The organism is Rhizobium sp. LARHSG275, assembly GCF_052871115.1.
Genome location: NZ_JBIXJN010000035.1, coordinates 1 through 45,201, shown reverse-complemented (window position 1 = coordinate 45,201; position 45,201 = coordinate 1). Strand labels below are relative to the sequence as shown.

Genomic DNA, 45,201 nt, shown 5'->3' with positions numbered 1-45,201 from the left:
TCAGAAGCGAACCATCGATGACACCTGGCGCCACATCGGACACCTCGTCACAACCATCGAGCCCAGCGAATGCAGCAACTACTTCGACAATGCCGGATACGCTTCCGTCAAAACCTGAAACGCTCTAACCTACCAGGGTCGAGCCACTCGTCTCGACCCGTCCTTCGGACCCCTGTAAAAACGGGGAGAGGGGACGTGCCCTGCGAGAGGCTGGCGGGGAACCGAGAGGCCGCGGCATATCCCCTTCGCCCCGCGAGCGGGGAGAAGGTGGCGGCAGCCGGATGAGGGGCTTTCCTAGCGCCCGGCGGTGAGATCGTTGGCCGATCGTAGCACTGTACCGATGAGAATGTCATTGACCGAAATCGCCTTTGCCGTCTTCACCGTAAACACATGGCTCTCTTCCGGCAGCAGCGTCACCAGCATCGTGTCGACGACCGCATTCGGATCCAGTCGGTCGGCCATCAGGCAAAGATCCTTGAGGAAGTTTTGCGCCGTCACTTTGACCTCATAGCCGCCCTCGATCCCGATGACATCGACCGCAAGCCGTGGTGCTAGCAAGGCAAGCTCGATATCCTCGACGAAATAGTGGAAGGCCCGCCTGTCGAGCATCTCAACGACGATGACCTCGTTCTTCGGTAAGCCAGGAGTGACGATATCCTCGGGCAGCGGAAATTCCTTTGCCTCGAAGCGGTCGCAGAGCAGGCGCCAGAATTCGAATTCGGCAAGCACGGTGCCATCGAGCGTCAAGCGTTTGCCGCTGATCTTCGCCCGCCAGAACAGTGTTCGTTCATTGACGGCCACCGCCGCAAGTCCGCCGGCGCGCGGCTGGATCGTCAGCAGGCGCGGATCATAGGCTGCCTTCAGCGCATACCAGAGCGGCTTGCGGCGTCCGGCCGAATCGAGGGCGGCCCATGAGGTCACCGGCCAGCAATCGTTGAACTGCCAGACGACGGCGCCCTTGCAGATATTCCGATGCGAGCGCATGTGCTCGACGCCGAAGCGGATGGCGCGTGCCTGGTTGAGCTGGGTGGCGAAGTGCCAGTCGTCCATCGTCTTCGGCTCCGGCAGATGGCCGGACAGGCCGCGGATCAGCTTGTCATTGCCTTGGGTTGCCTTCTGATGGTGGAAGACGCCGTTCGATTGCGGCGTCAACGGCGCGTCGTGCACGCTTTCTTCGATCGTCGCCCAGGCGGCCGGCGCCTGCCAGCCGAATTCGGAGCAGAAGCGCGGGATATAATTGCGGTAGACCTCATAGCCGACATCGTTCCACACGTCCCAGATATGTTTGCAGCCATGTGCGTCGGCATTAGGTTCGATCTCCATCGAGCCGGAATAGGGACTGCCGGGATAATAGGGCCGGTCCGGGTCGAGTTCGGCTGAGAGTTTTGGCAGCAGGTCGAGATAATAGCCGAGCCCCCAGCTTTCACCGGGCTTGATGATCGGCCGCCAGCCCCATTCGTCGAAGCCCCAGATGTTCTCGTTATTGCCGTTCCAGAGGACGAGCGAAGTATGCGGCATCAGCCGCACGACATTGTTGCGCACCTCCGCCTCGACCTCGCTCCAGAGCGGCTCTTCCTCCGGATAGGCGGCGCAGGCAAAGAGGAAATCCTGCCAGACCAGCATGCCGGCGCGGTCGCAGGCCTCATAGAATTCGTCGGTCTCGAAGATGCCGCCGCCCCAGACGCGCAGCATGTGGATATTGGCTCTCTTTGCCTCCTCGATCCGCGCGGCATAGCGCTCGGCCGTCAGCCGCGGGGGAAAACAATCGTCCGGTATCCAGTTTGCCCCGCAGATGAAGAGCGGCACGTCATTGATGACGAAGGTAAAGGCCGAGCCATGTTTGTCGGCTGCGGTATCGAGCTGCAGCGAGCGGAAACCCAGCTCCCTTTCAAAGCCATCGAGCACATCGTCGCTCGCCTCGTCGATCAGCCTGAGCGCCATCGGATAGAGCGGCTGGGCACCGAGATGGTGCGGCCACCAAAGCTGCGGCGAGGGCAGAACAAGCTCGAACGCGACCTCGTCTTCGCCAAGCCCGATCGCCACTGTTGTCGTCACGCCGCCGATTGCGGCGACGAGTCTCAACGCCGTCTTGTCGCCATACCGCGCCAGCCGGGCATGCACCTTGACCAGTCCGTCACCGCCGGCAAGCGTTGCCGACACCCTGGTTTCGGCAAGCCGTGCCCGGTCCCAGCTTTCCAGCCGGACCGGCTTCCAGAGGCCCGCCGTCACCAGCGTCGGCCCCCAGTCCCAGCCGAAATTGCAGGCCATCTTGCGCATCAGATTGCCCGGTCCCGGATAATTGTTGGGACGGTAGCCATAATGTTTTTCCATCTCCGCGCATAGGCGTAGGCGGAGCGGAAGATGACCGTGAGTTCGTTGGTGCCGGATTTCAGCAATCCCGAAACATCGAAACGATAGGTGCGGTGCATGTTGAAGGTACGGCCGATCTCTTCGCCGTTGAACGATATCACCGCAACCGTATCGAGCCCCTCGAAGACGAGTTCCTGCACCCTGGCATCGTCAGGCATCGCCTCGAAGCTGCAGCGATAGGTCCAGTCGGTCTTGCCGATCCAGTCATTGGTGATCTCGTTGACGTCGATATAGGGATCGGGGATCAGCCGATTGGCGAGAAGGTCGAGATGCACGCAGCCCGGCACCGCCGCGGGGATTGCAGCCGGCAGCCCGGGCCTTGCTGTATCGTTACAGGAGAGCGTCCAGCCGGAATTGAGCGCAGTCTTTTCGATCATGGCGGGCTCCTGAATGATGCCGCTTGAAGCTATGGGATTATCTAGGATTGGAACGTATCGGGCGTTCGGCGTCAGATGCCTCAGAGAAACCGGCCGTGGCGCTGCATCACCTCGATCTTGTAGCCATCGGGATCGCTGATGAAAAAGAACAGGCCGAAGAGCTTGCCGTCGCGGTTGAGCTCCACCAGTTCACCGGGCTTCAGCCCGAGCTTCGACAGCCGCTCGCGCTCGACCGCCACCTCTTCGACGGAGACGGCGAGATGGCCATAGGCATTGCCGGGATCGTATGGCGCGGTCCGGCCCTTGTTGACGGTCAGTTCCAACTCGAAGCCGGTCTCGGCATTGCTCATATAGATCAGCGTGAAGGTTTCGAAATCGACGCGGTCGGCGACCGAAAGACCGAATGCCCTCTCGTAGAATTCGACGGAGCGCGCCTCATCGAGAACGCGGATCATGGAGTGGATCATTTTCGCCAAGTCTGCCTCCCATTCCACCACAGCGCCGCGCGTCTTTTTAGACGCGCAAAGGACGCTGTAGCACTTTGAATTGCTGCGGCAGTCTTGGTACCCGTCCTTTTACGCCGCGCGCAAGCCGATTCTTCGGGTAATCGCCGCTTCAACGAGACCCATGGCGTCATACATCAGCACCGCCATCAGGCCGACGATCAGGCCGCCCTGTAGGATGAAGGCGGTATTGTCGGAGATCAGCCCGGCGATGATGACCTCGCCGAGGCCCTTTGCCGCAACCGTCGAGCCGATCGTCGCCGTGCCGATATTGATGACGGTGGCGACCTTCAGCCCCTCGAGGATCAGCGGCAGGGCCAGCGGCAGCTCGACGCGAAACAGTCGCTGTGTGCCGTTCATGCCCATGCCGTCGGCAGCATCGAGAACCTGCGGCGAAACCTGCTTCAGCCCGGCGACGGTGTTTTCGAAGATCGGCAGCAGGCCGTAGAGAAAGAGCGCAATCAGCGTCGGCATGGCGCCGAAGCCGGTCGCGGGAACGGCGAGCGCCAGCACCGCGACCGGCGGAAAAGTCTGCCCGGCATTGGCGATGGCGCGCGACAGCGGTAGGAAGTCAGCCCCGCTTTCCCGCGTCACGAAGATGCCGCCGATAACGGCAAGCACGGCGCTGCCGACGATCGAGCCGATTACCAGCTGCAGATGGCCGGCGGCCAGCGAGGCAAGGCTGTTCTGCGTATAGACGGCGGGCGCATTGTTGCTGGTCAGCGGCGTGAGCACGAAGGAAAGCCACTCCGTCCTGAACAGCAGGATCAAGAGCAGGGCCAGCGCCGCCAGGCGGAAGAGATTGGCGACAACGAGTTTCATGCCTTGCGGCCCAGTTCGAGAAGCCGCGTCATTGAGATCGATCCCACAGGCGCCTTTTGCGCATCCTGCACCGCCGCCTCGTCGACCCCCTGCCAGATCATCTCAGCCAAAGCGTCGCGGAGACTGAGCGACTGCGGTAGGGCATAGGCGAGACCGTTCTTGGCCGGCTCCATGCTTTCCTTCAGCGGCAGCAGCGACATCAGCTTCAGCGCCCGGTCGGAAGTGCCGGTCAATTGCTGCACGAAGGGATCGGCGGGTTCGGTGAGGATCTTTTCCGGCGTCGAGCATTGCAGCAACCTGCCCTCGCTCATCACTGCGATCTGGTTGCCGAGATGAAAGGCCTCGTCCATGTCGTGGGTGACGAGAATGACCGTGGTGCCGAACTGCTTCTGGATCGCCAAAAGGTCGTCCTGCGCCTTGCCGCGGATGACCGGATCGAGCGCGCCGAAGGGCTCGTCCATCAACAGCAATTCCGGTTCGGCCGCCAGCGCCCGGGCGACGCCGACGCGCTGCTGCTGGCCGCCGGAGAGCTGGTGCGGATATTTGTCGGCAAATGTTGCCGGATCGAGGTTGAAGAGCCCGAGCAGTTCCTCGACCCGTTTGGCGATACGCGTCGAATCCCAATCGAGAAGCTGCGGCACCGTGGCGATATTCTGCGCCACGGTGCGGTGCGGAAAAAGGCCGTGCCCCTGGATCGCATAGCCGATCTTGCGGCGAAGCTCGGTCACCTCAACATCCATCACGTTCTGCCCGCCGACGAAGATTTCACCCTCGGTGATCGGCACCAGCCGGTTGATCATCCGCATCAGCGTCGATTTGCCGGAGCCCGACGTGCCGACGATGACGGTGATCTCACCCTTCTCGACGCTCATCGAAACGTTGTCGACGACAGTGGCCACGCCATAGCGCTTGGTGACGTTCCTGATCTCGATCATGGTCATGCGGCAGATCCCCGGATGCTTTCGATGACCGCATCGAGGATGACGGCCGATGAGAAGGCGAAGAAGACGGTCGGCACGGCGCCGAGCAGGACGAGGTCCATGGCCGTCTGGCCGAGCCCTTGGAAGATGAAGATGCCGAAGCCGCCGCCGCCGATCAGCGCGGCGATCGTCACCATGCCGATCGCCTGCACCAGCACGATGCGGATGCCGGTGAGGATGACGGGAAAGGCAAGCGGCATGTCGATGCCGGTCAGGATCTGCAAGCGCGTCAGCCCCATGCCGGCCGCAGCGTCCCGCACCGATGGATCGACGCCCTGAAGGCCGACGACGGTGTTGGCGACGATCGGCAGCAGCGAATAGAGCACGAGCGCGATCAAGGCAGGCGCCGTGCCGATGCCGCGAATGCCGATCGCGGCGGCGAGCGGCACATGGGTGGCGAGATAGCCGAGCGGCAGCATCAACAGGCCGAAGAGCGCCAGACTTGGGATCGTCTGGATGAGGCTGAGGCCCTGCAGCACGATGGCGCGCAGCTTCGGCACCCAGAAGCAGAGGATGCCGAGCGGCAGGCCGAGAACAATGGCGATGGCAAGTGAGCCGAACGCCAAGAGCAGATGCGAGATCGCCTCCGTCTCGAACTGCGGAGCCCGCGTCGAGAATTCCTTCATGATCGAAAGGCTGTCGAGCAGGCCGGAGGAGAGCAAGATCAAGAGCAGCGTCGTATAGGCGGCAAGGGCTGCGATCCGCATCCAGGGCGCCAGGCGGATCTTCACCAGCGCATCGGATATGACGAGGCCGATCACCGCAAACAGCACCCAGAAGCCGCCGCCGGGCGTCATGCGCGCCACCGTGCTGCCGGGCGGCGTTGCCGCGGTCGAGACGAGGCCGATCGCAACGATCAGCGCCGCAAGGCAGAGTGTGGCGATGATAAGCCGCGCGATCGCATGGCGTAAGAACAGCGTGGCAAAGGCGGTGAGAAGGAGAAGCACGGTCAGGACGATGACGGAAGGCTGGGGAAGAAGCTGCATCAGCAGCATCGGCTTGCCGGCGGCGATGCGGTTTGCCTTCACATAGATGAAGGGCATCAGTGCAGTCGCCGCGATGCCGCCGGCCACCAAAACCACGCCGAGCCGGTCCAGCTTGCGGACCGCTAAGGTTTCTTCCATCAAATCAACCCTGTCTGGCCAACATCAGCCCAACCTTATCAGCAAAGGAGGCTCCGCCCTTGATCGGGCGGAGCGGGCAATGGTTACTTCAGGAAACCCTTTTCCTTGAGATAGGCTTCGGCGACGGACTTTGCCGGCTCGCCATCGACCTGGATCTTGGCATTGAGCTTACGCAATTCGTCGGCGGTCAGGCTCTTGAAGATCGGCGAGAGCACTTCCTCGATCTTCGGATTGGCCTTCAACACCTCTTCGCGGATGATCGGCGTCGGCGCATAGACCTGCTGCACGTTCTTGTCGTCTTCGAGAACGGTCAGTTGGGCCGCTTCGATCGCGCCGTCGGTGCCGTAGACCATGGCGGTGTTGACGCCGTTCGTCTGGTCGGCGGCCGCCTTGATCGTTGCCGCCGTGTCGCCGCCGGAAAGAACGACCATCTGGTCGGGCTTCAGCTGGAAGCCGTAGGTCGTCTGGAAGGCGGGAAGCGCGCCGGCCGAATTGACGAATTCGGCGGAGGCGGCAAGCTTGGCGGCACCGCCGCCGGCAACCCATTTGCCGAAGTCCGTCAGGCTCTTCAGCTTGTTCGGGCCGGCGACGTCGCTGCGCACGGCGAGCGCCCAGGTGTTGTTGGCAGGCGACGGTGTCAGCCAGACGATCTTGTTGGCATCGTAATCGAGCTTCTTCGCCAGCTCATAGCCCTGGTCGATGTTCTTCCACGCCGCGTCATCGGCCTTGTTGAAGAAAAAGCCGGCATTGCCGGTATATTCGGGATAGATGTCGATTTCGCCTGATGTGATCGCCTTGCGCACCACAGGTGTCGCGCCAAGCGCGATGCGGTCCTGCGTCTTGATGCCGTTCGCTTCGAGAGCGAGCGCAATGACGTTGCCGAGCAGCGTGCCTTCCGTGTCGATCTTCGACGAGACGACGACGTCGGCGGCATGGGCCGCGCCCACCGCGAAGGCGGAGAGCGAAACGGCAAGTGCGAGTTTCTTCAGCATGGAATATCCCCTTGTTAAACACCATTGAATGAGGCCCAAGCCCTTGGCGGAGGCTTGCGCGCAGGAAAACCCGCCGGCGAGGGCGGTGAGGCCGCCATCATGCCGGAATTGCGTGCGTGATGGAAATAGCGTGCATGCCCGAAAAATCGATGCAAGGCCCCTCCAGTATTTGCGGTCACGGCATGATTATGGCGGCGAATGCACCTCCGCGCGCGGAAACGCATTCCCTTTTCCAAGGCCGGCGCGATTTGTTTTTGTCCCCTTGCGTGTTTCCACGATATTCCCGGGCTCTGTTGCGGATTCCCGCCGCCCGGATTTTTCTATGATCGAACGATAGCCCGGCTCTCCGGAGGCAGGGATATCTTTTTTCATGAACACATCATATCGTCCGGTTTTTCCAGCGCTTTCCGGAGTTGACCGTTTGCATCTTGGTGCCCTGTTCATTGCAAGCCATGTCCTGACCTCCGGTTCGGTCCGCGAGACCGCGCGGCGCTTCCAGCTGTCGCCCTCCACCGTCTCGACGGCAATCCACAATCTCGAGACCGAACTGGCCATGAAGCTGACGGAACGTGCCTCCGGCGAGCTGGCGACGCTGATTGCGAGCGGCAGGGTGCTGGAAGGCTTGGAGCCGATCATGGCTGCGATCGGTGAGCTCGGTCAATGGGCCGGTCACGACGGCGCCGGCGCCGAGATCGACGAGGCGTGGGCATCCCGCATTCCCGTCAAGATCGTCACCATGGAGCGTTTTCTGGAGGTTGCCGACCAAGGCAGCATCAACCGGGCCGCCCGCCGCCTGCGCCTCGGTCAGCCGCAGCTTTCGCTTCAGCTTGCCAATCTTGAGAAATTTATGAGCCATCGCCTGTTCGAGCGGCAGGCGCAGGGGTCGGTGCTGACGGAGGAGGGCAGGCGCGCCTACCTGATCTTCATGGCGATCAGCCAGGCGTGGAACGATCTCAAATCGTCGGCCGATGAACGTTATCGGCGTACCGCCCGGTCGCTGCGCATCGGTTCGATCATCCCGACCGGATCGGAAAGCTGGGTGGCCCGCTGCCTGGGCACGCTGGTTTCGGAATGGAATCTGCGCCGCAACAACAACGCGATTTCGCTGGTCTCGATGACCGCCGACGATCTGCGCGAGGCGCTGAAGAGCGGCCGCATCGATGTCGCTATCCTGGATTCGGTCTTCGGGCTGGAAAACTTCCGCCATCGCGAATTGCTGCAGACCGACATGGTGGTGATCGCACCGCCTGATAGCGACGAGACCAGCGTCGCTGATCTCGTCGCCGGCCACCCGATCTGCATGCCGAGCCTGCGCACCGGCCTCGGCCATGCGGCCATGGCCTTCAACTATGAGCGCGCGCCAAACCGGCGCCTGCGCGGCAGGGATATCACCGCGGCGGATTCGCTGCCTGTCATCGTCGACCTCGTCGCCAATCATGGCTACGTCTCCTTCCTCGGCCGGGTCAGCGCTATGCCGATTGCCGACAAGGTGCGCATCGTCGATCTCGACGAGCATCTGCCGATGTCCTATCACGTCGCCTTCAACCATCGCAAAGCCGCCGCCGATGCCTGCACAATGATCATCGAGGCGGCGGCGAGAATTACGTCGGAATCCGTCGTACGAACCATAAGGCCGGCGGATGCCGGAGCCAGGGAGACTGCAGCGTGACGATCTTGCTTGAGGTATGCGTGGACAGCGCCGAGGGCCTCGCCGCCGCGATCGAAGGTGGCGCCGGGCGCATCGAGCTCTGCTCGGCGCTGGAACTCGGCGGCTTGACGCCGCTGCCGAGCCTGATGCGGATCGCCGCCAGGGCCTCCATTCCGGTCTACGCGATGATCCGCCCGCACGCCGGGCCTTTCATCTTTGACAGCGCAGACGAGGAGGCGATGATGATCGATATCGAAGCCGTGCGCTCATCGGGCCTTGCCGGCGTCGTCATCGGCGCCAACCGGCCGGATGGTACGCTCGACATGCCGTTGATCCACCGTTTGAAGGCACATGCGGCCGGCCTCGGCTCGACGCTGCATCGCGCTTTCGATCTGGTGCCGGATGCCGATCAGGCGCTGGAGCAGGCGATCGAGCTCGGCTGCGAACGCATCTTGACCTCCGGCTGCGCGCTGAGGGCGGTAGACGGTCTCGACACGCTGAAGCGTATTTCGGCAAAGGCGGCCGGCCGCATCGCCATCATGCCCGGCAGCGGCATCCGCCCCGCCAATGTCGGCCAGATATTGAAGGCGACCGGCGCCCGCGAGGTCCACGGTTCCTGCAGTTCACCGGTCGAAAGCGCCGATCCACGCGCCGTCGCCTTCGGCTTCGAGGCGAAGAGCACGAACAAGACGGATGTCGCTATTGTCAGGCAGATGCGCAGAGCGATTGAGGCGGGAGTTTAGCGACCGCGGCTTGCCCCTCATCCGGCTGCCGCCACCTTCTCCCCGCTCGCGGGGCGAAGGGGATATGCCGCGACCTCTCTGTCCCCCGCCCAGCTCTCGCAGGGCACGTCCCCTCGCCCCGTTTTACGGGGAGAGGGTTAGGGTGAGGGGCAGCCGCCGGCGCGAAGCGCACGGAAATCACGTCGCGCTTTCGCTGGAAACGCCCTAACCACCAATACTGATCACCGCCTTGATCAGCCCGTCCTTCTCATGCGCCCAGCGCGCGAGATCGCGCGGGGCATCCGCAAGCGTCGTGCGGTGGGTGATGAGTTTGTCCACCGGCACCAGCCCTTTGGCGATCGAATCCGCCACATGCTCGAAATCGACGCGGATGGCGTTGCGGCTGCCGATCACCATCATCTCGCGCTTGTGGAATTCGGGATCGGAAAAGCGGATATCGTCCTTGACGACGCTGACCAGCACCAGCGCGCCGCCATGGGCGACGAAGGAGAAGGCCTTCTCCATCGAAGGTCCGTAACCCGTCGCATCGAAGACCACGTCGAAGCCGTCGCCATCGGTCTTTTCCCGGACGGTCTCCGCTGTCGCCTCGTTGGAAACGATGCCGGAGGTGAAGCCGAAGCGCTCGGATGCCATCTGCAGCCGCTCCGCGCTGGTATCGAGCAGCGTCACCTCATGGCCGGCGATGCGCGAGAAGATCGCCGCCCCAAGCCCGATCGGCCCGGCGCCGATGACGAGCGCCCGCGCCCCGGCGCCGGTCATCGAACGGCGCACCGCATGGGCGCCGATTGCCAGAAACTCGGTCGTCGCCGCCGCTTCGAGGCTTAAGCCCTTGGCGGCATAGAGGTTCTCGGCCGGAACCGAAATCTCCTCGCAGAAGGCGCCGTCGGTATGGACGCCGAGCACCTTGATGTTGGTGCAGCAATTCGGCTTGCCCTGGCGGCAGGCGATACATTGCCCGCAGGAGAGATAGGGATTGACGATAACGGGACTGCCGACTGCGATAGTGACCCCGGCGCCCGCTTCCAACACCGTTGCCGAGATCTCATGCCCCATCACCCGAGGATATTCGAGGAAGGGATGTTTGCCCTCGAAGATGTGGTAATCGGTGCCGCAAATGCCGACATGGCTGACGGCAAGCCGCACCCAGCCGGCGGCGGGAGCCGCTGGCGAAGGACGCTCGACGATATCGAGCACGCCGGGCTCCCGGCAAAGAACTGCTTTCATGACGGGTCTCGCATTCTTCGAAAGGAGGAAGCCGGTTTGTCTGGCCGGCTCGCGCCGATGTGGCGCCGTATCGAAAACATCTGCCCCTCACCCTAGCCCTCTCCCCGTAAAAACGGGGAGAGGGGACGTGCCAAACGGGATGCTGGCGAGGGACGGAGAGGTTTGCGGCATATCCCCTTCTCCCCGTCAGAACGGGAAGAAGGTGCCGGCAGGCGGATGAGGGGCAGGCGGCGCTCTCCCGGGCAGACGCCGATCTCCCGCTCGCCGCTCAATTGCTCCGGCGGCGGCGCAGCTGGTCGAAGAACACGATCACGATGATCAGCAGACCGGTGATGATGCGCTGCCAGAAGGAATTGACGTTCAGAAGGTTCGCGCCGTTGTTGATGGTGGCGAGAATGAAGGCGCCGATCAGCGGGCCATGCACCGAGCCGACCGCGCCGAACAGGCTGGTGCCGCCGATGACCGACGAGGCGATCGCCTGCAGTTCCCAGCCGTCGGCCTGCGTCGCATTGCCGATCGCGATGCGCGAGGCAAGCAGCACGCCGACGAAGGCGGCGAAGGAGGCAGACAGGATATAGGCAAGATAGATCATACCCTTGACGTTGACGCCGGAAAGGCGCGCCGCTTCGGCATTCGAGCCGACCGCAAAGAGATAGCGGCCCCAGCGGCTCAGATGCAGAAAGATGAAGGAGGGAACCGCCACCAGGATGACCATCCAGAACAGGCTGGGAATACTGAGCAGATCGGCGCGGGCGAAATTGCTGAAACCCTCATTGGTGATGCTGATCGTCGAGCCGTTGGTGATCAGCAGGCCGATGCCGCGCAGCGATGTCAGCGTTGCCAGCGTGATGATGAATGGCGGCAGGCCCATATGCACGATGCCGAAGCCATGGAAGCCGCCGATCGCCACGCCCATGAGCAGCGTCAGCACGATCGCCGCCCAGAGCGGCACGCCCGCCTGTAGCAGCCAGGCGATGATGACGGTGCAAAAACCGACGATGGCGCCGACCGAAAGGTCGATGCCGGCGGTGATGATGACGAAGGTCTGGCCAAGCGAGAGAATTGCCGTCATCGCACCCTGACGCAGCAGGTTGGAGATGTTGAGCGGCGTCCAGAAGCTGACGGTAAAGATGCCGAGCAAGACCCAGAGGAAGAGCAGCAGGCCGATCAGCGTCAGGCCGAACAGGATGTTCATTTTCCGGCGCGGCGGCGGCGCGACGATTTCGGTGGGGGTAGCAGTCATGAATTTTCTCCCTCTTATTCTTTTGGCTCAGACGCCGATCGCTTCGCTGAGCACTTCTTCATGCGTCGCCGCGTGGAAATCATGGCTGGCGACGATTTTGCCGGCGCGGAAGACGTGCAGCCGGTCGGCCAGTTCGTAGACCTCGGGTAGATAGGAGGAGATCAGGATGATGCCGGCGCCCTCCTTCAGAAGCTTGGCGAAGAGCCGGTAGATTTCCGCCTTGGTGCCGACATCGACGCCGACGGTAGGCTCGTCGAAGATGAAAAGCCTTGCGCCATGGCTCAGCCACTTGCCGATGACGATCTTCTGCTGATTGCCGCCCGACATGCTGGAGGCCGGAACGCGCCGGCTCGGCGTCTTGATGCTGAGATTGCGGATCTGCCTGTCGGCATTGGCCGATTCGCGCGTGTGATTGATCACCGGCCCGTGGCTCAGCCGCCCGAACACCGGCAGATTGATGTTGAGGCCGATCGACAGGTTGAGGCAAAGTCCCTGGTCGCGCCGGCTTTCCGGCGCCAGCGCAATGCCAAGCTCCATCGCCGTGCGTTCGTTGCGGATATCGACAGGCTTGCCCATCCATTGGACATCGCCTGATGTCGTCGGCTGGCGGCCGTAGAGCCCGAGCGCGAATTCGCTGCGCCCGGCGCCGATCAGGCCATAGAGCCCGACGATCTGTCCTGCCTTGACGCTCAGCGATACGTCTTCGAAACCCGGGCCACTCAGGCCGTTGACCTGGACGATCGTCTCGCCGATCGCAATCTCTTCCTTGTGGTAGATCTGTTCGATCGAGCGGTTGATCATCAGTGCGATCAGTTCGGCGTCGTTGGTCTCGCCGATCAGGCGCGTGCCGACATGCGTGCCGTCGCGCAGCACCGAGACACGGTCGGCAAGCTCGAACACTTCCTCCATGCGGTGGCTGATATAGACGATGGTGACGCCTTCGCCCTGCAGGCGGCGGATCAGCTTGAAAAGCTGCGCCGATTCCTGACGTGTGAGATAGGCTGTGGGTTCGTCGAAGATCAAAAACTGCGTGCCGCGCATGGCCGCGCGCGCCGTCGCCACCAGCTGCTGCTGGCCAATCGTCAGCGAACTCAACAGCGCTCCTGCCGGAAGGCCGAAGCCGAGATCGTCGAGCACGGCCTGCGCCATCTTCACCATCTGCTTCTTGCGCATCAGACCGTAGCGGTTGACCTCGTCGCCGAGGAAGAGGTTGGCGGCAACGGTCAGGTGCCGGCAGAGCACGACTTCCTGGTGAACGGCGTTGATGCCGCGCGCGATTGCCTCGTTCGGCGTTGACAGCGCTACCGGCTGGCCGCACCACAGCACCTCGCCGGCCGTGCGGGTGATGACGCCTGTCAGCAATTTGATGAGGGTGGATTTGCCGGCGCCGTTTTCCCCGACGATGGCGTGGATTTCGCCGGCGAGAAAGGTCAGCGTCGCTGGCTTCAGCGCCTGCACATGACCGTAATTCTTCTGCAAGCCCTTGAGTTCGAGGATAGGCGATCCGGCGGGAATTCGATTGGCTTCTTTCAGCGTGGCGCTGTCATCATGGCGATGACTGACCTCTTCCAGTCCGATCATGGGACCTCTCCTCCTTATGTCGCGTCTGCTCTCCATCCAGCGCAAAACATAGCACAGATGGAAAAGGCCGCGCCGGTTTTTGAATCCGGCGCGGCCTGTCTGTCTTCGTTACTTGATCTTCGGGTTCAGCAGCGCGTCGATCTTCGGATCGGCCATATTCGCCTTGGTGACGAGGTTTGCGCCGGTATCCACATTTGCCGGGACCTTCTCGCCCTTGGAGACGGCAAGAGCGGTCTTGATGCCGTCATAACCCATGCGATAGGGGTCCTGAACGACGAGACCCGCAATCGCACCATCCTTGAGGAAGCCGACCGTCTTGTCGTCGCTGTCGAAGCCGATGACCTTGATCTTGTCGCCGAGCTTGTTTTCAGCGATCGCCTGGCCGACGCCCTGTGCCATGATCAGGTTCGAGGCGAAGATACCGACGAGGTTCGGGTTTGCCGTGATCAGGTCGGTCATCATGTTGAGGCCGGTCGTTGCCTGGCCATCACCATACTTGTCGGCAATGACCTTCAGGCCCGGATGTTTGGTCTTCACCTGATCCAGGAAGCCTTCGCGGCGCTGTTCCAGCGAGCCGACGCCCGGAAGATTGGTAAGGATGACGACTTCGCCCTCTTCCTTGCCGGTCATTCCCTTGATGGCGGCAGCCAGACCATCGGCTGCGATGCGGCCGCCCTGAACGTTGTCGGTCGTCAGGAACGACTTGAACGCCTTGGAGTCGGCGCCGGAGTCGATGCCGATGATCGGAACCGACTTGGCCGCTTCATCGATCGGCTTGCCGAGCGCCTTGAATTCGGTCGGCGAAATGACGATGGCGGCCGGCTTGCCGGCAACGGCGTTCTCCAGAATGCTGATCTGGCCGTTGATGTCGGATTCGGCCTGTGCGCCGAGTTCCGGCACCTTGACGCCGAGATCCTTGCCGGCCTTGCGGGCGCCCGCCAGAACGATCTGCCAGTAGAACGACGTCGTGTCCTTGACGATGATCGGGATCGTCACTTCGGCGGCAAACGACGGTGCCGGTATCGCCGTGGCGATGACGGCGGCACCTGCAAGCGCGGTAAAGGCGCGACGAGATAGAAGGGATTTCACGATACTCATAAGGGTTCTCCTCTCAGGGTGCGTTCTCCTCCAAATAAATCGGCCGCTGAACGCAGGCGGACGATTTTTATCGATAAAAAACATTTGCCGATTGAAGCTAGCCGAGGCGCAATCAAATTGCAAGAGCGCCAAACCGGCTTTTTTTCTTTGGTAAACTCCCGCCAAGCAACTGATTTTATTTCAATACCGCGATACCCTAAAATAGGGATCAGGCTTGATCGACCTCGTGCGGATGGACGACGCCCTTTTTCAAAATCAGGTTGCCGTACAGCCGGAATTCCGTCGTCGCGACGATATAGGCGGCCTTGCGGGCCATCGCGTAGAAAGCAAAGCGTTCGACCGGCACGATGCGGAAATCGCCGGCGCGACGCGTCACGATCTCCTGGAACTCGGCGCAGACCTCGGGCATCGCATCGGGATCGCCGACCACCTCCATCCGCCACACCGCTTCCGGCACGAAAGTGTCGAGCGGCATATGGGTCAGGATGGCCTCGGCCATCGCGGTGGCGCTGACGCCGTCGGCGCGGATGACCGGCGGGCCCATCGAGCCCGAGGGAAAATTGGCGTCCGATATGACGATGTCGTCGCCATGTCCCATGGTCTTCAGCGCATGGAGCAGGTCGGGGCCAAGCAGCGGATGAATACCCTTGAGCATAATGTCTCCTCAGACTCGGACGGCTTCGGCGCCGAGCGGCGGCGCGACCAGCGTATAGGGTTCGAATTCGGCATAGATCTCGTCGGCAAGCGGCGGCTCGACGATCTCCATGTTGCGCGTCAGGCTTGACGGCTTGGCCGTGCCGATCAACACCGACGCGACGATCGCCTCGCGCAGCGGAAACTGCAGGGCGGGAGCAGCGAGCGGCACCCCGTGGCGTTTGGCGATCGCCTCCATGGCGCCGACCTTGGCAAGCACGTCGTCATCAGCCGGCATATAGTCGAAATGCGAACCTGGCACCGGGCCGGTGGCGAGAATGCCGGAGTTGAAGACGCCGCCGACGACCAGCGAGGTGCCCTTCTCTCGGCAGAGCGGCAGCAGTTCGGCGACGGCCGAGCGGTCGAGCAGCGTGTAGCGGCCGGCCATCAGGATGCAGTCGAGATCGGAATGGCGCATGACATCGAGGCAGACGGGTACTTCGTTGACGCCGAGGCCGAAGGCGGAGATCGCGCCAGACGACTTGAGTTCCTCCAGCGCCTTCACGCCGGAATCGAGAAACTGTTTCTGGTGGACCGCATTCTTCGCCGCGCCATGGGTATAGACGCCGAGATCGTGCACATAGAGAATATCGATGCGGTTGAGGCCGAGGCGCGCATAGCTGAACTCGACCGAGCGCATGATGCCGTCATAGGAATAGTCGTAATCGGCATCGAAGGAGAGAGGATTGACATAGCTGTAGTCGGGCACGGTGCCGGTCGGCACCGGCCGAAGCAGCCGGCCGACCTTGGTGGAAAGCACGTAATTGCCATCCGGCTGGTCGCGCAGGAAATCGCCGACCCGCCGCTCGGCAAGGCCGAGCCCATACCAGGGCGCCACGTCGAAATAGCGGATGCCGCTGTCCCAGGCCGCCTGCAGCGTCTCCATTGCCTGCTCGCGCGGGCAGTCGCGGTAGAGACCGCCGAGAGCGGCCGCACCGAAACTGATTTCGGTCACCTCCAGCTTGGTCTTGCCGATCCGTCTCGTCTTCATCATTCCTCCTCACGAAGAAGCTGAATTATTTGGAGCAATCCCAGGAAAAGTGTGAAGCGGTTTTCCGTCCGGGATTGCGTACTTCAAATCAATCCCAGGAAAAGTGTGAAGCGGTTTTCCCAGGGATTGCGTAAAAACAAAGATTACAGCGTCGCACCAAGATGCCACGGCACGAATTCATTGTCGCCGTAGCCGAAGATCTCGCTCTTGGTCCTCTTGCCCGAGGCGGTATCGACGATGAGATCGAAGATCTCGCGGCCCTTGCCGCTGATTGTCGCATCGCCGGTGGCGATCGTACCGCAATCGATGTCCATATCCTCTTCCATCGAGGCATAGAGCGCCGAATTGCTGGAAAGCTTCAGCGACGGCGCCGGCCGGCAACCGAAGCAACTGCCGCGGCCAGTGGTAAAGGCGATCATGTTTGCCCCGCCCGCCACCTGCCCGGTCGCCGACACCGGGTCGTAGCCTGGTGTGTCCATGAAGACGAGGCCGGGGGCCGTGACACGCTCGGCGTAACCATAGACCGCGGTCAGCGGCGAGCGCCCACCCTTGGCGACCGCGCCGAGCGACTTTTCGAGGATGGTCGTCAGCCCGCCGCGCTTGTTGCCCGGCGACGGGTTGTTGTCGAGCGAGGCGCCGTGCAGGGCGACATAGTCCTCCCACCAGGCGATTTTCTCGTCGAGCTTCTTTGCCACCTCGTCGCTGACGGCGCGGCTGCGTAGCAGATGTTCTGCACCATAGATTTCCGAAGTCTCCGACAGGATCGCCGTGCCGCCGGCTGCCGCCAGCAGATCGGCCGCGACACCCAGAGCCGGATTGGCGGTGATGCCGGAAAAGCCGTCAGAGCCGCCGCATTGCAGGCCGATGATGATCTCGCCGATCGACATCGGCACGCGTTTTTCCTTGCCGACATCGGCGGCGATTTCGCGCAGCATGCCCATGGCGCGCTCGACCGCGCGGCGCGAACCGCCGGCATCTTGGATGTTGAAATGCCGCTTCGAGGCGCCCGCCCCACTCTGACCGTAGAGCGTCAACTGGTTGACCTCGCAACCGAGGCCGATCATCAGTACGCCGCCGAAATTCACATGTCTTGTGTAGCCGGCGAGCGTCCGGTGCAGCACATTCATGCCGTCGCCGGTCGAACTCATGCCGCAGCCCTGGTCGTGCACGATCGGCACAAAACCGTCGATGCCTTCATAATGCGGCAGGATCGTCCGATTGGCCTCGTCGGCGATGGCCCGACAGACCGTGGTGGAACAGTTCACGCTGGCGATGATGCCGATATAGTTGCGTGTCGCCGCCCGTCCGTCGGCGCGACGATAGCCCATGAAGGTGCGCCCCACGTCGTCGACCGTCGCCGCTTCCGGCGCCGAATTGGCGGTCGCCGCCAGCCGGTCGTTTTCGAAATGCAGGTTGTGGCTGTGCACATGGTCGCCGGCCTTGACCTCGGCCGTGGTGCGGCCGATCGCCTGCCCGTATTTCACCACGGGTGACCCGAGCGGAATATCCGCTATCGCCACCTTATGGCCGGGGTCGATCTTCTCACGGGTCTGAATGCCGGCAACCGTCGAACCCGGCGCGATTGCCGCCGTTGCGACCGCGACATTGTCGCCAGCCGAAAGGATGATCCAAGGCAGTTTGTCCAAGTCTCTATCTCCCTAGAGCATGATGCCGAAAAGTGTCAGCGGTTTTCGGACGACTTCATGCTCTAACTCTTTAATTTAGAACAGGATTCAGATTTTCAGGCCATCCCACCTAAAATCATCCTGTTCTAGCGAAACGCTCGCTGCATCGGCGAATGCGCATTGATTTTGTTTTTTATCTACAATAAACATTTTCAAGTCAACGGGAATATTGATCCTGTGGACGAGGAGGCAATGAGCCGCAGGCGACCGGAACCAAGCTAAAGGTCGTTTGAACAAGCCCCGGTCTGTTCTGCCCTGCTTTGAAGCGGGCGACGGTCACGAGGGCGGAAAGCGGGGTCTGGTGGCAAGGCAGAATACGGTTTTCAAGGAAGCTTACAACAGGTATGCCGCAGCGCTGCGCAGGGATAGCGCGCTGCCCTCGGAGCCGGAGATCGCCGCCCAGCTCGGCGTCAGCCGCTCGACGGCTCGCGCCATCCTGACGCGGCTCAGCGAAGAAGGCATCATCCGCTGGAACAAGCGCCAGAAGATCGTGCTGCGCCAACCCACCGACCATGACCTCTTTCCCTCCGAAGAAACCGACTCCCTCCATGATATCATCGAGCGCAGCTTCATGCAGCGCATCCTTGCCGATGATGCCGCCCCCGGCATGCAGATCAACGAGCTGGAGCTTGCCCGCGAAATCGGCACCGGCACAACAAGCGTGCGCGAATTCCTGATCCGCTTCTCCCGCTTCGGCCTCATCGAGAAACGGCCGAACAGCCACTGGACGCTCAAAGGCTTCACCCGCGAATTCGCCCTCGAACTTGCCGATGTGCGCGAGATGTTCGAGCTGCATTCCGCCGCCGAATTCGGCCGGCTTCCCAGGGATAATCAGAGCTGGGCCGATCTTGCCACTATCCGCGACGAACATCACACCATGCTTGCCGACATCAACCACCGCTTCAAGGATTTTTCTGTTCTCGACGAGCGCTTCCACTTGCTGATCCACCGTGCCTCGAAGAACCGCTTCATCGCCGATTTCTACGACGCCATCGCCATCGTCTTCCACTATCACTACCAGTGGAACAAGACCGCCGCCCGCGCGCGCAACGAGCGCGCCATCCACGAACATCTGGATTATATTGCAGCGCTGGAATCCGGCGATCAGGCGGCGATCGAAACCGCCTGCCGCGCGCATCTGCACTCCGCCCGCCAGACCCTGCTGCAATCCCTGCCGCAGATCGCGACGGAGAGCGCGTGAGGGGAGCCCACCATGAAACATTTCGGTATGTAAGCCGTTATCGCTGGCATGGCCGACGCTAAACGCAATCCGACATCGGTCGACGGTACCGAATCGCACGGTGCCGATAAGGCACGCCAGGAGACGGCATCGGCTGTCGAGGTCGGGCCGCCGCCAAATGTCACTGAACCCGATCCGGAGTTGACGCCTGAGGAGGCTGAGCAGGCGCGCAAGCGGTATTTGCTCAAGCGCTTCTGGATTAGCGCGCGCCGTTACTGGGGTCGTCGCGGTGACCGGTTTGCCTGGCCGTGTTCGATCGGGCTGCTGGCGATGATCTGCATGAATGTCGGCTTCCAGTATGGGATCAATCGCTGGAACCGCGGGATATTCGACGCCATAGAGCGACATGATGCCGGCACCGTCTATTACCTCAGCGGCGTGTTCGTGCCGCTCGTGCTCGGAAGCGTCATCCTGGTCACCGCACAAGTCTATGTCCGCATGATGATACAGCGGCGCTGGCGTTCCTGGCTCGCGACCGCAGTCATCGCGCGCTGGCTTGCAAACGGCCGATATTATCAGCTGAACCTCATCGGCGGCGATCACAAGAACCCCGAGGCACGCATCTCGGAGGATCTGAGGATTGCCACCGAATCGCCCGTCGATTTCATCGCCGGTGTCATCGCGGCGTTCCTGTCGGCCTCGACCTTCATCGTGGTGCTGTGGACGATCGGCGGTGCTTTGACGCTGCCGATCGGCGGGTGGACCGTCACCATTCCCGGCTTTCTCGTCGTCACAGCGGTCCTCTACGCCGTGATCACCTCAAGCGTGATCGCGGTGATCGGCCGCCATTTCGTGCAGGTCTCCGAGGTCAAGAACCAGGTCGAGGCGGAATTTCGCTACACCTTGACGCATGTGCGGGAAAACGGCGAGAGCATCGCGCTTCTCGGCGGCGAGGAGGAGGAACGCAACGACCTCGACAAGACCTTTCGCAATGTGCTGAAGCAATGGGCGCTGCTGGCCCGCCAGCACATGCGCACGACATTTGTGTCGCACGGGTCGATGCTGATTGCGCCCGTCGTGCCGGTCCTGCTTTGCGCGCCGAAATTTCTCGAAGGCAGCATGACTCTGGGAGAGGTCATGCAGGCGGCCTCAGCCTTCGCCATCGTCCAGACCGCCTTCGGATGGCTTGTTGATAATTACCCGCGTCTTGCCGATTGGAACGCCTGCGCGCGGCGCGTCGCTTCGCTGATGATGTCGCTCGACGGGCTGGAGCGTGCCGAACAGAGCGATTCGCTCGGGCGCATCAAGCATGGTGAAACCGAAGGCGAGGCGATGCTCAGCCTCAACGATCTCTCCGTGTCGCTAGACGACGGCACCGCCGTGGTCACGGAAACCCGGGTCGAGATCGAGCCCGGCGAGCGGGTGCTCGTCGCCGGTGAATCCGGGTCGGGCAAGAGCACGCTGGTGCGGGCCATCTCAGGTCTCTGGCCGTGGGGCGGCGGCAGCGTCGATTTCCGCGCCGACAGGCGATTGTTCATGTTGCCGCAACGGCCCTATATTCCTTCCGGGACGCTTGGCCGTGCCGTCGCCTATCCAGGCGCCGCCGATAGCTGGCCGCTGGATGAGATCAAGTCGGCCCTCGACAAGGTGGGACTGGATTATCTGAAGGACAGGATCGAGGAAGAGGCGCCCTGGGACCAGACCTTGTCGGGCGGCGAAAAGCAGCGGCTCGCCTTTGCGCGTCTCCTGCTGCATCAACCCGATATTATCGTGCTGGATGAAGCAACCTCGGCACTCGATGAGAAGAGCCAGGACAAGATGATGCAGATGGTGATCGATGAATTGCCTGAGGTCACCATCATCAGCGTCGCGCATCGCGCCGAGCTGGAAGCCTTTCATAGCCGCAAGATCACGCTCGAGCGGCGCGAGGGCGGCGCAAAGCTGGTCAGCGATATCGATCTTATCAAGCGCACGAGAAAACCGAACCTGCTGTCACGCGTTCTAGAGAACCGCCGCTCCCCACCGAAAGGCAGCACGACCGCGAGCAATGCGCCGCAGCCTCAGAACGGAAAATGAAGTCGGCTTGGTCACAAAATCATCAATCGCGCAGCGGAGACTCCGCGCTTGCAATCTGATCCAGATTTTCGATCAGCCGCTTGAGCAGATCGACAAGTTGTCCCGCTTCCGCATCCGTGAAGCCGGTCAATGCCTCACGATTGCCCCGGAACAAGGCTGTGATTGCCTCAGGCATGCGTTCCTGCGCGGCTTTCGTCAGCACGATGCGGCTGCTGCGACCGTCAGCCGGGTCGGGTGTGCGCTCAATCAAGCCATCCCTCTCCATGCGTGCGAGCATCTGCGCCATCGGCGGTTGCTCGACCCTGGCAAAGCGGGCGAGGTCGCGCTGCGTGCTGGCTTTGCCATCTTGCAGCGCTACCAGGACGGGCAACTGGCCGACACCGAAGCCGAGCGGTTTAAGGCGTGACTCGCTGAGGCGGATAAACCCCCGCGCCGCAAGACTGATGAGATGCCCCGGCGTTGAAAGCACGTCTTCATTCATTTCCGTCCCCCTTGCCTGCGCTTGACCGCGAGATATATATGTACATATGTATCTTGATGTGCGGCGTGAGACAATGTCATTTCGATGCCGCCCAGCGAATAGTTCAATCTCCATTGAGGAAACGACATGTCTAAAAATGACGTCGAAATGATCAAGCGCATCTATGCCAGCTCCAATGCCAGAGAAATCGACGCTGTCCTGGCCGTTCTTTCCGATGATGTCGCCTGGGCCAACGGCATGGAGGGCGGCCATATCAATGGCCGTGAGGCCGTGCGCGACTATTGGACACGCCAGTGGGCTGTCATTAGTCCCCACGTCGAGCCGGTCGCATTTGAAGAAACGCCAGATGGCGCCGTCGCTGTCGAGGTAATCCAGTCGGTCTTTGACCTCGATGGCCGGCCACTGGAAAATCAAAGTCATGGCCTGAAGGACAAGACCGTGACGCATGTCTTTCGCATGCAAGGCGACAAGATCGTCCGCTTCGATATCCGGGATGCCTTCGGCAGCGGAGCGGTCTGATCCTGATCGAGGAGGCTCCCTCTTCTCCCCAGCGGGGGTCCGAAGGACGGGTCGAGACACGTGGCTCGACCCAGGTGGGGTGGCCCGCAGGGTCGGATGAGCGACACACGGCACACTATTCATTGCCCTTCGCTCGCGCTCAGCGCATTCGCGGCCTTGCCGCTTACCCCCTCATCGCCTCGCTATCGCTCCGGCACCGACCGGGGTCGAGCCACAGGTCTCGACCCATCCTTCGGACCCCCGCTGGGGAGAAGAGGACAGTGGCCGCACCTTCGTCCCCTTCCTGCGGGCACCGTGCGGCCAGGACCGAGCCACCAAGGGCTCAGCGGTCCAGCCAGGCGGCGAGTCCATCAAGCGTCTGCAGCCCGTACTCCACCGCGCCGAAGCCGATGACCACCTGACGCCGCTTGGCGCTGGGGTGGAGCTGGCGCATGGTCAGCACCGTCTTGCCGTCGGCCTGCTCGTCGAAGGTCACCGTGGCGCGGAAACGGTCGGGGTCGTCGGGGTCGGGCGTGCCATAGTCCATCACGATCCGCTCGTTCGGCACGATCTCCAGAAAGCGCATGAGGTTCGGGAAGCGCTGCTGCTTGCCCTCGAACACACCCACCATGTCGAAGCGCCAGACCCCGCCCTCGCGGATATCGGCTTCGTGGGTCTCGATGCTGAGGCCGGCCGGGCCGTACCATTCGCCAAGCGCCTTGGGGTCCATCCAGGCGGCAAACACCTTGTCGCGTGGGTGGTTGAGCAGCTTCACCAGCACGATTTCGCGGTCGAGCGACCATGTCTCAAACAGATTTGCCATGTCCTTCGTCATCCTCTTCGGTTTTGTCCAGGTAGACTTCGAGCCGATCCAGCCGCTCGGTCCAGCGCCGGCGCTCCGATATCATCCAGTCCGCCGCCTCGTCGAAACGCGCCTGCACCAGCCGGCACCAGCGGCTCCGCCCGCGCTTCTCGCTGGCGATCAGCCCACAATCTTCCAGCACCCTGAGATGCTGGGCGAAGGAGGGCAGCGCCATGTCGAAAGGCTCGGCGAGCGCGCTGACCGGCAACTCGCCTTCGACCAGCCGCGACACCACGGCGCGGCGGGTCGGGTCGCTGAGAGCGTGAAAGGCGAGATCGAGGGGGGTCGAATGGTAAGGCATATCAATCCGTAAATTGGTCGGGGGTGGCGGTCAAGGATAAAAAGGTACTTGCCTTAGTGTCCGGCTCGAAATATGAAGGTAGTTGCCTTAGTGTTCAGCCCCGAATGCAGGAGCCGCTGTGGCGGAACACCTTTCAAGGAGGACTCCAATGGTCGTTCGTGTCGATCTCATGATCTCGCTCGATGGTTTCGCGACAACGACGGACCAGACGCCCGAAAGCCCGTTCGGCGAGGACTGGCCGCGTCTCGCCGGCGCCTATGCGGCAACGCGAACGTTCCGCGAGCGCGTGCTCAAGGATGCGACGGGAGCGGGAACCACAGGTCTCGACGACGAATACGCGAAGGAATATTTCGAGAATGTGGGCGCCGAGATCATGGGCGCCGGCATGTTCGGTCTCCACAACTTTCCCGACGATCCGAACTGGCGCGGATGGTGGGGCGACGAGCCACCGTTCGGGTGTCCGGTCTTCGTCCTCACCCGCAAGCCACGGCCCTCCATCGAGATGGCCGGCGGGACGACGTTCCACTTCCTCAATGCCACCGCCGATGATGCGCTCCAGCAGGCCGTGGGGGTCGCAAACGGTAGGGATGTGAGGATAGGCGGTGGTCCCTCGGTCGTTCGCGACTATCTCAAAGCTGGCCTTGTCGACCGCCTTCATGTTGCCATCACGCCGATTTTGCTCGGGCGCGGCATCCGCCTATGGGATGATCTGCGCGGCTTGGAAGCCGGCTGCGCCGTCAAGACCGAAACGTCACCGAGCGGCACCATCCACCTCACTTTCCAACGCTAGTCACCAAGCTGAGGCCGATTTCCGCCCCTTGCATGACGCCGATCCGCGTGCTAGATACTGAACCAGATGGTTCAGTTTTCGACAGCTCGTCTTGATGCTTCCTTTGCCGCGCTCTCGGACGCCACGCGACGCGGCGTTCTGGAGCAGCTCGGCAGTGCGGATGCTTCGATCACGGAGCTTGCAGAGACGTTCCACATGAGCCTCACGGGCATGAAGAAGCACGTCAGTCTCCTGGAGCAGGCGGGACTGGTGACGACGGAGAAGGTCGGGCGAGTGCGGACCTGCAGGCTGGGCTCACGCGGGCTCGAGGAGGAGGCGGCCTGGATCGAGGCGCGCCGCCAGATCTGGAACGCACGCTTCGATGCGCTGGATGAAGTGGTCGAGGCCCTGAAACGGAGGGAGAAAATCGATGGGAAACAAAGTGAGTAACGGCCGCACGGCGGTCGAACGGAGATCCGAGCTTGAACTCGTGGTGACGCGCACCTTCAACGCCCCGGTTCGCCTCGTATTCGACGCGTGGACCAAGCCCGAATTGTTCAAGCTGTGGTGGGCGCCGAAGTCGATGGGCGTGCCGATCCTTTCCTGCGAGATGGATGTTCGCACCGGGGGCAGCTATCGCATCGCGTTCGGACGCGACGCCTCGGACGCCATGGCCTTCTTCGGCAAGTATCTCGACGTGTCGCCGCCATCGCGCCTCGTCTGGACCAATGACGAAGGCGGGGAGGAGGGCGCCGTCACCACGGTGACCTTCGAGGAAGAGGACGGCAGGACGCTGCTGGTCCTGCAGGAACTCTATCCCTCGAAGGAAGCGCTCGACCAGTCTTTCGTCGGCATGGAGGACGCGCTGCCCGAGCAGTTCGAGCAGTTGGATGAACTTCTAGTCACGCTCAGTGCGAGCGCGTGACAGCGCGCCTTCGAAACGGCTTAGACCGCTCGAACTTCGGCAAGCCGCTTGACTGCGTAATCGTCTGGCCAGCAGACGGCTGCTTCCCATGCGGCTGAGGCTTGCGCGGCCATGTCATGTGCGCCGTCGTCGAGATCGGCGGCGTTGCCGGGCAGCACCAGGTCAAGGTCGGGGACGTCGACATGGGACTCATCCCAGTCGATCAACGCGACCCGATCTGCAGTCATGCGGACGTTGGCAGGGCTGTTGGGATTGCCGTGGACAACGCACGTCTGACGGCCGATGAGCTGCGCCCACGCTGCTCGACATCGAATAACGGCCTCAAGCGGCATCGCGGTCAGGTTGATCCTCGTTCCGGTCTCAGTATGCAGGAGGTCGCTCGACGATCGCCAGCCCGGGCGCTGCGGCCAACCCTGCGTCAGCCGATGCAGCTCGCGCAGTGTGTCGGCGACGCGACGCCAGTCGGAGCCGGTCTCGGGTGGTCCGCCCTCCATGTATTTCATCACCACCAGCCCGTCCACGAACAGCCGGCCGTCAGTCGTCGGGATCGGTACCGGAACCGTCATACCTTCACGGCCGAGGTATTGGAGCAGCTCGGCTTCCCATGCGAGGTCAGCGTCGCTCCTGGAGCCGAGACGAGCGACCGCGATCTGCCCGTGGACGCGAACGCTCCACACGTCGTTGGCAACTCCACCCGTGAGCGGTTCGATGCGAACCGCGTCTTCACCCCATTGCCCGAGTGCTTCCCATCCCATTGGCGATACCTTTGACGGCCATGATTAAATTGACGGAAGAAATAGAAAAAGTTTACGACGCCACAAAGGCCGTTGGCGGCTGGCGCGAAGCTGCCGTTGGTAGCAACCCGAACGCCTCAACCTCTCTCCTGCGTCCTCCGGCTTTCCCCAACCAACTCCCATAGATCGACCTTCTCAGCGCGCCCCTTGACCTGCGCCAGGCCCAGCGAGCGAAGTTCGAAGCGGGTGCCGACAGCATCGTGGATGGCGGCGCTCACCAGGATCGATGTGTTAAATTCCTTGTTCAATCCTTCCAGCCGTGAAGCGACATTGATCGTATCTCCCATGGCCGTGTACTGCTGGCGCGAAATCGCTCCGAAACTGCCGACGACCGCCGGGCCGGTGTGCAATCCAAATCGCGTGACGAGCGCGGGACGGCCATTCTGACCGTTGAGTTCATTCAGGTCGTCGACCGCCGATTTCATGGCAAGCGCACAGCGGCAGCCGTTTTCGGCATGGTTGGCATCTGGAACTGGGGCGTTCCACATGACGAAAATGGAATCGCCGAGATATTGCACGACAGTGCCGCCATGGCGCTCGGCGATGGTGTTCAAGAGTTCGAAATAGGCCGACAGCGTGTCCACAACCTCCTCAGGCGAATGCTGCTCGGAGATGGTGGTGAAGTCCCTGATGTCGGTGAACAGCACGGTCACATCCTGCCGCTGCGCCTTGGCGACCGCTCGCCCTTCGGGATTGACGATCCTTCTCACGACTTCACGCGGAACATAGAGGGCAAACTGGCTGATGGCATGGCGGCTTGCCGCCAGCGCGCTCGCCAGCGTGTTGATCTCCGATATCCAGGAGTGGGAGACACCTTTCTCGCCGACGTCGAGGTCGCCGATCCTGCGCGCCTCGTCGGCCAGCCGATAGAGGGAGCGGCTGACCATGCGCGACAGCAGCACCGATGCCGCGACACCCGCGAACACGAAGGCAGCCGCAATCAGGAGATTGTGCAGGAGCAGCCGATTGGCCTCAGCCACCAGATCTTCCAGAGGCACGACGATTGCGGCGACGCTTCCCTTGAACAGACCCGACACGCCGACCGGGGCGATCTGCAGGATCTGGCGTTCGCCATCGAGATCGATCCGCGCCACGCCGCCATTGGCAAAGGCAGGATCGCGCCTGAGCCTCGCCACCGTTTCCAGGCTCGTGTCGTAACTGTCTGTCGTCGTATCGACGGCAACGGCGCCATCGGCATTTTTCGACCATATGCCGAGAAGCCTTTCCATGGTCGCCGGGTCGGAATGAGCGATCAGATCATCGGCATCGTCGATGATGTAGCCGCGCGCCCGCGGCGAAATCTCCTGCGCGTCCAGCAGGCGACTGATGGTCTGCAGGTGAATGTTGATGCCGACGACCACCTGACCATTGTCCCGCATCGGGGCTGCGATCGTCAGCGTCGGAACCTTGAGCGTTCCGGTGACATAGGGCCCAACAGACACCGGCACGCCGTGCTGAACGGCGGATTGATACCACGGCCGTTGCCTGGGGTCGAAGAATGCATAGTCGATTTCCCGCTCGCCGATCGGCTTTGCATCCCTGTCGAGAAACCGCAGCGTCGAGGTGACATCAGCACCTTGTCTGCCGGCGATCGTCCTGATCGCGAAAGCCGTACGGTCGGGTGCCGCCAGCGTCTGGCGAACATCCCGCCTTTCGGTGTTGATGACCTGCAGGTACGAACCGTCGGGGTAGCCGGTGTAGATGCTCGTCGCATTGGGGACGTTGCGCAGGATCTCCAGGAAGAATTGCTGTTTTGCCGCGATATCCTGCGGCGGCGGGGAGGCGAGCAGCGGCAGGGTTGATGCCAGCGCCACCGCCTCGGTGCCGCCCTGCAGCGTATTGCGGTATCCCTCGATCAGCCGCAGGCTCATCTCGCGCATCTGCTGCACGCCGGCGCTGACTGCAGCACTGCTTCCCTGCCTGAACGCCAACCAGATGATCGGCGTCGACGTGCAAAGCAGCGATGCGACGACCAGGACGCCGAGGTGCAGTCTCAGGGGTTTGGACCAGAGCACGAGATATCCCTCGAAATGCGGACGCATTTCAGCAGCCGTGCAGGAATGAGCGTCCCCAACGATGGCAGCTAACTGCTTTTTGGGGATTTACACAAGGCAGTCATGGGAGTGCCTCGGCGCTGCTGAGTTCGCTGGCTATGGCTGCTGCAGATGTTTGCTTCTGGCGGATATCATTGAAAACTCGACGGGATTGTCCGCTCATCCGTAAGCCGAAGCAGCTGGATGCATGGTTGAACCGCTGTCGGTGTGCCTCAGTAGGTCGGGGACGAGTTTGGCGAGAAAGCCAACCCCACCCTCCGTCATCCCAGGCCTTGAGCCTGGGATCCATGCCGTGGCTGCTGGCGGATGCGGTGTGGATGCTCGGCTCAAGGCCGAGCATGACGGAGCATGGGGCGGGCGGAGGGAGACACTCTCGGCGCAGCCGCCCGCGTCAGGGACGCCATCCACCAACGAAACCGAACAAAGCCGGCCCCGGGCCGAACTGACCTGATGAGGGAGGTTGAGGCGGCGCTTCAGCCAAGCTTTCTGCCTGCGACTGTCCGGCCGGCGTTGGGGGGCAAGTGTGCGATGATCTCACGGGCAGCAGGGGCGTTTATATCTTCTCGGCCCAAAGCTGCCGCCGGATTGCAGCAATCGTGGCATTTGCCGCGCAATGGCGCTTATTTCAATTGAATCCCGCCATCAGCGGCCCATAGTGTCGGCATTCCCGGCTCTGCCGGTTGGCGCGTGGGGGGAGGCGGGGCATGTCAGCAAATCTCGACGATATCCGTAACCAGCAACGAGAGACCTGGAACAAGTTTTCGGCCGGCTGGAAAAAATGGGACAGCCTGGTTCTCGGTTGGCTCGCGCCGTTTGGCGACGCCATGCTTCGGCGCGCCAATCTCTCCAGCGGCTTCAGCGTGCTCGACATAGCCGCCGGCACTGGCGAACCCGGCCTGACGGCGGCCGCCGCAATCCCCGACGGTCAAGTTGTCGTCACCGATCTCTCGGAAAATATGCTGACTGCTGCCGCCGAAAATGCGGCCACGCGTGGCCTCAAAAACTTCAAAACTCAATTATGCGATGCGGGCGCGTTGCCTTTTGCCGATGCCAGTTTCGACGCCGTCCTATGCCGGTTCGGGTTCATGTTCTTCCCGGATGTCGCTGCCGCCGCCAGGGAAATGGCGCGCGTGGCAAAGCCCGGTGCACGCGTCTGCGCCGCAGTCTGGAGCGCTCCTGCCAAGAATCCATGGGCGACCACGGTCATGGGCACGATCGCCCGCCACGTGGAAATGCCGCCGCCGCCGCCCGGTTCTCCGGGCCTGTTCCGCTGCGCGGCGGAAGGCATGATGGCCGAGACCTTCAGAGGGGCGGGCTTTCGCGATGTCGCCGAGGAAGAGGTGTCGGCGATGATGGTGCACGATACCCCGGAGCGCTACTGGGACTTCATGACCGAGATCGCCGCGCCTGTGGTCGCCGGACTTTCCAGGGCCGATGCGGCGACACGGGAGAGGATCCGTGGCGAGGTCCTGGAGCTGGCGCTACAATCCGTCAGCGATGGAAAGGTTCACCTTCGCTCAACGGCAACTGTGATCACAGGCACGCGATAGGCTGCTGCAGAATTCCTTCAGCTCTCCCAACCCAATCCACCGCTGTGGAAACGCAGCATTTCTGCGCTTCCACAAGCTGAACCGCGTTAATGCGAAGCCGCCTCGCTTGCGACAGCCGCCCCCTCACGCTTCTGGCCATGACCGACCGGGATCAGCCAGGTGGTGAAGAAGGTCAACACCGCAACAACGACCACGCTCCAGAAGCTCCAGTGCAGGGCCGCGTTGAAGACGGCGCGGATCGCCGGGTCGGCGGCGAGTGCCGAAAGCCCGGTCGGCTGGTTCAGCGCCTCATGCAGGCCTGCCACCGCCTCGCCGCTCGCATAGTGGTTGATGCCGGCATTGAGGATGGCGCCGAGCACGGTGGCGCCGAGCGTATTGCCGAGGCTGCGGGAAAAGATGATCGAGGCCGTGGCGCTGCCGCGCATCGACCATTCGACGCTCTCCTGCACCAGCACGATGCTGGTTAGGCTGATGAGACCCATGCCGAAGCCCATAAAAAACGAGCCGGTGCCGGCAACGACCGGCGAACTGTCAGGGGTCAGGAACAACAGGAAACAGGCGCCGAAGGGAAACATCAGGCTGCCGACGCGCAAGGTGCGGCGGATGCCGAAGGCCTTGTAGAAGCGGCCGGAGAGGATCACCGCCAGGGGCCAGCCGACGACGAGCATGGTGAGCGTGAAGCCGGCGACAACGGGCGAACGGCCGAGCACGCCCTGCACATAGATCGGCAGGATTGTCGAAAGCCCGATCAGCGCCATGCCGGCAAGCAGCGTTGCCGCATTGCTGGTCGCAATCAGCCTTCGGCTCCAGAGCGGGATCGAAATGATCGGCTCCGGCGCCCGCTTCTCCTGGGCGAGAAAGAAAAGGCCCGCGACCACGAAGGCGGCGAAGAGCGAAATCAGAATCCAGGCGCTGGCATCGGTTTCCGTCAGCATGATGAGAAGTGCGACGATCGAGATCGAAAACAGCGCCGCTCCGAGGTAATCGATCTTGGCCTGCTTGTGGGCCACGTCCTCCTTCAGGAAGATCATGAAGGCGATGATCGAGATGATGCCGATCGGCAGGTTGATCCAGAAGATCCAGGCCCAGGAGATGTTGTCGACGATGATGCCGCCGGCAAGCGGCCCGACGACGGCCGATGTCGCCCAGACGGTCGCCATGAAGCCCTGCACACGGCCGCGCTCCTCGAGCTTGAAGAGATCGCCGATGATCGTCGTCGTCACCGGCTGGATGGCCCCGGCGCCGAGCCCCTGCAGCAGCCGGAACAGCACCAGCGACATCATCGACCAAGCCAGCCCGCAGAGCAAAGAGCCGGCGAGGAAGATCAGAATGCCGCCGATCAGCACCGGCTTGCGCCCAAAGATGTCGGAAAGCTTGCCGTAGATGACCGTGGTCGTCGACTGCGCCAGCAGGAAGGCCGAAAACACCCAGCTGTAATAGGAAAAGCCGCCGAGCTGCCCGACGATGCGCGGCATCGCGGTCGCCACGATCGTCGCCTCGATCGCCACCATGAAGGTCGCGAGCATGATGGTGGCGACGATAAGCACGCGGTTCGAGCGTTGCGCTGCATTCGACATGACGATCCTCTTCGGGTGCTCCGCAGATGCCGGAAATATCGGCAGGCTGGCTTTGGTGTGGGGCGATGCGCCGCTTGCGGAGTGATGTGGCTCTTTTACGTCTTCAGGGCCGAACGGTAAAGCAGGCCGCGACCGGTTTCTGACGGCAGCGATCCTTTTCGCGCGATGTCAGGGACCTTCGGTCGAAAGCGAAGGCCCGGGCTGAGCGACGCCGGGCCTTCATTCTGTCGGAGGGTAGGCGAACAATCGCTCTATCCTCATCGCGGGCCTCATCGCGGGCACGCATCGCCGACCGAGCTGTTATCCGTGCCCGTGCCGGCCGCTCCCGCGCAACCCGGCGTCTGCTGCAGGTTGGGATTGACCCCGCCGGGATTGATCGTGCTGCGGCCGCTATTGAGATTGACGCCGCCATTGCCGGTCGTGCTGCCGGTGGTGCCGGGATCGGTGCCGACAGAACCGGTGCCAACAGACCCGGTACCCATTGCACCGCCGCCGACAGAACCAGTGCCCGCCGACCCGGCGCCGGCGGAACCGGCGCCCGAACTCCCCGATCCGCCGATAATCGGCGCCACCGAAAGCCGCCCATTGGCATCCGCACCTCCGGCCGTCTGCGCCATGGCCGAACCGGCCAGGCCGATCGAAAGCAATGATATCGCGATGAACTTGCAGGACATGATTTTCTCCATGCTTGTTGTCTCAGGGGAGGAAACCGGAACGGGGGTGGCATTGTTGCTGTCGTAGTTGCGGTTTTCACGGTCGTTTGATTGGGACAGATAACGGCTTGGGCGACTACTGGACCTGTATCTCCATGATGGGCAGAAAAGCCGGCTGTCGAGGCTCGAAATTTTGTTTGAAGCCAGATCGGCCGCAGCGTGGGAATTGTTCGGACCGTGCTGGCTATGCAGATCGGCGCTCGTCCTCGCGCTTATGCGGACCGGTCAGCGGCGCAGGGCGCAACCCCGCCATCATTTGAGAGCTGACTCGAAATACCGCCTCAAAGCTTCATGGAGAAGCAGTAGTGAGAGCATGCCGAATCCACCCACTGTTATTCGTCATCCATCAAATGAAACTCCCGTGCCGCCTGAGGGCAGAGAAGCCTGAATTGCTCGATCAGCGGCGGCATCCCCGAAGCGCACGAAACGTCTGAATTCTCTGGTAATGGGAAAGTGACGCTCACCGGTTTTCCGGCAGAAGGTTCGAAGGAGAGGGTGCCTTCGCTGCAATTGGCGGTGGAACGGAAAGTGTCTTTCCCATTCTCTTTTGTGTACATCGCCACGCACTGCTTGACGGTAAGTTTGCCGCCATGGACTGTTGTCTCCCATCCCGGGTCTCGCTTGCAATATTCCTGGAAGTCGGCCCGAGTGAGCTTGCCTGTGATAACGGCAGTGCTTGAATCGGTGCCGGTCCTGCTGACGAGCGTTCCGTTCCATCCAGCACACGAGGCGAGAGGGAAGTCTGCTGCCTGCGCAGCGGATAGGGTAATTGTGAAAAGCGCGATGCTTAAAAGCGATGTCTTCATGGATCCTCCTAATCGCTAACCTGCTCTCGTTCGATCGGCATTGGTCGCGCATATGTAGATGAAGGGCAGCCAGCCCCTTGAGTGAAGCAGCTCTCAAACTGTTGAAGCTTTGCCGGCCGAGTGGCCAAAAGCAGTCTATAGGATGGATTCAGACTTTTAAGAGAGGCTTAAAATATAGATTTTCAGCACGCGAAGAACTGGTGCCGCTTGCAGGACTCGAACCTGCGACCCCATCATTACGAATGATGTGCTCTACCACCTGAGCTAAAGCGGCCCCTCGCGGCCGAAGCATGCGGCCTGCGATTTGCATGGCGCTGATACAGGCATTGATCGAAGAATTCAAGCACCCTGTCATGGCTTTGGCAAAAAAGAGGGAGGGGGCGGGAAGGCGCGCCTCAGAGCGCCAGCCGGGCGCGCGCCGCCCTGTATTCGGCTTCCAGCCGGTCGACGAGTTTTTTGACCGGCTCGACCGCCTTGACGGCGCTGATGCCCTGGCCGCTGCCCCAGATGTCCTTCCAGGCCTTGGCGCCGCCGATAGCCTGCTCGAAATCCAACTTCGAGGCATCGGCTAAGGGGAGGTTGTCGGGGTCCATGCCGGCGGCGACGATCGAGGGCTTCAAATAGTTGCCGTGCACGCCCGTGAAATAGTTGGAATAGACGATATCGCCAGCGGCGCCTTCGACGATCGCCTGCTTGTAGGCGTCCGCGGCGCGCGCCTCTTGCGTTGCGATGAAGGGCGAGCCGATATAGGCCATGTCGGCGCCCATCGCTTCTGCGGCGAGGATGGCGCCGCCGGTGGCGATGGCGCCTGCCAGCAGCAGCGGCCCGTCGAACCATTCGCGGATTTCCTGGACGAGGGCAAAGGGCGACAGCGTGCCGGCATGGCCGCCGGCCCCGGCGGCAACTGCGATCAGCCCGTCGGCTCCCTTGCGGATCGCCGAATGGGCATGGCGGTTGTTGATGATGTCATGCAGCACGATGCCGCCATAGGAGTGCACGGCGGCGTTGACCTCAGGCACGGCGCCGAGCGAGGAGATGACGATCGGCACCTTGTATTTGACGCAGAGCAAGAGGTCATGCTCCAGCCGCTTGTTCGACATGTGGACGATCTGGTTGACGGCAAAGGGGGCGGCCGGCCGCTCGGGATGGGCGGTGTCGTGGCGGGCAAGCTCCTCGGTAATCTCGGCCAGCCATTCGTCGAGCTGGCTTTCCGGCCGGGCGTTCAGCGCCGGAAACGCGCCGACGATGCCTGCCTTGCATTGCGCCAGCGTCAGCGCCGGATGCGAGATGATGAACAGCGGCGAGCCGACGACCGGCAGTCTCAATCTGTCCTTGAGGATCGGGGGCAGGGCCATGGTTCACCGCTTCCACTGACGTTTACGAAAACGTCAATCTCATAACAGAGATGAAAATGCGATAAAAGAGCGGCTGCCATGCCTTCGTCGATTTCAGCCGGAATATATACGTCCGAGAAAGCTCATATAATAAGGCCCGCAAGCGGTGAAACCTGCCGACTATCCCCGCCGATCAACCGCGGCCCGCCCTCGCAAGGCTTGCGGTTTGCCGCACTTGCCGCTACCGAATTTTGATGGAGAACGGCGGGGATTGCAGTCCGATGCCGAATTCAAGGTGAAGGACTTGACGTGAGCGGATTAGAAACGGCCATCAGAACTGCGCTCGAAAATTCCGATCGCGATAATCCGGAGGTTCGAGCGAGGATCTATCAGTCGGCCCGCCAGGCGCTGGAAGCCGGCCTGCGCAAGCAGGATATCACCGACACCGAGGTCGTCGCCCATCACCGCCATCGCCTGGAAAGCACCATCCACGCCATCGAAGGCGAGGAGCGCGAGCGCCTTCACCCCCGCCAGAGGCCGCCTGAAGTGCCCGTGCCGCCGGTCGTGGAAATGCCGGCGCCGCCGGTTCCGCGCGGTGAAGTGGCCGATATCGACAGCCTTATCGATAGTCCCGTGCCCGCAGGCGAAACCCGCACCCCCGAGGTGGCCTTCAGCCGCGGCGACGAGTCCAGCCTCGACGACGTGCATGCCGGCAATGCCGATCACCTGGCTGCCGCCCCCGTCGGCGAGGAACGCCTTGCCCGCGGTCAGCGCGCCACCAATATGGATTTCCGCCCGGAGCGGGCGGCAGGCCGCCGCAAGCCGCGCAAGTTTTTTTCGAGGCTGCTCGTCTGGTGCGTCCTGCTCGCCTTCATCGGCATCGGCGCCTGGTGGGCACATACATCGGGCCTGCTGATGACGGCGGCCGAGCGCGACACCAGCGTCGCCAATCCGCCGGCAAGCACCCAGCCCGAGGATTTCACCGGCAATGACGATAGCGCCGGGAATGCGGGCTCTCACACCGATCAGCCGGTGACCATCGACCCGCAGAACAGTTTCTCGGCCGATTGGATCCCGCTGTTCAAACCTGAGGACGCCGACAAGATTCAAAGCGGCCCGCGGGCGCGCATCGAAAAAATCGACGAGAATGATGGCCCCGCCGTCCGGCTGATTTCCGAAAGCGGTGCAGCCGATGGCAATGTCTCGATCAGCGTCCCGCCTTCGGTGCTGCAGCAGTTGGCCGGCAAATCCTCGACGATCGCGCTGACGCTGCAGTCGACCAGCGACGAGCCGACCCAGGTCACCGTCGAGTGCAATTTCCAGACGCTCGGCAATTGCGCCCGCCATCGCTTCAACGTCACCCGGGAAAAATCGGACGCGCTGCTGCAGGTGAAGTTCGACCGCTCGCTGGCGCCGAATTCGCCGGGCACGCTGACGATCAACAGCGATCTCGACGGCAAGGCGCGCGGCATCAACCTCTTCGCCATCCGCATCCTGCCGGGGCAGTGACTCCGGTCCCGGCAGAGCCGGTGACCTCAGTCCCGTGCAAACGGTGACTCCGGTCCCGGCAGAGCCGGTAACTCCGCGCGGCGCCTATTTCAGAAATCCAGGCCCTGAGCCGATGATCTCTGCATCGACCGTGCCGAGCGCCTGTTTGTTCTTGCCGTCATAATCCATCCTGTTCAGCATGTGGCGGATGAGTTCGAGGCGCGCGCGCCGCTTGTCATTGCCGTGGATTACCGTCCAGGGCGCGAAATCCGTATGGGTTTCCTTCAGCATCCGGTTGCGCTTGTCGCTGTAATCGTCCCATTTCGTCAGCGCCGCGATGTCCATCGACGACAGTTTCCAGACCTTCAGCGGATCATGCCGGCGATCGTGGAAACGCTTCAACTGCATCTCGCGGCCGATATCGAGATAGAATTTGAAGAAGAAGATGCCCTCGTGGGCGATGATCTTTTCGAGTTGCGGCGCCTGTTTGAGGAAGTCCTCATATTGCTGCGGCGTGCAGAAACCCATGACCGGCTCGACGCCGGCGCGGTTGTACCAGGAGCGGTCGAACAGCACGAATTCGCCTGATGTCGGAAACTGCGCGACATAACGCTGGAAATACCATTGCCCCTGTTCGCGCTCGGTCGGCTTGGTCAGCGCCACGACGCGCGCAAGGCGTGGGTTCATATGCGCCGAGGAGGCCGAGATCGCACCGCCCTTGCCGGCAGCGTCGCGCCCCTCGAACAGCGCCATCACCCGCTTGCCGGTAGCCTGCAGCCAGAACTGCACCTTGACGAGTTCGATCTGCAGCTTTTCCAACTGCTCCAGATAGTCCTCCTCCTTGAGCTTCCTCTTGTGGGGAAAGTCGCCGGATTCCAGTGCGCGTTCCTCGACCCAGGCCGGCAGGGTAGGATCGTCGACATCGAAGATGCGTTTCTTTCCGCGGATCTCCAGCTCCACGGCCCTGTTTTCGACCTTCTCGTCCATATGGTGCTCCTCGGCCTGATTGTTCTCTTTCTGCAGGCGAACATAGTTACCGTTGAAAATCAAATCTTTCACGGGCGGCCGATCATTTTTCGTGGGTTTCGGCTGCGGCCTTTCGCTTGAGGTGCGGCCACCCGAAAACTTCTGTCATGAATTGCCGCTATCAGGCAGAGTTCAATATAGAGAAAAACGAATCGACGCCGCGAGGGCACTTGCCAGACGAAATTCCGTGGAGAAAAAGCCTGTTGGCGCGCATAAGGCGCGAACGGCCGGTGCTGCTTGCGGCGATCCTCAGCGCGCTCGCCGCGCTTGCCGCCGGCATGAACAAGTGGGTTGTGCTTGTCCTCCTGCTTGTGATGATCCTCACCGCGCTTTTCAATGAGGCGCCGATCATCGAGGCCGAACCGGCCCCGCCGGTGGAGATCGAGCCTGAGGCGCCGCCAAGCCGCCTGCCGGAGGTTTCCGCCACGCTCTCCGGCCTCGATATCCCGGTCATGGTGTTGTCGGACGACGCCTCGGTGCTCTTCCAGAACCGTGCTGCCGAGAAAGCTTTTGGCGAAGTGGCGCTCGGCGCCCATATATCGGCCCGCCTGCGCTCGCCCGGCGTGCTCGACATGGTGCGCGAAACCATCGCCACCAACGCTCCGAACCAGATAGAGCATGCCGAGCGGCTGCCGTCCGAGCGCGTCTATATCGTCCGCAGCGCGCCCATAGAATTCGCAGCCGATGACGGCCCGCATGAGCGCTATTTCATCCTGTCCTTCCGCGATATATCGGAGGTCCGCCGCATCGATCGCATGCGGTCGGATTTCGTCGCCAATGCCAGCCACGAGCTGCGCACGCCGCTTGCCTCGCTGCGCGGCTTCATCGAAACCATCCAGGGGCCGGCGAAGAACGATCTGAAGGCGCAGGCGCGTTTCCTCAACATCATGCTCGATCAGACGACGCGCATGAGCCGGCTGGTCGACGACCTGCTGTCGCTCTCGCGCCTGGAGCTGAAATCGCACATCGCCCCGGATGAGAAGGTCGATCTGGTGCCGCTGCTCGGCCATGTCAGAGATGCGCTGGTGCCGCTGGCAAAGGATGTCGGCGTCGTCATCAACCTGCATCTGCCCGACGGCAAGGTCGAGGTGCTCGGAGACCGCGACGAGCTTGTCCAGGTCTTCGAGAACCTGATGGAAAACGCCTGCAAATACGGCCAGGAGGGCGAGGTCGTCGATGTCTGGCTGAAGAACGGCACCGGTCAGCCGATCGAGGTCAGCATCGTCGACAAGGGCCCAGGCATTCCGGCCGAGCATGTGCCGCGGCTGACCGAGCGCTTCTACCGCGTCAGCATCGAGGACAGCCGCTCGAAAAAGGGCACCGGCCTCGGCCTCGCCATCGTCAAACACATCCTCACCCGCCACCGGGCACGGCTGATCGTCAAGTCGGAAGTCGGCAAGGGCACCAATTTTACGGTGCGGTTCTGACGCAATGCTCTATGAGAACTGGGCGGGGAACGGAGAGGTCGCGGCATGTCCTCTTCTCCCCTCGGGGAGAAGGTGCCGGCAGGCGGATGAGGGGGCCGCACGGCAGACCTCTCACGCAATTCACCTATCCCGCCACGCCTGCCCAAGGGCCTTGACGATGGTCGAGGCGACGCCTGCACGGTTCACGGGTTATTGGAAAGACCGGCTTCGCCGGCCCCTCATCCGCCCTACGGGCACCTTCTCCCCGCTGGGGAGAAGAGGGAATCGAGATGCCCCCGCCATGTACCTCCGCCGGCCCCAAATCACCGCGGAACAACGTTAATGAAACGGCGGAAGCGGAAAGCCGCCGCCTCACTGCCCGTCTCTGCTGTGCGGCTGGTTTTTACAACGCGAGGTGGACTGACCACCGAACTTTGCCGGTCGCCCGACATGATCGATCGGTCAATTCAGAATACTGTATTACAAATCAGCAGCTTAACCTGTCACAAATGTTTCACGGCTTTGACATAAAAGGACGGTGCATAAAGCGCTAAGAGAGTCTCGCCGATGAAAAAAGGCATGCGAGGGCCTCTCTAAGGCCGCACTCACACAAGCCCAAATACCGGGAGATTTACATGAACACCTTCAAGCTCACCGTTGCCGCGCTCGCTGCAACTGCTGCTTTCGCTGGCGCTGCCGTCGCCCGCGACCAGATTCAGATCGCTGGTTCGTCCACCGTCCTGCCTTACGCAAAGATCGTTGCCGAGTCCTTCGGCGAAACCTTCACCAACTTCAAGACGCCGGTCGTTGAATCCGGCGGCACGGGCGCTGGTCTGAAGGAATTCTGCAAGGGTGTTGGTGAAGACACTATCGACATCGCGAACGCTTCGCGTCCGATCAACAAGAACGAAGCCGAAGCCTGCAAGGCCGCCGGCGTAACCGACATCCAGGAAGTCAAGATCGGCTACGACGGCATCGTCTTCGCAACCGACGCTTCCAACCCTGACGTCGCTTATGTTCCTGCCGACATCTACAAGGCCCTCGCAGCCCAGGTCGTCGTTGACGGCAAGCTTGTCGCCAATCCGTACAAGAAGTGGTCGGAAGTCAACCCGAAGCTTCCGGCTGTTGATATCGCCGTCTACATCCCGGGCGAAAAGCACGGCACCCGCGAAGTCTTCGAACAGAACGTGCTCGCCGCCGGCTGCAAGGCCTCTGGCGCAATCGACGTCATCGCCAAGGAAATCGCCGACAAGGCTGCCCAGGGCAAGGCCTGCGTCGCAGTCCGTAAGGACGGCGTTGCAGTCGACATCGACGGCGACTATCCGGAAACCCTCGCACGCATCGCCGCCAACAAGACCGGCGTCGGCGTCTTCGGCCTTTCCTTCTACGAAAACAATGCCGACAAGCTCAAGGTTGCGAGCATGAGCGGTATCGTTCCGTCCACCGAAACGATCGCGAACGGCACCTACCCGGTTTCCCGCCCGCTGTTCTTCTACGTCAAGAAGGCACATCTCGGCGCCGTTCCTGGCCTGAAGGAATACGTCAACTTCTTCGTATCCGACCAGATGATCGGCCCTGACGGTCCGCTCGCCGAATACGGCCTCGTTGCCGCTCCGGATGCCGAGCGCGACGCCATCCGCAAGGACGTCGAAGCCGGCAAGTCCATGTAATCACTTTGCCGGCGCGGCGCCTTTCAGCCCGCGCCGGCATTGTCTATGTCCCTGCGCGCCGCCGGTTCTGGAGCTGCAGGGTTGGAATTCCTTCTCCGTGATTGAAGCCGAAGGCAGGCTGATGAAGCTGCCGGGCTTTTTGGGCTATGGGCCTGGGGACGTAACGAATGAGCACATCCATCATACTTTTGTGCCTTGGGGTGATCGGCGCCGCCGCCTATCTGGTCGCGCGCAGCCGGGCCACGGCGCTTGCCGGAGGCCGATCCTCCGCTTTGCATTCACGGCCAGCCTATTACGGCGCCTATGCGGCGATCTGGGCGGTTCTTCCTGCCCTCATCGTCCTCTGCCTCTGGCTCTCCATCAGCCCCGGCATCATCCAGTCCTCGGTTCGCGGTGCTTTCCCTGACGACATCAAGGCGCAAGTCTCGGTCGAGCAGGATCTTGGCTATTCGACGGTGGCGACGGTCGCCCGCGGCCTGACGATGCTGACCTCGGATGAAACTGCTGCGGTCGGCAACGATCCGGCTGCCCTGCAGGCCAAGCTCCTCGAAAAGGGTGTGCCGCTTGCCAGCCAGCCGCTGCCTTACATGCTCGACGCCGCCAAAAAGCTCAATGCCCTGAGCATGACGAGCCGCATCGCCATGACGGCTGTTGTCTTCGCTCTCGCCATTGCTGGCGCCTTCTATGCGTTGCGCTCCATTGCTCCGCGCTTCCGCGCCCGCAACCGGGTCGAGCGCGTCATGCTCTGGGGCCTGCTGCTCGCCTCCTCGATCGCCATTCTGACGACGATCGGCATCGTGTTCTCCATGCTGTCGGAAGCCGCCCGCTTCTTTGCCGCCGTTCCCGCCATGGACTTCTTCTTCGGCACCGTCTGGGATCCGCGCTTTGCCGGCGCCGGCAGCTCGTCCTTCGGTCAGTTCGGCCTCATCCCGCTGCTGCTCGGAACGATCTATATTGGCCTGGTCGCCATGCTGGTCGCCGTGCCGGTCGGCCTCTTCGCCGCCATCTACATGGCCGAATACGCCTCGCCGAAGTTGCGCGGGGTCGCCAAGCCGCTGCTTGAAGTGCTCGCTGGCATTCCGACGATCGTCTATGGCTTCTTCGCGCTCGTCACCGTCGGTCCGTTCCTGCGCGATTTCTCCGCCCAGATTAGCGGCCTTCTGTCCGGCAATTACAGCAATTTCATCCAGGCGCAGAGCGTTCTGACGGCCGGCATCGTCATGGGCATCATGCTGATTCCCTACGTGTCCTCGCTGTCGGACGACATCATCACCGCCGTGCCGCGGTCACTGCGTGACGGTTCGCTCGGTCTTGGTGCCACACGCTCCGAAACCATCAAGAAAGTGGTCTTGCCGGCAGCCCTTCCCGGCATCGTCGGCGCATTGCTGATGACGGCCTCGCGCGCCATCGGCGAAACCATGATCGTCGTGCTGGCCGCCGGCGTCGCCGCCCGCATCCAGATCAATCCCTTCGAGCCGATGACGACGGTGACCGTCAAGATCGTCAATCAGTTGACCGGCGACCTTGAGTTCACCTCGCCGCAGACGCTGGTTGCCTTTGCCCTTGGCATCACGCTGTTCTGCATCACGCTTTGCCTCAATATCTATGCGCTCTACATCGTGCGCAAATACCGGGAGCAGTACGAATGACGGATATTGTTTCTCCCACATCAGGCGTCACCGTTTCCACGGCGCCCGCGCGCCGCGATATCGGCATCAAGCGCCGCTATGCTGCCGAGCGCCGGTTCCAGGCCTATGGCATCGCCGCCATCACCTTCGGTCTCGTCTTCCTCTTCATCCTGCTGTGGACGGTGATCGGCAAAGGCTATACCGCCTTCCAGCAGACGGCGATCACCCTGCCGATCGAATTTTCCGAGAAGGCGATCGATCCGAACAACAAGCGTGCGACCGACCCTTCGGTGCTGATCGCCGCCAACTATCCGGTTCTCCTGCGTGACGCGATCGTCAAGCAGCTGAACATCAATGCCTCGAGCCGTCCCGACGTGCGCGATGCATCCGCCATGCTGTCGAAGAGCGCTCCGATTCAGCTGCGCGATATGGTGATCGCCGATCCGTCGATCATCGGCAGGACGGTCGACGTCACCCTGCTCGCCGACGCCAATGTCGACAGCGCCAGCAAGGGCCAGATCGATCTCTCCGTCGATGAGAAGAACCGCAAGGTCAACGACAAGCAGGTTGCATGGATGAACGAGCTGAAGGCGAGCGGCGCTCTCCACAAGCAGTTCAACACCGGCCTTTTCGTCAACGGCAATTCCAGTCGTCCGGAGGCCGCAGGCCTGGGCGTCGCCCTGATCGGCTCGCTCTACCTGATGCTGATCGTCCTCGTGCTCGCTCTGCCGATCGGCGTCGCCGCCTCGATCTATCTCGAGGAGTTCGCGCCGAAGAACAAGCTGACGGACCTGATCGAGGTCAATATCAACAACCTCGCCGCGGTTCCTTCCATCGTCTACGGCCTGCTCGGTCTTTCCGTCTTCATCAACTTCATCGGCCTGCCGCGCTCGGCTTCGCTGGTTGGCGGCCTGGTGCTGACGCTGATGACCCTGCCGACGATCATCATCGCCACGCGTGCGGCTCTGCGCGCCGTGCCGCCGTCGATCCGCGCCGCAGCGCTCGGCCTCGGCGCGTCGAAGATGCAGATGGTGTTTCACCATGTTCTACCGCTCGCCATGCCAGGCATCCTCACCGGCACGATCATCGGCCTGGCGCACGCGCTCGGCGAAACCGCGCCGCTGCTCCTGATTGGCATGGTCGCCTTCGTCGCCAACGCGCCGACGACACCGCTCGATCCCTCGACGGCTCTGCCCGTACAGGTCTATATGTGGGCCAACGAGGCCGAACGTGCCTTCGTTGAGCGTACTTCGGGTGCCATCATCGTCCTGCTCCTGTTCCTTATCGTCATGAACATGGGCGCCATCCTCTTGCGTCGTCGCTTCGAGCGCCGCTGGTAAACGGAGTTAAACATCATGAACATGTTGACGGAAGCTGCAGTTGAAAAGGCGCTGGATCGCAAGATGAGCAACGTCCCGTATAAGATGATCGGAAAGGAAGTCTCGGTTTACTATGGCGAGAAGCGCGCGCTTTTCGATGTGAACCTGAACGTCCGCGAAAACACCGTAACCGCGCTGATCGGCCCGTCCGGCTGCGGCAAGTCGACCTTCCTGCGGTGCCTCAACCGCATGAACGACACGATCGACGGCTGCCGCGTCACCGGCAAGATCACGCTTGATACCGACGATATCTATGATCCCGATATCGACGTCGTCGAACTTCGCGCCCGCGTCGGCATGGTCTTCCAGAAGCCGAACCCGTTCCCGAAGACGATCTACGAAAACGTCTCCTACGGCCCGCGCATCCATGGCCTTGCCAAGTCGAAGGCCGACCTCGACCAGATCGTCGAGACCAGCCTGCAGCGCGCCGGTCTCTGGAACGAAGTCAAGGACCGCGTGCATGAATCCGGCACCGGCCTGTCCGGCGGTCAGCAGCAGCGCCTCTGCATTGCCCGTGCCGTTGCCGTCAGCCCTGAGGTCATCCTCATGGACGAGCCCTGCTCGGCGCTCGACCCGATCGCCACCGCCAAGGTCGAGGAACTGATCCACGAGCTGCGCGAGAACTACACGATCGTCATCGTCACCCACTCCATGCAGCAGGCCGCGCGTGTCTCGCAGCGCACCGCCATGTTCCACCTTGGCAATCTTGTCGAGGAAAACGACACCGACAAGATGTTCACCAATCCCGACGACCCGCGCACCCAGGACTACATCATGGGTCGTTTCGGCTGATTTTGGCGACACCAAGCCTTCCCGTTATTCGAGGATAAAGCCCCATGGCATCGACACATATTTATTCTGCCTATGATGATGATTTGAAGTTCCTGTCCAGGCGGATTTCCGAAATGGGCGGTCTGGCCGAGCAGATGGTCGCCGAATCCGTCCGGGCGCTCGTCAATGGCGATACCGCGCTGGCGCAGAAGGTCATCTCCGACGACGTGATCCTCGATCATGCCGAACGCGAAATCGGCGACAAGGCGATCGTCACCATTGCCCGCCGTCAGCCGATGGCTGCGGACCTGCGCGAAATCATGGGTTCGATCCGCATCGCCGCCGATCTCGAACGCGTCGGCGACCTCGGCAAGAACACCGCCAAGCGCGTCATCGCCGTCCAAAGCACCGGCGTTCCCCGCAAGCTCGCCCGCGGCCTCGAGCATCTGTCCGAGCTGGCGCTCGTCCAGCTCAAGGAAGTGCTCGACGTCTACACCAATCGTTCCGCCGACAAGGCGAATGCGATCCGCGAACGCGACAACGAGATCGACGCGATGTACACCTCGCTGTTCCGCGAGCTCCTGACCTACATGATGGAAGATCCGCGCAACATCACCAGCTGCACGCATCTTCTCTTCTGCGCCAAGAACATCGAGCGCATCGGCGACCACGCCACCAACATCGCCGAAACGATCTTTTACATGACGACAGGCGCGCAGCCGGAAGGCGACCGGCCGAAGGACGACAGCGCCAACACCGTCGGCGCGGTCACGGAATAACCGCCCGGGCCAGTCGCCCGGACCAGTCAATTGCGTGCGCGCCCGTCCGGGCGCGCAAAGAGGTCGCAGCCAATTTCTGAATTTGCGCAGGATGCATTGCTTAAATCACCCCCGGTTTAAGGATCATGCGCGAGGAGACCGATACGCATGATCCCGAGAGTTGCAGTTGTTGAAGACGAGGAAGCCCTCAGCGTGCTCCTTCGCTACAATCTCGAAGCGGAAGGCTTCGAGGTCGATACCATCCTTCGTGGCGACGAAGCCGAAATGCGGCTTCAGGAGCGCACGCCAGATCTTCTTATCCTCGATTGGATGCTGCCCGGGGTCTCCGGCATCGAGCTCTGCCGGCGGCTGCGCATGCGGCCGGAAACCGAGCGCCTGCCGATTATCATGCTGACGGCGCGCGGCGAAGAGAGCGAGCGTGTCCGCGGATTGTCGACGGGCGCCGACGATTATGTCGTCAAGCCCTTCTCGACCCCCGAACTCGTTGCCCGCGTCAAGGCGATGCTGCGCCGCGCCCGTCCCGAGGTGCTGTCGACGGTGCTGAAATGCGGTGACATCGAGCTCGACCGCGAAACCCATCGCGTCCATCGCAAGACCCGTGAAGTCCGCCTCGGCCCCACCGAATTCCGCCTGCTGGAATTCCTGATGTCGTCGCCGGGCCGGGTCTTCTCCCGCTCGCAGCTGTTGGATGGCGTCTGGGGCCACGATATCTATGTCGACGAGCGCACCGTCGACGTCCATGTCGGCCGCCTGCGCAAAGCGCTGAATTTCTCCAACATGCAGGACGTCATCCGCACCGTCCGCGGCGCCGGCTATTCGATGGAAGCCTGAGGGCTTCCTTCTGGGTGAGGGGGACGTGCCCTGCGAAAGGTTGGTGGGGACGGAGAAGGTTGCGGCACAATCTCTTCTCCCCTCGGGGAGAAGGTGCCGGCAGGCGGATGAGCATCTGTGTTTGGTGTCAAGGTGGATTTGGTGTCCAGATGCGGTTTTTGGTGATGAGGGTGTTTGCCAGGACGATGAGCTTTCTCATGACGGCGACGAGGACTACCTTATTGGGTTT

40 protein-coding genes, 1 tRNA gene and 3 pseudogenes are annotated in these 45,201 nt (G+C 62.0%); 18 read left to right on the top strand and 26 right to left on the bottom strand.

Features of this window, described 5'->3' with window-relative positions; genetic code table 11:
* Nucleotides 1-118 (top strand): annotated as a pseudogene (locus ACIPSK_RS31280) (IS630 family transposase); the annotation flags it as partial.
* Nucleotides 119-294: 176 nt separating this feature from the next.
* Here ACIPSK_RS31280 and ACIPSK_RS31275 read toward each other — a convergent pair.
* From ACIPSK_RS31275 to ACIPSK_RS31245, 7 genes and pseudogenes are all read right to left on the bottom strand, one after another.
* A pseudogene (locus tag ACIPSK_RS31275) lies at nucleotides 295-2,747 on the bottom strand (glycoside hydrolase family 2 protein).
* A gap of 80 nt (nucleotides 2,748-2,827) precedes the next feature.
* The gene (locus ACIPSK_RS31270; RefSeq protein WP_017966834.1) at nucleotides 2,828-3,223 is read right to left on the bottom strand and encodes a VOC family protein; all 396 of its coding nucleotides are present in this window, start codon (nucleotides 3,221-3,223) and stop codon (nucleotides 2,828-2,830) included.
* Nucleotides 3,224-3,322: 99 nt separating this feature from the next.
* Nucleotides 3,323-4,072 (bottom strand): ABC transporter permease, encoded by a 750-nt coding sequence (locus ACIPSK_RS31265; protein WP_162117023.1) that lies wholly within the window; start codon nucleotides 4,070-4,072, stop codon nucleotides 3,323-3,325.
* A complete protein-coding gene (locus ACIPSK_RS31260) occupies nucleotides 4,069-5,013 on the bottom strand; it encodes an ABC transporter ATP-binding protein (protein WP_162117022.1) in 945 nt (314 codons plus the stop codon). The genes ACIPSK_RS31265 and ACIPSK_RS31260 overlap by 4 nt, the downstream gene beginning before the upstream one ends.
* Entirely contained in the window at nucleotides 5,010-6,176 is a 1,167-nt protein-coding gene (locus ACIPSK_RS31255) for an ABC transporter permease (protein ID WP_162117021.1), read from the bottom strand. Before ACIPSK_RS31255 ends, ACIPSK_RS31260 begins: the two co-directional genes overlap by 4 nt.
* A gap of 83 nt (nucleotides 6,177-6,259) precedes the next feature.
* On the bottom strand, nucleotides 6,260-7,168 hold the full coding sequence (osmF, locus tag ACIPSK_RS31250; RefSeq protein ID WP_162117020.1) for a glycine betaine ABC transporter substrate-binding protein OsmF: 909 nt from the start codon (nucleotides 7,166-7,168) through the stop codon (nucleotides 6,260-6,262).
* A 186-nt stretch (nucleotides 7,169-7,354) separates the two neighbouring features.
* Nucleotides 7,355-7,540 carry a hypothetical protein gene (locus ACIPSK_RS31245; RefSeq protein ID WP_018072368.1) on the bottom strand — a complete coding sequence of 62 codons (186 nt, stop codon included), beginning with the start codon at nucleotides 7,538-7,540 and terminating at the stop codon, nucleotides 7,355-7,357.
* Nucleotides 7,541-7,589: 49 nt separating this feature from the next.
* Here ACIPSK_RS31245 and ACIPSK_RS31240 point away from each other — a divergent pair, with 49 nt between their 5' ends.
* Both ACIPSK_RS31240 and ACIPSK_RS31235 read left to right on the top strand, forming a co-directional pair.
* Nucleotides 7,590-8,837 (top strand): LysR family transcriptional regulator, encoded by a 1,248-nt coding sequence (locus ACIPSK_RS31240; protein WP_162117031.1) that lies wholly within the window; start codon nucleotides 7,590-7,592, stop codon nucleotides 8,835-8,837.
* Nucleotides 8,834-9,559, top strand: coding sequence for a copper homeostasis protein CutC (locus ACIPSK_RS31235; protein WP_162117019.1), 726 nt, complete (start codon nucleotides 8,834-8,836; stop codon nucleotides 9,557-9,559). The genes ACIPSK_RS31240 and ACIPSK_RS31235 overlap by 4 nt, the downstream gene beginning before the upstream one ends.
* A gap of 204 nt (nucleotides 9,560-9,763) precedes the next feature.
* Here ACIPSK_RS31235 and ACIPSK_RS31230 read toward each other — a convergent pair whose 3' ends face one another.
* The 7 genes from ACIPSK_RS31230 to ACIPSK_RS31200 form a co-directional block, all read right to left on the bottom strand.
* Complete coding sequence (locus ACIPSK_RS31230; protein ID WP_162117018.1) at nucleotides 9,764-10,783, bottom strand: zinc-binding alcohol dehydrogenase family protein; 1,020 nt, start codon at nucleotides 10,781-10,783, stop codon at nucleotides 9,764-9,766.
* A 268-nt stretch (nucleotides 10,784-11,051) separates the two neighbouring features.
* On the bottom strand, nucleotides 11,052-12,026 hold the full coding sequence (locus ACIPSK_RS31225; protein WP_017966843.1) for an ABC transporter permease: 975 nt from the start codon (nucleotides 12,024-12,026) through the stop codon (nucleotides 11,052-11,054).
* A gap of 27 nt (nucleotides 12,027-12,053) precedes the next feature.
* Entirely contained in the window at nucleotides 12,054-13,607 is a 1,554-nt protein-coding gene (locus tag ACIPSK_RS31220; RefSeq protein WP_017966844.1) for a sugar ABC transporter ATP-binding protein, read from the bottom strand.
* Between the two features lie 108 nt (nucleotides 13,608-13,715).
* Nucleotides 13,716-14,705 (bottom strand): ABC transporter substrate-binding protein, encoded by a 990-nt coding sequence (locus ACIPSK_RS31215; RefSeq protein ID WP_017966845.1) that lies wholly within the window; start codon nucleotides 14,703-14,705, stop codon nucleotides 13,716-13,718.
* A 208-nt stretch (nucleotides 14,706-14,913) separates the two neighbouring features.
* Nucleotides 14,914-15,360 (bottom strand): RbsD/FucU family protein, encoded by a 447-nt coding sequence (locus ACIPSK_RS31210; protein WP_017966846.1) that lies wholly within the window; start codon nucleotides 15,358-15,360, stop codon nucleotides 14,914-14,916.
* A gap of 9 nt (nucleotides 15,361-15,369) precedes the next feature.
* Nucleotides 15,370-16,389, bottom strand: a complete 1,020-nt coding sequence (locus ACIPSK_RS31205) for an aldo/keto reductase (RefSeq protein WP_017966847.1) — start codon at nucleotides 16,387-16,389, stop codon at nucleotides 15,370-15,372.
* 143 nt (nucleotides 16,390-16,532) lie between these two features.
* Nucleotides 16,533-18,035, bottom strand: coding sequence for a UxaA family hydrolase (locus ACIPSK_RS31200; RefSeq protein WP_017966848.1), 1,503 nt, complete (start codon nucleotides 18,033-18,035; stop codon nucleotides 16,533-16,535).
* A 340-nt stretch (nucleotides 18,036-18,375) separates the two neighbouring features.
* Between ACIPSK_RS31200 and ACIPSK_RS31195 the strand changes: the two genes are divergently transcribed.
* Together ACIPSK_RS31195 and ACIPSK_RS31190 are read left to right on the top strand one after the other, a co-directional pair.
* Nucleotides 18,376-19,275 (top strand): GntR family transcriptional regulator, encoded by a 900-nt coding sequence (locus ACIPSK_RS31195; RefSeq protein WP_017966849.1) that lies wholly within the window; start codon nucleotides 18,376-18,378, stop codon nucleotides 19,273-19,275.
* A 48-nt stretch (nucleotides 19,276-19,323) separates the two neighbouring features.
* Nucleotides 19,324-21,330 carry an ABC transporter ATP-binding protein/permease gene (locus ACIPSK_RS31190; RefSeq protein ID WP_017966850.1) on the top strand — a complete coding sequence of 669 codons (2,007 nt, stop codon included), beginning with the start codon at nucleotides 19,324-19,326 and terminating at the stop codon, nucleotides 21,328-21,330.
* Nucleotides 21,331-21,352: 22 nt separating this feature from the next.
* Here ACIPSK_RS31190 and ACIPSK_RS31185 read toward each other — a convergent pair whose 3' ends face one another.
* Nucleotides 21,353-21,811 carry a MarR family winged helix-turn-helix transcriptional regulator gene (locus ACIPSK_RS31185; protein ID WP_017966851.1) on the bottom strand — a complete coding sequence of 153 codons (459 nt, stop codon included), beginning with the start codon at nucleotides 21,809-21,811 and terminating at the stop codon, nucleotides 21,353-21,355.
* A gap of 126 nt (nucleotides 21,812-21,937) precedes the next feature.
* On the opposite strand from ACIPSK_RS31185, the gene ACIPSK_RS31180 reads away from it, so the two are divergent.
* On the top strand, nucleotides 21,938-22,330 hold the full coding sequence (locus ACIPSK_RS31180; RefSeq protein ID WP_017966852.1) for a nuclear transport factor 2 family protein: 393 nt from the start codon (nucleotides 21,938-21,940) through the stop codon (nucleotides 22,328-22,330).
* 322 nt (nucleotides 22,331-22,652) lie between these two features.
* Here the strand turns inward: ACIPSK_RS31180 and ACIPSK_RS31175 are convergent, their stop codons facing one another.
* Both ACIPSK_RS31175 and ACIPSK_RS31170 read right to left on the bottom strand, forming a co-directional pair.
* Complete coding sequence (locus ACIPSK_RS31175) at nucleotides 22,653-23,132, bottom strand: SRPBCC family protein (RefSeq protein ID WP_026154415.1); 480 nt, start codon at nucleotides 23,130-23,132, stop codon at nucleotides 22,653-22,655.
* Nucleotides 23,116-23,472: an ArsR/SmtB family transcription factor gene (locus ACIPSK_RS31170; protein WP_017966854.1), complete on the bottom strand. Its 357-nt coding sequence runs from the start codon at nucleotides 23,470-23,472 to the stop codon at nucleotides 23,116-23,118. Before ACIPSK_RS31170 ends, ACIPSK_RS31175 begins: the two co-directional genes overlap by 17 nt.
* A 148-nt stretch (nucleotides 23,473-23,620) precedes the next feature.
* Here ACIPSK_RS31170 and ACIPSK_RS31165 point away from each other — a divergent pair, with 148 nt between their 5' ends.
* The 3 genes from ACIPSK_RS31165 (at nucleotide 23,621) to ACIPSK_RS31155 (ending at nucleotide 25,166) form a co-directional block, all read left to right on the top strand.
* Nucleotides 23,621-24,262, top strand: a complete 642-nt coding sequence (locus ACIPSK_RS31165) for a dihydrofolate reductase family protein (protein WP_017966855.1) — start codon at nucleotides 23,621-23,623, stop codon at nucleotides 24,260-24,262.
* A gap of 66 nt (nucleotides 24,263-24,328) precedes the next feature.
* Nucleotides 24,329-24,691, top strand: coding sequence for an ArsR/SmtB family transcription factor (locus ACIPSK_RS31160; protein WP_017966856.1), 363 nt, complete (start codon nucleotides 24,329-24,331; stop codon nucleotides 24,689-24,691).
* The gene (locus tag ACIPSK_RS31155; RefSeq protein ID WP_017966857.1) at nucleotides 24,672-25,166 is read left to right on the top strand and encodes an SRPBCC family protein; all 495 of its coding nucleotides are present in this window, start codon (nucleotides 24,672-24,674) and stop codon (nucleotides 25,164-25,166) included. Before ACIPSK_RS31160 ends, ACIPSK_RS31155 begins: the two co-directional genes overlap by 20 nt.
* 20 nt (nucleotides 25,167-25,186) lie before the next feature.
* Here ACIPSK_RS31155 and ACIPSK_RS31150 read toward each other — a convergent pair whose 3' ends face one another.
* Nucleotides 25,187-25,921, bottom strand: a complete 735-nt coding sequence (locus ACIPSK_RS31150; protein ID WP_017966858.1) for a phosphotransferase — start codon at nucleotides 25,919-25,921, stop codon at nucleotides 25,187-25,189.
* Nucleotides 25,922-26,037: 116 nt separating this feature from the next.
* A complete protein-coding gene (locus ACIPSK_RS31145) occupies nucleotides 26,038-28,002 on the bottom strand; it encodes an adenylate/guanylate cyclase domain-containing protein (protein WP_168724779.1) in 1,965 nt (654 codons plus the stop codon).
* A 716-nt stretch (nucleotides 28,003-28,718) separates the two neighbouring features.
* On the opposite strand from ACIPSK_RS31145, the gene ACIPSK_RS31140 reads away from it, so the two are divergent.
* The gene (locus ACIPSK_RS31140) at nucleotides 28,719-29,564 is read left to right on the top strand and encodes a class I SAM-dependent methyltransferase (RefSeq protein ID WP_017966860.1); all 846 of its coding nucleotides are present in this window, start codon (nucleotides 28,719-28,721) and stop codon (nucleotides 29,562-29,564) included.
* An 86-nt stretch (nucleotides 29,565-29,650) separates the two neighbouring features.
* On the opposite strand, the gene ACIPSK_RS31135 is transcribed toward ACIPSK_RS31140, so the two are convergent.
* From ACIPSK_RS31135 to ACIPSK_RS31115, 5 genes are all read right to left on the bottom strand, one after another.
* Entirely contained in the window at nucleotides 29,651-31,141 is a 1,491-nt protein-coding gene (locus ACIPSK_RS31135) for an MDR family MFS transporter (protein ID WP_162117017.1), read from the bottom strand.
* A 269-nt stretch (nucleotides 31,142-31,410) separates the two neighbouring features.
* Nucleotides 31,411-31,815 (bottom strand): hypothetical protein, encoded by a 405-nt coding sequence (locus ACIPSK_RS31130; RefSeq protein WP_017966862.1) that lies wholly within the window; start codon nucleotides 31,813-31,815, stop codon nucleotides 31,411-31,413.
* Nucleotides 31,816-32,186: 371 nt separating this feature from the next.
* Nucleotides 32,187-32,660, bottom strand: a complete 474-nt coding sequence (locus ACIPSK_RS31125; protein ID WP_017966863.1) for a hypothetical protein — start codon at nucleotides 32,658-32,660, stop codon at nucleotides 32,187-32,189.
* Nucleotides 32,661-32,858: 198 nt separating this feature from the next.
* Nucleotides 32,859-32,934, bottom strand: a tRNA-Thr gene (locus ACIPSK_RS31120).
* Between the two features lie 121 nt (nucleotides 32,935-33,055).
* On the bottom strand, nucleotides 33,056-34,015 hold the full coding sequence (locus ACIPSK_RS31115; RefSeq protein ID WP_017966864.1) for an NAD(P)H-dependent flavin oxidoreductase: 960 nt from the start codon (nucleotides 34,013-34,015) through the stop codon (nucleotides 33,056-33,058).
* A gap of 288 nt (nucleotides 34,016-34,303) precedes the next feature.
* Between ACIPSK_RS31115 and ACIPSK_RS31110 the strand changes: the two genes are divergently transcribed.
* A complete protein-coding gene (locus ACIPSK_RS31110; RefSeq protein ID WP_017966865.1) occupies nucleotides 34,304-35,503 on the top strand; it encodes a hypothetical protein in 1,200 nt (399 codons plus the stop codon).
* Between the two features lie 84 nt (nucleotides 35,504-35,587).
* Here the strand turns inward: ACIPSK_RS31110 and ppk2 are convergent, their stop codons facing one another.
* On the bottom strand, nucleotides 35,588-36,469 hold the full coding sequence (gene ppk2 / locus ACIPSK_RS31105) for a polyphosphate kinase 2 (protein WP_026154417.1): 882 nt from the start codon (nucleotides 36,467-36,469) through the stop codon (nucleotides 35,588-35,590).
* Nucleotides 36,470-36,711: 242 nt separating this feature from the next.
* Here ppk2 and phoR point away from each other — a divergent pair, with 242 nt between their 5' ends.
* The 7 genes from phoR to phoB all read left to right on the top strand — a co-directional run bounded on the left by phoR (nucleotide 36,712) and on the right by phoB (nucleotide 44,972).
* Complete coding sequence (gene phoR, locus ACIPSK_RS31100; RefSeq protein WP_162117016.1) at nucleotides 36,712-37,935, top strand: phosphate regulon sensor histidine kinase PhoR; 1,224 nt, start codon at nucleotides 36,712-36,714, stop codon at nucleotides 37,933-37,935.
* A 614-nt stretch (nucleotides 37,936-38,549) separates the two neighbouring features.
* Nucleotides 38,550-39,584 (top strand): substrate-binding domain-containing protein, encoded by a 1,035-nt coding sequence (locus tag ACIPSK_RS31095; RefSeq protein WP_017966868.1) that lies wholly within the window; start codon nucleotides 38,550-38,552, stop codon nucleotides 39,582-39,584.
* 167 nt (nucleotides 39,585-39,751) lie between these two features.
* A complete protein-coding gene (gene pstC, locus ACIPSK_RS31090) occupies nucleotides 39,752-41,233 on the top strand; it encodes a phosphate ABC transporter permease subunit PstC (protein WP_026154418.1) in 1,482 nt (493 codons plus the stop codon).
* Complete coding sequence (gene pstA, locus ACIPSK_RS31085; RefSeq protein ID WP_162117015.1) at nucleotides 41,230-42,552, top strand: phosphate ABC transporter permease PstA; 1,323 nt, start codon at nucleotides 41,230-41,232, stop codon at nucleotides 42,550-42,552. The genes pstC and pstA overlap by 4 nt, the downstream gene beginning before the upstream one ends.
* A 15-nt stretch (nucleotides 42,553-42,567) precedes the next feature.
* Nucleotides 42,568-43,383, top strand: coding sequence for a phosphate ABC transporter ATP-binding protein PstB (pstB, locus tag ACIPSK_RS31080; protein ID WP_017966871.1), 816 nt, complete (start codon nucleotides 42,568-42,570; stop codon nucleotides 43,381-43,383).
* A gap of 44 nt (nucleotides 43,384-43,427) precedes the next feature.
* A complete protein-coding gene (phoU, locus tag ACIPSK_RS31075) occupies nucleotides 43,428-44,141 on the top strand; it encodes a phosphate signaling complex protein PhoU (protein ID WP_017966872.1) in 714 nt (237 codons plus the stop codon).
* 147 nt (nucleotides 44,142-44,288) lie between these two features.
* Nucleotides 44,289-44,972, top strand: a complete 684-nt coding sequence (gene phoB, locus ACIPSK_RS31070; protein WP_003545181.1) for a phosphate regulon transcriptional regulator PhoB — start codon at nucleotides 44,289-44,291, stop codon at nucleotides 44,970-44,972.
* Between the two features lie 127 nt (nucleotides 44,973-45,099).
* Here the strand turns inward: phoB and ACIPSK_RS31065 are convergent.
* Nucleotides 45,100-45,201: pseudogene (locus ACIPSK_RS31065) on the bottom strand (IS110 family transposase); the annotation flags it as partial.

What these genes read in the sequence shown, in the direction of transcription:
- ACIPSK_RS31160 (WP_017966856.1), top strand. Translation starts at nt 24,329, where the DNA reads ATGGTTCAGTTTTCGACAGCTCGTCTTGATGCTTCCTTTGCCGCGCTC.
- phoU (WP_017966872.1), top strand. Translation starts at nt 43,428, where the DNA reads ATGGCATCGACACATATTTATTCTGCCTATGATGATGATTTGAAGTTC.
- ACIPSK_RS31170 (WP_017966854.1), bottom strand. Translation starts at nt 23,472, where the DNA reads ATGCCTTACCATTCGACCCCCCTCGATCTCGCCTTTCACGCTCTCAGC.
- ACIPSK_RS31225 (WP_017966843.1), bottom strand. Translation starts at nt 12,026, where the DNA reads ATGACTGCTACCCCCACCGAAATCGTCGCGCCGCCGCCGCGCCGGAAA.
- ACIPSK_RS31260 (WP_162117022.1), bottom strand. Translation starts at nt 5,013, where the DNA reads ATGACCATGATCGAGATCAGGAACGTCACCAAGCGCTATGGCGTGGCC.
- ppk2 (WP_026154417.1), bottom strand. Translation starts at nt 36,469, where the DNA reads ATGGACGAGAAGGTCGAAAACAGGGCCGTGGAGCTGGAGATCCGCGGA.
- ACIPSK_RS31150 (WP_017966858.1), bottom strand. Translation starts at nt 25,921, where the DNA reads ATGGGATGGGAAGCACTCGGGCAATGGGGTGAAGACGCGGTTCGCATC.
- pstA (WP_162117015.1), top strand. Translation starts at nt 41,230, where the DNA reads ATGACGGATATTGTTTCTCCCACATCAGGCGTCACCGTTTCCACGGCG.
- ACIPSK_RS31095 (WP_017966868.1), top strand. Translation starts at nt 38,550, where the DNA reads ATGAACACCTTCAAGCTCACCGTTGCCGCGCTCGCTGCAACTGCTGCT.
- ACIPSK_RS31135 (WP_162117017.1), bottom strand. Translation starts at nt 31,141, where the DNA reads ATGTCGAATGCAGCGCAACGCTCGAACCGCGTGCTTATCGTCGCCACC.
- ACIPSK_RS31125 (WP_017966863.1), bottom strand. Translation starts at nt 32,660, where the DNA reads ATGAAGACATCGCTTTTAAGCATCGCGCTTTTCACAATTACCCTATCC.
- ACIPSK_RS31265 (WP_162117023.1), bottom strand. Translation starts at nt 4,072, where the DNA reads ATGAAACTCGTTGTCGCCAATCTCTTCCGCCTGGCGGCGCTGGCCCTG.
- ACIPSK_RS31130 (WP_017966862.1), bottom strand. Translation starts at nt 31,815, where the DNA reads ATGTCCTGCAAGTTCATCGCGATATCATTGCTTTCGATCGGCCTGGCC.
- ACIPSK_RS31180 (WP_017966852.1), top strand. Translation starts at nt 21,938, where the DNA reads ATGTCTAAAAATGACGTCGAAATGATCAAGCGCATCTATGCCAGCTCC.
- phoB (WP_003545181.1), top strand. Translation starts at nt 44,289, where the DNA reads ATGATCCCGAGAGTTGCAGTTGTTGAAGACGAGGAAGCCCTCAGCGTG.
- ACIPSK_RS31220 (WP_017966844.1), bottom strand. Translation starts at nt 13,607, where the DNA reads ATGATCGGACTGGAAGAGGTCAGTCATCGCCATGATGACAGCGCCACG.
- ACIPSK_RS31165 (WP_017966855.1), top strand. Translation starts at nt 23,621, where the DNA reads ATGGTCGTTCGTGTCGATCTCATGATCTCGCTCGATGGTTTCGCGACA.
- ACIPSK_RS31175 (WP_026154415.1), bottom strand. Translation starts at nt 23,132, where the DNA reads ATGGCAAATCTGTTTGAGACATGGTCGCTCGACCGCGAAATCGTGCTG.
- pstB (WP_017966871.1), top strand. Translation starts at nt 42,568, where the DNA reads ATGAACATGTTGACGGAAGCTGCAGTTGAAAAGGCGCTGGATCGCAAG.
- ACIPSK_RS31140 (WP_017966860.1), top strand. Translation starts at nt 28,719, where the DNA reads ATGTCAGCAAATCTCGACGATATCCGTAACCAGCAACGAGAGACCTGG.
- ACIPSK_RS31205 (WP_017966847.1), bottom strand. Translation starts at nt 16,389, where the DNA reads ATGAAGACGAGACGGATCGGCAAGACCAAGCTGGAGGTGACCGAAATC.
- osmF (WP_162117020.1), bottom strand. Translation starts at nt 7,168, where the DNA reads ATGCTGAAGAAACTCGCACTTGCCGTTTCGCTCTCCGCCTTCGCGGTG.
- pstC (WP_026154418.1), top strand. Translation starts at nt 39,752, where the DNA reads ATGAGCACATCCATCATACTTTTGTGCCTTGGGGTGATCGGCGCCGCC.
- ACIPSK_RS31115 (WP_017966864.1), bottom strand. Translation starts at nt 34,015, where the DNA reads ATGGCCCTGCCCCCGATCCTCAAGGACAGATTGAGACTGCCGGTCGTC.
- ACIPSK_RS31255 (WP_162117021.1), bottom strand. Translation starts at nt 6,176, where the DNA reads ATGGAAGAAACCTTAGCGGTCCGCAAGCTGGACCGGCTCGGCGTGGTT.
- ACIPSK_RS31215 (WP_017966845.1), bottom strand. Translation starts at nt 14,705, where the DNA reads ATGAGTATCGTGAAATCCCTTCTATCTCGTCGCGCCTTTACCGCGCTT.
- ACIPSK_RS31155 (WP_017966857.1), top strand. Translation starts at nt 24,672, where the DNA reads ATGGGAAACAAAGTGAGTAACGGCCGCACGGCGGTCGAACGGAGATCC.
- ACIPSK_RS31210 (WP_017966846.1), bottom strand. Translation starts at nt 15,360, where the DNA reads ATGCTCAAGGGTATTCATCCGCTGCTTGGCCCCGACCTGCTCCATGCG.
- ACIPSK_RS31230 (WP_162117018.1), bottom strand. Translation starts at nt 10,783, where the DNA reads ATGAAAGCAGTTCTTTGCCGGGAGCCCGGCGTGCTCGATATCGTCGAG.
- ACIPSK_RS31185 (WP_017966851.1), bottom strand. Translation starts at nt 21,811, where the DNA reads ATGAATGAAGACGTGCTTTCAACGCCGGGGCATCTCATCAGTCTTGCG.
- ACIPSK_RS31190 (WP_017966850.1), top strand. Translation starts at nt 19,324, where the DNA reads ATGGCCGACGCTAAACGCAATCCGACATCGGTCGACGGTACCGAATCG.
- ACIPSK_RS31245 (WP_018072368.1), bottom strand. Translation starts at nt 7,540, where the DNA reads ATGAAAAAAGATATCCCTGCCTCCGGAGAGCCGGGCTATCGTTCGATC.
- ACIPSK_RS31145 (WP_168724779.1), bottom strand. Translation starts at nt 28,002, where the DNA reads ATGCGTCCGCATTTCGAGGGATATCTCGTGCTCTGGTCCAAACCCCTG.